This is a genomic window from Paenibacillus sp. SRL342, assembly GCF_984798905.1.
Genome location: NZ_OZ481790.1, coordinates 749,730 through 807,400, shown reverse-complemented (window position 1 = coordinate 807,400; position 57,671 = coordinate 749,730). Strand labels below are relative to the sequence as shown.

Genomic DNA, 57,671 nt, shown 5'->3' with positions numbered 1-57,671 from the left:
CTGATTGCCCAGATAAGGCGCTAGATCCTCAAGCTGACCATTCTGTGCATATTGGCTGATGTAGGAAATATCCATCTGAACGATGTCAGGCAACTGATTTGCAGCTGCTTGTGGTGCAAGCTTTTTCCAGTAATCATCAAATGAAGCATATTCCACGTCGATTTTGACATTCGGGTTTTTCGATTTGTACAGGTCAATGACCTTCTGTGTATATTCATGCCGTGCATCCGAGCCCCACCAAGCGATCCGCAGGGTAACTGAGTCATCTCCAGATGCTCCTTCAGTTCCTCCACCTGAGCTACATGCCGCTGTAAACACGAGCAAAGCAGCCATCATCAGGAATATTGCCTTTTTCACCATGCCAATCTCCCCTTTTATGTTGATATGGTTGTGTGAACGAGTTATCCTTTTGTTTCTGATAACGCTTTCACAAACTTGTTAATGTCATTTTCGCAAATGTACGACCAGAGTTGAATACACAAAACCGTCTTGTTGGTTCAAAAAACAGAGGAGGACAACAGCCTCCTCTCGGCGCTGTTCGTCCTCCCCAGACATGAATTACATGATTGGTAGTCCATTGTTATATGCCGATTCTGCGGAATTCCGTAGGTGTCATACCGGTCCACTTTTTGAACACCTGACTGAAATATTGTGAATTCCCACCGAATCCGAACAATTCAGCAAGCTCGAATACTTTCACATCCCCGCCTCTGCGAATATGGTCACATGCGCGTTCAATGCGCAGACGATTCACGTAATTGGAGAAATTCTCGCCTGTGACTTTTTTGAAAATCTTACCCAGATAATCTGGATTCATATACAACATCTGATGGGCGACTCCATTGAGCGAGAGATCTGCCTCTCCATAATGACGATCCACGATATCCATCATCTTCTCCACGGCAGAAGACTGGCGACTGATATGGTTTTTGTAATAACCGGAAGTTAATCGGGCTGCACTGCTTGCAACAAAAGACTTCAAACCAGATAACGTATCGATATGCGGCAGTTCTGCCATACGCTGGGTGAATTCCGTTGCCTCCTCAGGTGGACAGACATGAACCATCGCCGAGTACAGCTGCACTACGTAAGAGCGAGTCACTTCAATTTCCAGCTGCTGACGTGATAATAGATCAAACAGACGATCCACCTCTACCGCTGTTTCCTCGGTATTGCCCGATTTGATCAACTGACACAGTTGCTCCGCATCCTGCTCTACGTGCACGCCGTCGCATTCTCCCGCCAGTACCAGATCATTCTTCGTGATCAGCTTGCCTTCACCGATAAAAAAGCGATGGTTCAGATACTGCAATGCCTCACGAAACAACCGCCGGGACTGGATCATTCGATCTGCTTCACTCAGCGCAGCGGTCACTTCCAATTTATATAGTCTGGTGAATGCAGCCCGAACCTCTTCAATACTTTCTTTCAGTCCGGCCGGATCAGCTGAATCCGCAAGCAGGATGAGGAGTTTGCCTTCAATGGTCGTGCTTAAAAGGACATGTGGGAGCAGGTCACTGGCAATGTTTTTGATCGCAAATAAGTGACTGTAATCATGTTCATCTACAATTCGGAACAACAGTAACCGAACTGCGTTCTCTTCAAGCTCCAGATCAAACAGCTCCTGATAATACTCCAGATCAACCGGCCCATAGGTGCGGTTGGTCATGAACTCCAGCAGAAATTGCTCCTTCACATGTGGAAGAACACGCTGCAATCGCTGTTTCATCTCACCGGCAACATGCTCCTTGACCTGGGCATCCTGATGCTCCTGCAACAGTTCAATTAACGCTTCATGGATCTGATTCTCGTTGCAGGGTTTGAGCAAATAATGCTTCACACCATATTGCATCGCTCTGCGAGCATATTCGAACTCCTTGTAGCCGGATAACATTATGAAACGTACTCCCGGGTATGCTTCGGATGCCTTCTCTATGAGACCGAGACCATCCAGACCTGGCATGGAAATATCCGTAATAATAATATCGGGTCGCGACTGCCCGATTTTGTCCAATGCTTCAATCCCGTTCCTCGCCGTATCCACCAATTCCGTTCCTGCCGCAGCCCAATCGACCACTTGGGAAATCCCCTCCAGAATGACACGTTCATCATCTACGAGCATCACTTTGTACATCGTCATCGTCCTCTCTGATCCAAGGTATGCTGATCGATACTACAGTTCCTGATCCGGGCTTGCTGCTCATCACCATTCCACCTTCATCACCGAAGGTCAGTCTGATTCGTTCCTGGATGTTAGATAACCCAATGCCCTGTCCTCTTGTCTGAATACGTCCTTCGTGTAGTTGTTCCAGGAATTCCGGTGTCATCCCCGGACCGTCGTCCTCGACTTCAATAATCACCTTATCTCCCTCTGCTCTCGCCCGGATCCGAATCCGGCAAGGGTCAATGCTTGGTTCGAGTGCATAATGTATGGCGTTCTCCACCAAAGGCTGTAATGTTAACTTCGGTATCCGTGCCGTTCCTACCTCCGGGGCAATTTCCATGTCGAAATCCAGTCTTTCCTCAAAACGCGTGCGCTGAATCGTCACGTAACTGCGGACAATGTCCAGCTCTCTTTCCAGCGTAATCCACTTCTCGGACATGTTCACAGAGCTACGCAGCAGAAATCCGAGGGCCTCAACCATTTCCGAGATCTGTCGTTGCTTCTGTACTTTAGCCAGCCAGTTAATCGATTCCAGCGTGTTGTATAGAAAATGTGGATTAATCTGCGCCTGAAGCGCTTTCAACTCAGTCTCACGAATCACCAATTGCTTGGCATAATTCTCATCAATCAATTCACGTATTCGTTGAAGCATCATCTTGAATGTGCGATGCAGCAGCCCAACCTCATTCTGTGGAGATATCGGAACATTGCCAAGGGCTGCCTCCTCCAGCTTATCCAGATCACCTTTTTCGATATTACGCATCTTTTTGATCAACTGCGCAATCGGGTGTGTAATACTGCGAGAGAATCTCGCTCCAATGATAAGCGCCGCCAGAAAGATCATGATGAAGATCACCGTGACCAACTGTTTGACAAACTGGATCTGTTTAAACATCTGGTCAAACGGGGTTGTGTACAAATAGGTCCAATCCGTATAGGAAGAATGCGCACGAGCTACAAAGTGTCTCCCATGCTCAAACATGGCAATTCCGTAGGGCTGGGTGCGCTTCAGTTCAGACTCAATCTCGGCTTCACTGACGCCTGATTCTGTTGGATAGATCACTTCTCTTCCATCGGTAATCAGTAGTTGGGAGTCCTCAGCCGGTTCTTGCATCTGATCCTGTACAATTCGGTCCAGCCGGACGCGGATGATCAGTGTACCGAGGTCCTCCAATGTAAATGCTCCGCCAATAAAGGATTTTACCTGTCGGACCGACAAAAGCCTGGACTGTTTATCCCCACTGGTATGCCAGGCATTGGAGCCCGAGTATTGCTGTCCCAGTGCAACCAGTTCCTTTTGCTTCGACTCCGAAATCCCCTCCCGATTGCCTGCGGCCATAACGTTATTATCATTATCGATAAATAGCATGGAATAGACGTATTTTTCGGAACCGGCATAAGCGACTAACCTGTTGGTAATTTTTTTACGTAATCCATTTTTCTCGTAACCCGTTTCGGCCTTTTTCAGTTGGAGCAGATATTGCTGAAGCGGCTCGTCCGACATTACCTTGAAGGAAAGATTAGAAATTTCACGAAGTTGATTCTCAATACCTACCGAAGACATATTGAGGACCTGCGAGGATTTCTCATAGATCTGACGGTCATAGATACTGAACACATATCGCAGTACGGACGCATAAAACGTAAAGCTGATTAACATCAAAAGTCCGATGAGAAGAATCGTTTTGTGATGAATCGGCAGTGTTGTGAAAGCGTTCTTAATTTTGTTCATCCTAAGCGCTCCTTTGGCTTTCGAGGGGTGCCTGTCATGCTATAGGTTAGTGGTTTTATTGTAAGTTATTTTCATATTTACACATCCATTGGTCATCTGACAAGATATATTTATGCAACATTTCAGGTCATTAGAGAAGGTATACATCTGTGTCAGCAACTCAAAATGAACACAAAACAGCCAGAATACCTTGAACAGATCAAGGTATTCTGGCCGTTGAATAACATCATGTTAAAGTATGAAATACAATTTACGGGTTAACAAACACAGTTTTCAGCTTCGCTACATATTGCACATCAAAGCCAAGACCTTCAGCCACCATGGCAAGTGGTACATATGTTTTGGACTCTTTGCCTACCTTGTTCAAGAATGCAGGTGTATCCACAGTAACCGATGCTCCATTTACCTTCACAGCATTGGCACCAATCTTCACAGCAACTTTCCGGTCTCCATATGTAATGGTTGCGGTTGAAGTTTTGTTATCCCACACCGTAGTAGCACCAACAGCGTTCACGATATCTTGGATCGCCACAAAGTTTTTGCCGTTACGGATAATCGGCTTGTACGGAGTATCTAATGTTTTGCCACTCACAATAATGTTCATCGGCTCACCTGTCGCAGGTGCAGTCAGCTTGGTGTAATCTCCCCAGATCGTTTTGGCAAATACTTCGGCAATGGCCGCATATCCAAATTGATTCGGGTGGAAATCACGATCTTTAATCATATGTGTCATCGTGCCTTCACCACCCACAAACTCCTTGGCGACGTGTGCGACTTTGACATCGGTACCTTGAGCAGTGAATTGTGCTGCAATGCCATCAATGGTCTGTGTGAAACCTTGGGATGCCTCCATCAGTTTGGCATAGAGTGCTTTGCCTGCTACTTCTGGCATCGGTTGATACTGGTCGGCGATGACAATTGTAGCTGTTGGATTAATTTCATGGATATCGTTAATCGTTGCACTAACATTGGCTGTATAGGTTGCGAGTAATTCTTTTACCTTGGCTTGCAGTTCCTGATCACTCAGTTTGTCTGCTGTACCGAGAAGCTCCGATACGTCATTTCCCCCAATGGTAATTGCAACCAGATTGGCCTGTGCTACACTCTCACGGATTGCAGCAGTATTGGCTCCGATCTGTCCCGCTCTTGGATCAGGAAGACTTGGTTGAATGGCTTCAGAAGTCAGCGTTTTGCCATCCTTAATTGCAGTAGTGAAGTTTTTCAGGCCACTGGTTTTCAATCCGGCAATCCCGTAGTTGTCCACCTGTGTACGTCCATGCAGCAAACCCTGCTCATGCAGACGTTCTACATAACCATAAGGCAATTCTTTTGTGTTGGGCTCATAACCTACCGTTATGGAATCTCCCAATGTGACGATGCGGAACTCCTTAGTTACGGCTACTGCATCCTTCTTCGCTGTCAGCGAAGTCTCGTTTGTACCCGCTGGCAATACACCGGTTTTGTTGTCAGCCGCGTGTGCAGGCAATGCAGATGATGTAAAGAGCAGCATTCCTGCCAACATGCTTACCGTTAAACCGGCAGCTGTATTTTCCCATATACGTTTACGCTTCATTCAGGTAACACTCCTTCTCGTGAATCTATAATTACACTAAATGTACGTGTTCAAAAAGGTCGGTTTTCAGTACCGAGAAGATGGGATGAAGCTAGAAATGGAGTAGCGGAGCGTAGGAAAACTACGTGAGCAACGGACATTTCGGCTGAATTCCATATTCGATGCTGATGATGCCGTTAGGCATCCTTCGTAATCAAAAGCGGACTTTTTGAACAACCTCACTAATATATAGTACATTGGTCATTCCAATGACATTGGTTGGTGTTACTCTATTCTATCATTTTAAAGTAGGTGTTGTCCTCTCTACTGAGAGCACACATGAAATAACAGACTCCCTGGAGGGGAGCCTGTTACTGGTTAAGCTCAGCTATGACGTTCAGTGATTCGTTAAGATTGCGGCTTATTCGAATCTTCAGCAATCGAATGACCCTTGTCGCTCTCCGGTTTGTTCCCGGTAGCTCGCTCCAGATACCGATCATAACGATCATCCACTTCGCGTGCCAACTTCCGGTACTTTAACGTTTCCTCGACGATTGGATCACGTTCCGTCTGGATTCGCACTTCATATTTGGGAGGAATCAACTGGCGTTTACGCTGATCGGTGTCGCCGGACTCTTCCATGTCCCCTTCCGTCAGCATATCACTGAGCCGTCGTTCCAGTTCTTTGGATTCATCCATTGTTCTCGCTCCTTTAATTAAAGTCATACCTGTGTTAACCATACTATTGGACGTCCACTTCGCTTCTTCAGATGCTTTCTGTCCCCACCGTTAATGTACAATTAAAAGTAATTAAAGCATGGATGAGTTGAATAAACTCACTCCAGACCGGTAGCCTTCGCTTCCTTCAACACATCCGTCAGTGCATCATGGATGTTGCCATTGCTGGCAACGACATGATTTACAGACAGTTGATAAGGTGTTCCAATGGTATCGGTCACCTTGCCGCCTGATTCTTCAACCAGCAGCGCACCTGCTGCAATATCCCACGGTTTTAATCCAACTTCGGTGTAGGCGCTGAGACGTCCTGCTGCAACATACGCCAGATGAAGGGCGGCTGATCCACCAGCACGCAAGTTACGAACTTGCGGAGCAAGCGCCTGCACAGCGGCCATATTCAGTGGCAACGCAAAGGTTGTGTCTGCCGGGAATCCAACCGCAATCAGGCTCTGAGCCAGTTCCTGTTCACCAGATACAAGCATCCGGTTTCCGTGAACATATGCTCCTTTCCCTTTTTCCGCAACAAACATCTCATCACGGGAAGGATCGTAGATCACGCCAACAATGACTTCACCATTGTGAGCCAATGCGATGGACACCGAATAAAACGGGAATCCGTGTACAAAGTTCGTCGTTCCATCCACAGGATCAACAATCCACAGAAATTCTTCTTCCTCAGCCTCTTTCAGTGCTTTTGCCGAAGCTTCCGGTCCCGGTTCGACGCCTTCTTCACCCAGAATGGCATGGTGGGGAAAATGCGTAAGAATCAGGCGGCGGATCATCTGCTCCGCTCCTTTATCCACTTCGGTCACCAGATCTTGGGGTGAATATTTGGTGCCAAGTTCAGCTACCGTCCCAAGACGGCTTTTGATCCATTCGCCAGCTTTGGAAGCTGCATTAATGGCAACGGCAGTATAGCTTTTGCTTGTCACGACATAAGGTGTCTTTTCCTTCTCATTCAAAGCGTTCACTCTACTTTCTATATCAATCTACGAAAAGTTGAAATACTTGTTAAAAGTATACGCCCCACAGGTCGTAAAGTTTCTCGTTGCCCAGGCCCCTTTTGGCACTACGGATGAATGATGACGGTAGACTCGTCCACCCACTCCACACCCTCTTCGTGATAGAATGCCAGCTTCTGCATCAGTTGTACAAGTGCCTCATCTTTGCGTTTAGCCTCGATCATCACGTCAAGCCTCGGGGTATCTGCTGCGATATGACGCAAGAAATCGAGCACAGGCTCTACCTCCACACCATCAGCATGACCTCGCAGATCCTTCTCGCTCTTCGGACTGGAGACATGGATTTTGGGTGGCAATGGCTGATCAGCCGGTGAATCTGCCTGGGCAAGCGGTGACTGCCAGGTCTTTAGAATATCAGGCCACAGATCCCATGCCTGTTCTCCTTCGTTGTTCACCCAATGGTGATGGATATCAAGTACCATGGGCAATCCCAAGCGCTGGCACACGGCAAGTGTCTCAGGCGCATTGAACGTTTTGTCATCATTTTCGAGTGTCAGCCGCTCCTGGATGTCCCGATCCAGCTTCAAAAAGTTTTCTTCAAAACGAAGCGCCGCCGAAGGCTTGTCCCCGTATGCACCACCAATATGTATATTGTTCTTGGCAGTGGCATTCAGCCCCATGGCATCCAGCATCCGAACATGATGACGAAGGTCGCGAATCGAGTTGTGCAGAACTTGCTCGCGGGGGGTACTAAGTACGGTAAAATGATCCGGATGAAAGGACACACGCATATGATTTTCCTTCACAAAATCACCAATGGCCGCAAAGTCCTGCTTCAGTGCCGGGAACGGGTCCCAGTCATTCAGGTCTTCATGTGTTGCCAGTGGAATCAATTTGGAAGAGAAGCGATATACATGAATATGGCTACCCTTGTTATGCCTGAGCAAACGTAATGTATTGTGCAGGTTCTCGGCTGCAATCCGTTCGAGCTTGCGGATCGCTGCTTCCCTGTCATCGATTTTGTTAAAACTCGACATGGTCATGGTCCGGGAAGGCGAGGCGTTCTCTATAAGCACGGACATTGCCACGTAACCAAAGCGTACGAGCATGAATCTCTTCCTCTCTATTAGGGCGGAGAACCCGCGTGGTATATTCAGCCGTCAGGATGTACCGTCACTGTATATAACCAAGTTTTACCCTAAAAGAGTGACCATAATCGTATTCTGGCAAATCCGTCCTTCCGACCCGCACTTACAGTCAACAACTACTCCTGTGCTTGCTCTCCAAAGAACATTTCATCCGCAAGGGCAGTCTGAATGCGTGATTCTTCCTCAGTCAATTTGCGGATGAGTTGCATCTCCACCTCGGTTACCTCTTGCCCCTGGAAGTTGATCTCCGCAATGGAAACCACGATCTTGACGATGGCTACAGCCACGTTATCCGGTGTGTATGCAATCACTTTCTGGCCGGTAGGAAATACCCGGAAGCCCTGTTTGACCATTTTGCCGCGTCCGTATTCAAGCAGTTCGAACAGCTCCTGCTCATTCTTGAACTTGCATACGGAATTGAATTCAGTCTGAAATCCCATGCATATCCCTCCTGATCTTGTGGTCGCAGGCTACGCCTGTACGCCGTTCTCGTAATTCAGTGCCTGCTTGCGGTTGTAACGCTCCAGTGCCAGTTCAATCATGCGATCCAGCAGTTCGGCATACGATACACCTGTCTCACGCCAAAGAAGTGGATACATGCTGTATGGTGTGAAACCAGGCATGGTGTTGACTTCATTAATAAGCAAGGCGCCGTCATTTTTCCGAATGAAGAAGTCGGCACGTGAAATACCGTTACCTTCAATCGCACGGAACGCCTGCAAAGCTGCCTCGCGAATGCGGTCTGCGGCCTCTGGGTCCAGTGGAGCTGGAATCAGCATCTGTGATTGACCATCAATATACTTGGCCGCATAGTCATAATACTCACCGGAGGATACAATCTCGCCTGGAACGGAAGCCATTGGCTCGTCATTGCCGAGGACGCTGACCTCAACTTCGCGGGCTTCAACGAACTCCTCAATGACAACCTTCGTATCATACCGAAGTGCGAACTCGACAGCTGTCTTCAGCTCATCGCGGTTACGTGCTTTGGAGATGCCTACACTGGAGCCCAGATTCGCCGGTTTGATAAAACATGGATACCCCAGCTGATCTTCGACTTGTACGATCATTTCGTGCTCTGTCTGCTTCCATTGTGTCGCGTTAAAATACGTAAAGGCACATTGGTCAATGCCAGCCTGTGCAAACAGCTTTTTCATGACCACTTTGTCCATGCCGCCAGCCGAAGCCAGTACACCTGCACCTACATATGGCATATCCGCCATCTCGAACATGCCCTGAATGGTGCCATCCTCTCCAAACGTACCATGCAGCAGTGGGAACATCACGTCCAGTGCTTCTGCTCCGCCATACAAACGGCCAAACAGGGCGTTCAGCGCATCCTGCGTTCCACCCGCCGATTGCTCCAGCTTCAAGTCTTCAATCTGCGCGAACGGCGCATGCATGACAGGTCCTTTTTTCCACGTCCCCTGCTTGGAGATATAAAAAGGAACCAGTTCATACTTTTCATAATCAAATGCGTTTGTTACAGCAAACGCCGTTTGCAGCGACACCTCATGCTCGCCCGATTTTCCGCCGTACACGACGCCTACTTTTAATTTATCCATACTCATGTGTACCCTCCGATTATCTGTGCCTGATGCTGTCATGTTTGCATGCTCAGCACCCTTGTTATTCTGCTTGCGTTATCTGGTCTTATTTTACACGGAACTGGATGTCTGCGTCACCGCATCCCGAAAATCTTTCGTCATCAAAACTCATCTGCAATATGAAAAAGCCGGTATACCGTCCGCTCCGTCCAAGCGTAAGAATCCCGGTAATCCCAAAATCGGTGACGGCTGCTAACCGTATGTGCGTTAACAAGCGGCATGCCGCCCGCATCAAACGCGGTCACAACGGTGCTGTGCTGAAATCGTCCATCTCCATCCCAATCGTAGAGAATAACATCACCGAGCATCAGCTGCTCAGGACGCTCCACTTCTGTCGCGGTCAGACCCCAGCTGCTGCCTGACAAATAACGCTCCAGACTGTTGGAAACTGCCCAACTGTAACTCCACATTTCGGAGCCGTTCACATACCCTTTATACCACCAGCCGGCTTCTCTTCTACCAGTATAGTGGATGGGTGCGCCCCCTGCAAAGAGACATTGGGACACGTAATTGGTACAATCCACATCAAATTCCTCAAATGCCGGATTTCCCGCATTCCACCACCGATCTGCATAGGCAACTGTCAGATCTCTGCGATATGACTGTTGCCGTGAGCTTCTTCCTTGACCCAACACTTCCCGATTCAGCAGCGGCCGATTCATCGCCTGTACAAAATCAGCTTGTTGAAACGGACGTCCTTCCCCAGCAGGGCGACGCTCCGGCACTTCCCGTTCGACCCGCCCAATGATCCATCCACCACTCTGCCGCAGAAAGGTTAACCGCTCCCGCTCAATCCGGTCCTCCCGGTGGGTGATCCCGCTCTTCTCGTAGAACAGTCTGCTGTACAACTGTACATCCACCACCGCTTCTTCCTGGCCATCCATAAGCGTGCGAACAAGCTTGGCGCTGGTCTCGCTGCGAAGAGGCACGGCGCGCCGCTTACGATACCATTCGTCCAGCCTTGCCATACGCTCTCCCCGTTCCACCACGAAGTCAGGATCGGTAACGATCCGTTCGCTGGTCTGTGGACGGTAGTCGATCTCACAGCGATTGTACTGGTTCACGTAAGTATATAAGGCACTCTTCCATTCCCGTTCCAAGCCTGTGTCCCCCTTTGGCATGAGTTCTGTCTGGAATATTTCATTGCGTATATAAACTCCTACTATTCATATGAAAGGGTCTTCGGTTGTATGTACACGGCTCAGGAGGGAGATCCGAAATTCGGCAAATACAGGTACACGAGATATCTTATTCCTGCTCACTTCACGAAAACGCCTTCATCGGTCCAAAAGCTTGCTTGATCAGGCAAAAAGACCTTTACGTACGGAGGTGAAAACGGTATACTTAAAACTAAAGTTATGATTATGAAATTACGTTTCATCTGATGAAACTAACACACAAGAACACGGAACGATGAAGGCCTGTTCTTCACCTAAATGAACGTTTTCTTCATCTCACCGACACATCCCAAGGAGGTACATGTATGTCAGCAAAGAATCATTTCTCCGCCGCTCGCAGTCTTGAGGTTGGAGGCAAGTCTTACCGCTACTACAGTCTCGATGCTCTTCAGGAAAACGGCCACGGCGATCTTTCCAGGCTTCCTTTCTCCATTAAAGTGTTGCTTGAAGCAGCAATTCGTCAATTCGACGGACGTGCCATCACCGAAGAACACGTAAAACAACTGACCGGCTGGGCAGATGGCCGTGACAATAACAAGGAAATTCCATTCATCCCTGCACGTATTGTTCTGCAGGATTTCACCGGTGTACCGGTTGTCGTTGACCTCGCTGCAATGCGTGATACTGTAAAAAAAGCAGGCGGCGATCCAAAACAGATCAACCCGCTCGTACCGGTCGATCTCGTTATCGACCACTCTGTTATGGTTGATGCTTTTGGTACCAACGATGCACTTGATTACAATATCAAAGTTGAGTTTGAGCGTAATGAAGAGCGTTACCGCTTCTTGCGTTGGGCACAAACGGCGTTCAACAACTTCCGTGCAGTTCCACCATCCACAGGGATCGTTCACCAGGTTAACCTGGAGTATCTGGCTTCCGTGGCAGCAACAAAAACCGTTGACGGCGAAACAGTTGTATTCCCGGATTCCCTCGTAGGTACAGACTCCCACACCACCATGATTAACGGACTTGGCGTTGTTGGTTGGGGTGTTGGTGGAATCGAGGCCGAAGCAGGTATGCTGGGCCAACCGCTATACTTTGTAACACCGGACGTTATCGGTTTCAAACTGACAGGCAGCCTGAGTGAAGGGGCAACAGCAACGGATCTGGCACTGACCGTTACCCAATTGCTTCGTAAAAAAGGCGTTGTTGGTAAATTCGTAGAGTTCTACGGACCAGGTCTTGCCAACATCGGTCTGGCTGACCGTGCAACAGTAGCCAACATGGCACCAGAGTATGGCGCTACCATCGGTTTCTTCCCTGTTGATAGTGAAACGTTGAACTATCTGCGTAACACTGGCCGTCCTGACGAGCAGGTTGAATTGGTTGAAGCTTATTACAAAGCTCAAGGCATGTTCCGTACTTCCAGCACCGTTGATCCTGAATTCACAGATGTGATTGAACTGGATCTCGGCTCTGTTGTACCAAGTCTTGCCGGACCAAAACGTCCACAGGATCGCATCGAGCTGACACAAATGAAAGAAAGCTTCAACAGCATCATCCGCACACCTGTAGATAAAGGCGGCTACGGTCTGAGCGATGAGAAAATCGAACAATCCGTACCTGTGAAGCATCCGGACGGTTCTAACAGTGAACTGAAGGCAGGCGCTGTTGTGATCGCGGCGATCACAAGTTGTACGAACACTTCGAATCCAAGTGTTATGGTTGGAGCGGGACTACTGGCGAAAAAAGCAGTTGAACGCGGCCTGACCAAACCAGGATATGTGAAAAGCAGTCTGACACCAGGTTCCCTTGTGGTTACCGAGTATCTGGAAAAAGCAGGTCTGATCACGTATCTCGACAAACTCGGATTCAACGTTGCCGGCTACGGTTGTGCAACATGTATCGGTAACTCCGGCCCACTGCCGGACGAAGTGAGCGAAGCTATTGCTGAGAACGATATGACCGTAGCGGCTGTATTGTCCGGTAACCGTAACTTCGAAGGCCGTGTGCATGCACAGGTTAAAGCCAACTACCTGGCATCACCACCACTCGTTGTGGCATATGCACTTGCGGGTACAGTGAATATTGACTTTGAAACCGATCCAATCGGTTATGATACGAACAATGAGCCTGTATTCCTGAAAGACCTCTGGCCTACATCCGAGGAAATCAAGGATACCATCGCAAGTTCCCTGAACGCTCAGATGTTCCGCAACAAGTACGAGAATGTATTTACAGCCAATGAGCGTTGGAATTCAATTTCTGTACCGGAAGGCGAATTGTACGAGTGGGACCCGAACTCCACGTACATTCAGAATCCTCCATTCTTCCAAGAGCTTGGCGACAAGTTGAACGATATCGCAGATATCCGTTCTGCACGTGTTATGGCATTGCTTGCAGATTCCGTAACAACGGATCACATCTCGCCAGCAGGTAATATTGCACCATCCAGCCCGGCTGGATTATACCTGAAAGAACATGGCGTAGAGCGCAAAGACTTCAACTCCTACGGTTCACGCCGTGGTAACCATGAAGTAATGATGCGTGGTACATTCGCCAACATTCGTATTCGTAACCAGGTGGCTCCGGGCACCGAGGGCGGCATCACGAAGTACCTGCCAACGGACGAAGAAATGTCCATCTACGATGCTTCCATGAAGTATCAGGATGAAGGACAGAACCTGATCGTTATCGCTGGTAAAGAGTATGGTACAGGAAGCTCCCGTGACTGGGCGGCAAAAGGAACATTCCTGCTCGGCGTCAAAGCCGTTATCGCAGAAAGCTTCGAGCGGATTCACCGTAGTAACCTGGTCGGCATGGGCGTAATGCCATTGCAATTCCAGGAAGGTCACGGCTGGTCCAGCCTTGGTCTAAACGGACGTGAAACGTATGACATTACTGGCCTCAGCAATGATGTGAAGCCAGGACAAGAGTTGAAAGTTACCGTAACTCGTGAAGACGGTACACAGTTCGAATTCCCTGTCATCGCTCGTCTGGACAGCATGGTTGACGTGGATTACTACCATAACGGCGGTATCCTGCAAACCGTATTGCGTCAAATGATGAAAAAAGCTTAATGATATAAATCATTAATGTGATGAAGTTATACAAAAAAGCTCCCCACCACGTGCTAGTGCACGTGGTGGGGAGCTTTTTTGGCTTTGCTTTTTATAATCGGGATACGTTTAAAAATCAATTTTCAAGCCAACTTCCGAATCATCAGGTGGCTCAGCTATACGATATATACCTCTGCAGTTTAGTTTCTCTACGTTAATCCAGTCTACAAACTCATCTCCTCCGTAGCATCTTACAAAAACGGCATATTCCAGCTCACCCTCATAATTAATGGACTCTATGTATTCTGTGAATGGATGTTTCCCCTCTATACTCTGCAAAAAATCTGAAAATTCAATTCTCCACTCTTCCATCTTCTCTGCATATTGATCGGGGACATAATAGTAGAATCCATCTGGTGTATAATACGAAATTTTCATTATCATCTTGCAGACCTCCTATCAGTATGTCGGGTAACGGTCTAGAGTTTCAAAATTTCTATACCTTCTTTTAGAAATGATGAGACAAGCGTATGATATTCAATTCCATATGCTAATTCCTCTTTGGTTTTATGTATCAGATAGTAGGAATATTTCTGCATCAACTCATGCTCGTCTAACTCAATGGGAAGGTTAATAATCTCAACGTCTTCCGAATTAAAATGATAACGATACCCTCTTTCTGACCTTCCTACGTTCATCACTGTTTGGATGACCATTAATTCATCACGTGTGACACTATTTATTAAAGCTGATCTTCTCTTTTCCATACCAAGTATGATCTCTTCAGCCTGTTGATCAATCTTAGCTTCAGCAATTTCAGTTTCAATTTGCATAATGGCTTTCATTGTTCCTGCTAGTTGTATAGCTAATGAATACAATGTATGTCCTCCTTTTTTATAAGGGATAGGTACTAACGCATCATCTCTACTTTACCTCATTTGCGATGTTACTCGCAAAGTTCACTGGTCCTATGCTAAATTCGATACCTTATGAAACAATAAAAAAAGCTCCCCGTAACGTGCAATCTGCACGTTACGAGGAGCTATGGTTTCAGTATGTGTGTATTCTCCGTTGCTTCGAGGCCAAACTGCCTTTTAATGCCCAATGTGATGTGAGGCTTGATCTAACAGTTGAATCGTACCCATGATCAGAAACAGACACGACAGAGCAATTAACGAGCCTCCAACCCATCTAGACATGATCACTCGCTCCGTAATCTGTTTTTCCGAAGCATCCGTTACCTTGTGTGGATACACGAGAAACATTAGCCCTGCGCTAATGAACAGTACAGCCATTATAATCAAGTTGTTCCCCTCCTTACACGTGACTTTCCTTAGAATTTAACTTTTTCGTCGTCATGCGGGATTCTCCTCCCACCAACACCTTTTTCAGACCCAGAGCCATAGTGAAAACAATATATCCAATGAAGCCGCCGAGTGTATTAAGCATCAGATCATCCACATCGAATATCCCCATGCCAGTCAATAATTGTGTCACTTCATAACCCAGACTGAGCAGCAGAGACAGCAAGAGTACCTTTACTCCAGAGAATAACTTGTTGCCCGTCAACACAGGGATGAAGATGCCCAGAGGGATAAAGGCCAGTATATTGCCTACCAGATGGATTGCGGTGCCAGGACGATGTAACGACAGGCTGTTCCAGTCTCGTGAGATTTCCTGAAATGGTGTCAGGTTGACGGTTCGGTTATGGACCAGATCCGGTTGTTGCAAGAACGCCATCAGTCGATCCTTCACGATGCCAAAATCGACTGGGTTTCCTTTGAACAGGATCAGCTTAGTCAGCAGATATAAATAGATAATGAAAACGGCAATCCAAAGGATGTAATGTTTGCTTCTATTCTGGTTGTTGTGCTTCATGTTGTTTCGCCTCCCTTGTGTTGCCCTGTTATTTCTTTACGGTGACGATGACGCCACCCATGTTATCACCCGATATTTCAGTTTGGCCTTGCTCAGGTATGTAAACGGTTGTGTCTCTGGTGGCCCGATAATAGCGGATGTGATACTGCTCTTCCTCTACTTCCACAGTAATGTTCTCTTTCTCTTTAAGCATATCGAGATACTCTTCCAGCACCAGATTATTCTTATACATGACAGCACTGTGCGGCAGCCCTACATATCGAAAGTGCCATGGTTCATACTGAATACCCGTGATGCGCACTTTATCCTTTGGGTAACGTAAAATAAATCCGTATTTCCATGCATTCTTCTCCAGCCATGCACCCTCTGGTGCTTCATTCATCGCAGCCAGACTGGAGCCAATATCCAGGGATAACCCAAGATTGTGCTCACTGTGACCCGCAGGAAGTGCATAGTCTGAACCCTTTTCCCGATATAACTCGTCCTGCTTCGTAAAATCCCGGTATCCGCTGCTGACGAGAAAATATCTGACTCCCTCTTCGCCTGCTGCTTCAACCATCCTCTGAAATTCCTGCGCCACCTGCCGTGATAACATGATTTTCTGATCCAGTATTCCATATCCACGAAGCAGATCATCCTCATGTGCCACATATACAATATCGGATTTAACCCCTTCCGGGTGAACGGGGTATTGCTTATCCACCAGTAACAAGTTGCCCTTATGTACCTGATCCTGAATGTTTCCGGTGACGGATACGGTGTAACCTGCGGGATTCTCACGCGTATTCTGAATCTCGATGGGCAACTCATCCTTCTGCTGAATCCATCCCGGTGATTGCGTAACGATATATCCGATCAAAATGATACATATCAAAAAGCCCCACTTTTTCATGCTTGCTCCTCCTTTTACCTCATGCATCAAGGATAGACAACACAAGTTAAAGAAAAAGCAGGGCAATTTTAAAGTTTTTCTTAAATTTGATATCAGACCTCATTGAAATACGGGCAAACGAACTTCGAACTGCGTCCGTACCACGTCGCTCTGGGCCGAAATTGTACCGTCATGTTGCTCCACAATATTGCGAGCGATAAATAGGCCGAGGCCTGTCCCACCCTCCTGAGGAGTCCGAGCACGATCTCCGGTGTAATACATATCGAAGATATGTGGCAATTCCTCCGGACGAATATGTCCACCATAGTTAATTACCTGAATGATGACCTGTTCTGCATCCCGATATCCATTAATATCTACGTACATACCATCCTTGCCATGCCGTGCAGCGTTAATTAGCAGATTCTCGAACACACGAGCCAGCAGCTCGCCATCACCGGAGACCGTAAGGTCAGTGTCTATTTTTAGTCGGGCGACTAGTTGGTTCTTTTCAAATACAGGATAGAGCTCTTCGTTCATCTGCTTCAGCAGTTCGCTAAGATCCAGCCGTGTCTTGTTTATAGGCAGCATGCCATAATTCATGCGGGTTATTTCGAACAAATCATCAATCAGCTTCTCCAGACGCTGTGATTTGGTGAATGCAATCGACGTAAAGTGCCGTACCTGCTCCTCCGTTAGCTGATCATCCTTCATGAGCAGATCCAGATATCCAAGCACAGACGTCAGCGGTGTTCGCAGGTCATGTGCCAGATTGACAACAAGCTGGTCCTTACTATTTTCAGCAAAATCCCCTCGTTCCACCGCTTCCCTTAACTTCTCACTTGCCAGGTTCACATCCTCCGCAATCGTACCTAACTCGTCCTTCGAGGAGATCTGCACACGATGCTGAAAGTCGCCATTGGCCAAATGTCTGATCCCTGTAGAAATGTCCTTGAAATACGTCGCGTAAGGCTTGGTAAACCAGAAGAAAAACAGAATGGCCAGTGGGATAAATAAAATCAGGAAGAAATAAATATCTCCGATACTTTTCATAAAATGACGATATTCAGCAAGCTGATCTTCTGCACGGACACCCGAATAATAGGCTTGTAAAAGCTTGTAAATCCCATAAGTGATTGCGCCAGAGGCAAGCATGCTTAACCCTAACAACATAATCATGGTTGTGCGAAAACTTCTTCTTTTAGTCATTAAACGTGTACCCCACGCCCCAGATGGTTTTGATAAACTTGTTCTTGTTCACATCTTCCCCCAGCTTTTTGCGCAGGGTTCGAATGTGGACCATCACGGTATTCCCACTCTCGTAATAGGCTTCTCCCCATACCTGTTCAAAAATATTTTCTGCACTGAACACCTGCTTGGGGTGGCTCGCGAGCAGATACAAAATGTCGAACTCCTTCGGTGTTAGTTCCACTGGTTTGCCGTAGAGTGTAACGCGATGTTGATCTGGCGTGATGATGAGCCCGCCCTTCTCCAGAATGGACCTCTGAACAGGCGCAGACTGGCTGAATTGCAGAGAACGACGCAACTGGGAGTTAACCCGGGCAACAAGCTCCATCGGATTGAACGGTTTGGTCATATAATCGTCTGCGCCCATCACAAGTCCCGTAATTTTGTCCATATCTGACGTTTTGGCACTCAGGAAAATGATCGGTAAATGATGCTGCTCCCGAATTTTGCGGGTCACCTCATACCCATCCATGCCGGGCATCATAATGTCCAGAATCGCCAAATCTATCGCTTGGGTCTGAACAGCTTGAACCGCCGCCTTCCCGTCAAAGGCCTTGATGGTGTGATATCCTTCTTTTTGTAGATGTAAAGCAACCAGATCAGCGATCTCAACTTCATCGTCTGCGATCAGAATCGTAATTCGCTTCATTGCTTATTCCACTCCTATGTGTGATGCTCAACAATATAACATATTTGAATCCAACAGATAAACCAATGAAAGGAATCCATACATATGAAACTGGAGCGTTTATTAGCCATCGTCGTGCTGCTAATCAATCGTGGGCGAGTCCAAGCCAAAGACCTGGCAGATATGTTCGAAGTATCGATCCGGACCATCTACCGAGACATCGATACATTGGGTCAAGCAGGTATCCCTGTGGTGACGTATCAGGGAGCAAGCGGCGGGATTGGTCTGGCAGAGGGTTACCGTCTGGATCGAAACGTATTAACAGACAAGGACCTCGCCTCTATCGTCACTGCACTGCGCAGTGTATCCACTTCCCATGCTAATGCGGCGCGAGAGCTTCTGGTCGAAAAACTCAGCAGTATCGTACCTGAATCCAAAAATGACGATTTTCAGGCCAATACCAATCGATTCATCGTGGATTATTCAACCTGGACGCATCCAGAAGCGCTGAAAATCAAGCTTGAACTTATCGAACAGGGTATGGATCAATTACGACCCGTAACCTTTACCTACTGCAGTGCGGAAGGTATCCAGACTCACCGAACTGCCGACCCTCATACCATCGTACTCAAGAAACATTCCTGGTATCTGTATGCTTTTTGCCACGAGCGGAATCAATTTCGCATGTTCAAGCTTGTGCGTATGCAAGATGTCACGCTTGCTAATGAGCAATTCGAGCGTAAAGTCATTAACCCACAGGACAGACCCTGGCAACAGGAATGGAGCCGTCCGGACAATCAAGCCAGGTTAACCTTGAAATTCCATCCTCGCGTCCGTCATATTGCGGAAGAATGGTTTGGGATCGAGAACGTCATGCCTGATGGGACTGGGTATTATATTAGCCAAGTTGCTTTTCCCGAGGATGGCTGGTTATATGGGTTCATCCTGGGCTTCGGCGCGGACGTTGAAGTATTGGAACCTCAGCATATTCGAGACGAGATCTGCCGTATCGCGGAGCAAATTGTACAAAATTATATCTCCCCGACTCAAACCTGACAGACAGCTGTCCAGTTCCTCCCCGTATACTTCAGATATATTCAATCTGTACCTATATAAGGAGGAACTAATCATGAACGTCACTGTATGTCAAAGCTGCGGCATGCCGCTCACAACCCCTGCCCAATTCGGAACGGAAGCAGATGGAAGCACAACCCGTGAGTACTGTATTTATTGTTACAAAGAAGGTCAGTTCGAGCAGCCAGGTATGTCACTGGAAGGCATGACCGAGATGTGCACTGCCATTCTGAAGGACGAGGGCATGGACGAGGAATCCGCTCGTTCGATGCTGCGTAACCAGCTTCCTTTTTTGAAACGTTGGCGCACGAATACAACGGATCAACATGCTCAATCTCTTGTGGAAAACTCTACTACTGGTTCTGCTAACCCTGGTCAGGTAACAACAGATCATTCGTTCTCTGCCCAGCCCGTTCGTTATGTCACGCTCCCAGGCAAACGTCTTGCTGGCGTATCCGCCCGCACAACCAACGCCATTGAGATCAGTGGCAAAGGCTGTATTCAGGGACTCTGGAACAATTATTTTGCCTCAGAGCACCTCCCCGCACCTGAAGCCGCCCGCTATGGCTGTTACACGGATTACACTGATGGCATAACCGGTGAATACACCATACTGGTAGGGCATGAGGTCAGTCCGAACGAATCATTGCCTGAAGGATTGGACGACATTTTACTCCCTCCTGCAACTTACGCCGTATTCACTTCCAGAAAAGGACCGATGGCAGAGGTTGTTGGCGAAGCCTGGGGAGCCGTGTGGGCATGGGACAAACAAAGCGATCGTACGTTCACCGGGGATTTTGAATTGTATGATGAACGCAGCCTGAATCCCGAAAGTGTACAAGTAGATATATACATCGCTGTTCATCAAAATAGATAAAACCAACACAATGCCACCTCAGACAGGATCAAAGTTTCCTCGCATCCTTCTTCATATTACGCAAGCTGCCGGGTTCGCTCGGCAGTCTTTTTGTTATATCCGGAACTACATAACCACCTAAACAACCCGACCATGGTACCAAGTTAGTTAGCATGCTTTGCATCATTTAACCAGACAATATGCCTCATAAGCGGGTACCATTGACTTCCTTAAAATTGGGACTATTCACATAACAACCGATTCGATCCTCCCATATCAAACCTCTCATATCAGGTTCTTTACTCCTGAATTTTCCTAAAACCGTTTACATCTCCTTAAAACCGGGTAAAATCACTACAATCCAATTGGATTTATATTCTAAAATCATTTATTTCGTCTAACAAGTCATATGTACCTATATGTGCAGCTGGCAACATAACCAGTCGAAATACATAATTTAAAAAAATGCATTAAAGGAGGAACCAAGATGATCCGCATGCCTATTCAGCAAATGATCCCGTACCACCACCAATATCCGCGCAACACGGCGACCACTGCTCCTAAAAAGGAGAATGAGAACACTCAAGGTCTATCCTTTCATGAAATTCTGCAGCAAAAAATGGCGAAGAAGAGCGCTTCTCCTTCCCTTCGATAAAATGGACACCAGAACCAATTAGTACGGTTATCAACCGTCTTTCCGCAGTTTGGCGGAAGGGCGGTTATTGGCGTTGAGTAACAAACAACTGTACAGTTCTCAGGTGTGTTTCTATAATGGTTTAAATATCTACAAGATCCATGACATATACGAACTGTAAAAGGGGACTTAGCACATGATCACCATTGGTTGTTTTCACGCTCATTATTCCAACATCGCCTTAATTGAAGAGACGCTTGCTCCTTATGAAGTTGAATTGGTCCATTACGTCGATCCAGGTCTGGACCGTCTTAAACATGATGCTGACTTTTCCGAGGTTGTCATTCACGAGAAGGTAGCCCAGACGCTCCGATGGATCGCTGAGTGTCATGCCGATGCCATTCTGGTCACCTGCACCCTGTTTGCGACAGTACTGGAGCAGGAAGCCTCACAGGTCCCTGTGCCTGTGATCGGCATAGATCATCCGTTATTGCAGGAGATACGGCGAGTGCCGGGAAATTACATAATCGCATTCACCAACCCGGCAACTATTGAAGGAACGATGGCACGGATGAATCAGGCATTACAGCAAGAGGATGAGAATGGGCAACTACACGTTGCCAAGACATCTCAGACGGATGCGGTGTGCATCCCTGGGACATTTGAGTTGATTATGCGTGGAGATCAGCAAGGATATCTCGAAGCGGTACGTGAAGGATTACAGCAGATTGCTGAGCAGTATCCGGGTAAAGCGGTAGTGGCAGCCCAACTCTCTATGGCTCCCGCAGCTGCACAGGTTACAATAGATCGCCGTATTCCGATCCATAGTCCGCTGGCATTGCTTGCGGCGTATTTGGAGGAGAATTTGGGTGTGGCTCGAGAGTAGTAGCGGATTTGGTGAAGTAACAGGTTGTATCTGAACTCTGCAACTATGAACTCACTTACTTAGTAACACCACAAATTAACGAGGTGAACTAATATGCGTTTCCTCTATATTGTTTTACTGTTTATAGTAGGTTTCTCCTGTTCCGCATCTCTATACGGAGGAGCACCAAAACTCGGTGACGCTCTTTTATTCGTTATCGCAGGAATTCTGTATAAAATATGGACCACACACAGTCACAAAGCTAATTCTGATAAAGGCTGAGTACGGTTAAGAATACATACATGACATAACACTAAAAAAAGCCGTTCTTCTCTGCAATGACAGAGAGAAACGGCTTTATCTCTATTTCAGACTGCCCAGCTTGCGCTGTATCAGCGCCTAGGAACGTGTCCGATATTCCTCGGCCTTTTCCTGCATCCCGGCAGCTACAGCCTCATTCTCGGACAATCCTTTATCCGCGGCAAAGGCCCGAATGTCCTGCGTGATGCGCATGCTACAGAACTTCGGTCCGCACATCGAGCAGAAATGAGCTTCTTTGGCTCCTTCTGCTGGCAGTGTCTCATCATGGTAGGACAGCGCACGTTCAGGGTCCAGTGACAGGTTAAACTGGTCACGCCAGCGGAACTCGAAACGTGCCTTGGACAATGCGTCATCGCGGCGCTGAGCACGCGGATGGCCTTTAGCCAGATCGGCGGCATGAGCTGCGATCTTGTAGGCGATGACCCCTTCCCGCACATCATCCTTGTTGGGCAGGCCCAAATGTTCTTTTGGCGTAACATAACAGAGCATGGACGTGCCAAACCAGCCAATCATGGCCGCACCAATGGCGGATGTGATGTGATCGTAACCCGGGGCAATGTCGGTCGTCAGCGGCCCCAGCGTATAGAACGGTGCTTCTTTACAGATCTCCATCTGCAAGTCCACATTCTCCTTGATCTTATGCATCGGCACATGCCCTGGACCTTCGATCATCACCTGCACATCATGCTTCCACGCGATCTGCGTCAGTTCCCCAAGCGTAGCCAGTTCCGCCATCTGAGCTTCGTCATTGGCATCGTAGATACTGCCTGGACGGAGTCCATCTCCCAGCGAAAACGCTACATCATACCTTTTCATAATCTCGCAGATTTCTTCAAAATGAGTGTACAAAAAATTCTCCTGATGATGCGCAAGGCACCATGCTACCATAATGGACCCACCGCGAGACACAATGCCTGTCATCCGCTTGGCCGTCATCGGGATATATCGCAACAGTACACCTGCATGAATCGTAAAGTAGTCCACGCCCTGCTCTGCCTGCTCAATGAGTGTGTCACGGTACAACTCCCAGGTCAGCGCTTCCGCTTCGCCATTCACCTTCTCCAGCGCCTGATACAGCGGTACCGTACCAATCGGCACAGGTGAATTGCGGATAATCCATTCCCGGGTGGTATGAATGTTTTTGCCTGTGGACAGATCCATTACGGTATCCGATCCCCAGCGTACCGCCCAGGTCATCTTCTCGACCTCTTCCTCGATGGAAGAAGATACAGCAGAGTTGCCAATGTTGGCATTGATCTTCACATGAAAATGACGACCGATCAACATCGGCTCACTCTCCGGGTGATTGATGTTAGACGGCAGGATGGCCCGTCCACTCGCCAGCTCCTGCCGTACAAATTCCGGCTCCACGCCTTCACGAATGGCGGCGAATTCCATCTCTGCCGTAATGACTCCCTGTCTCGCGTAGTGCATCTGAGTCACACAGCGCTCTGGCTGTGCCCGCAAGGGTTTGCCACGTAATCCGGGATACTCTTCGGCGCCGGCTCTCTTCCCTCCGGGCTTCAGTCCGTTATCCTCCGGTTTAACCGTACGGCCCTGATAAGCTTCGACATCGCCACGCTCTGTGATCCAACGGGTGCGCAGGGATGGCAGACCTGCACGGATATCCGCATGAAATGCGGGATCGGTCATGGGGCCGCTCGTATCGTAGACACGCAGCGGTTCGTTATGCTCCACCCCTTGGGGAGTATTCGTGTCATGAAGGGCTATCTCACGCTCCGGTACAGCAATGTCCGGCCGTGAGCCCTGAATGTAGACTTTGCGGCTGCCCGGAAAGGGCTGAACCCGTCCGGCCGCGCTTGTTTCCTTTTCCACCTGCTGACCGTTATGTTCCTGTTCCATCGCTTGTTGTCCCGTTTGATTTCCTGCACTCATGTCGCTTGTCTCCTCCTCATTGTTCGTTCGCTTGGTTTTGGGTTGGCATCATCATTAGCTCACTTACGTACCTGTCCCAAATCATGCGCAATGCAGAGAAGAAAAGAGCGATCCTACTCCAGACCAGGGGAGACAGTTTTCATGTACAGTTAACAACAGACGGAGGCTGCCACAGATCATGGATCTATGGTGCATTCTCTATTCATCCAAGCCCACTTTCGCAGGTTATTGAAAAAGAGGCCCATAGAATCCGCGCTATATCGCCTGTTCACTGTATATAAAAAAGCCGGTCCCCGAAGGAACCGACTTTTAATGTCCATCACCAATAATGCACCTTTATGCGGCTCCTTAACGGAGCCCTACAAGGGTCACATCATGTGGTGGTTGTGGTCATATCGCCGATTACTTCCCTACGCTGGTATGATCCAGATCAGGTGCAAAGGGTCCGGAATCTCATGCGATTCCGTCTCAGTCCGGACAGTTCGGACTCCCCCAGTAACGTTAACAAGTTGCGGCATACACATGCCGCAGTTCATATTCAATGATGCTGGCCCCGCTGGGCCGTCCATAACAGAGTAGCGCAACCGGAACATAAAAACAACCTTTATATTCCAGAACACCAACTCAATTGGAGAAAAACCTTACCTCAACATCAGGATAACATGAGCCCCATCTGCGTAGCAGCTTCCTTTAGCACAGGTGCGTATTCATGCAATGTCTCCTGTGAGAGTCGGCTGACAGGCCCTGAGACCGAGAGTGCGGCTGCAATATTGCCTCTGCGATCCATAATCGGTACCGATACCGCGGCAGCTCCCGGCTCACGTTCCTCATAACTCGTCGCATATCCGTTATCCCGAATGTCTACCATTTGCGCCAAATACACCGCTGGATCGATAAATACCGGCCATTCAGGACCATTCATCAATTCTTCACGATCCTCGTCCGTGGCAAACGCCATCAGGACTTTGCTGGAAGCGCCCACAGACAGCGGCAGTCTAACACCAACGGGAGCAACTCGGCGAATCGCCTGATCACTTTGCACAGCCTGAATCCGAATCCGTTCACTGCCATCACGCAGGTACAGACTCACGGTCTCCCCCAATCGATCCCTCAGTCGCTCCATCGCAGGCAGCAGCAGAATAGCGGGATCATCACTGCGGGACATATGAGCTGACAGCTCCCAGATTCGGATGCCAAGTCGGTACTTCTCTGTTGCTGCATCGCGGATCACGAACCCTCGATCCTCCAGCGTAGCCATCAAACGGTGCACTGTACTTTTGTGCAGGCCGATCTGGCTGGCAATTTCGGTGAGTCCCAGATCACTGCGTGTGGTAAAACATAATAATATATCCAGCGCCCGTTCCACAGCCCGGACGGTTAACTTGCGATCTTCCATGGCATAATGCCCTCCTCATGTTTCATCACATGAAACTTGGTTACATAAATTATATGAGAAACGGTCTCATCTGTAAACCAAAAAGAGCCAAAATCGAAATAGGCCAACGTGCAAATTTTTCCTTTTTATAAGACTTAATCCCCTGTAATTTACACACTAAGGTAATGTTACCCATATATCTTAAGAACTATATAACAATTGCGTAACAAATGCCCTCAATCAATTGACTTTGACTATATTGGAACATACGATAAAGATATATTACATTAAGATATCGCTCTGAAGCAGGCTCTGAAATCGACGCAATTCTCTTTACATGTCGTTGTTATCTTCAACTGAACTTCAAAGGAGGGGCATTCATGTATCCAACATCCCAGAGCGAAGCCCCGCTGCAAACAAAAGTGTCCGATCTGCCCTCTTCCCTATCACCGAGGCTGATTCGGTTCAAACATATTATCGTAGCGTTGCTGCTCTCCGTTGTATTTTTTCTACTGTTTTGTTTTATTGCACTGCATGGTTACATCGCATGGGTATTATCCAATCCTACTGTAGCGCCGGTCTTCTCCAATCCAATGCAGGCCAAGAACATGAAGTACGAAGACATCACGTTCCCGGCAGCAGATGACAGCCGGACGATGCAGGGATGGTATATACCTGCTGACAATGCTGCAAGCAAAACAATTATTTTCAGTCACGGCTATGGTGCCAATCGTGAAGAAACATGGGTACCCATGTATGACCTGGCACACTATGCCCATCAACTTGGGTTCAACGTGGTCATGTTCGATTATGGCTTCGCCTCACAGGTGAACAAAGCTGTAGCCACAGGTGGCAAAGCTGAGTCACAGCAATTGCTGGGTGCCATCCAGTTCGCCAAGCAGCGAGGTGCGCAGGAACTGGTTGTCTGGGGTTTCTCCATGGGTGCCGGTACGGCGCTTCAAACCGGACTGATTACCCAGGAAGTGGATGCGATGATTCTGGACAGTACGTTCCTGCTTGAGCCGGATACGCTGTACCACAACATTCATAACCAGATCGATCTCCCGCGTCAGCCTACACTCGAGATCATGAATCTGTTATTCCCTGTTCTGAATGGTACCGGATTACAACAGATTCCATACCAGGAAGTGAAAAAGGAAGATTATCCGTTCCCGATTTTCTTCATCCATGGCACAGAGGACGAGAAGGCGCCTTATCCAATTGCGGAGCAACTCGCCGCCAACCAGACCAATCCGTACTCCGATGAATGGATTGTCCAGGACGCGCATCATGAGTTGATCTTCCGGGAGCATCCGAAGGAATATCTACGCCGTGTCTCAACTTTCCTGAGTCATGTAACGAAAACAAGCAGTGACGATGTACAGAACACGAATAGTGGAGAATAACCAAATTTCAATCATCCGAATTTTTCCAGAGCCCTCAGGGGCTCTTTTTTTTTTGCCCTCATAGGACAACAGGCTCGCGGAATATACTCTTGGGACGCATGAACAGACGGTCTGCATGCAATGAATTTCATCTGAAGGAGGTTCAATATAGATGAACTGGTATGGATATGGTCACCTGCTGCCTCTGCGGACATTGGAGGAAATCCGTTTCTGGAAAGAGCAGGAGAAAGAACATACACTCGTCATTCGTGCCCTGGTTCCTGATCTGGAGCCCCCATACGTCAAGCTACTGGAGGAATGGGAGGTTACCTTTGCAAACAGTGAGCGAGTAGCCAATCAGCTTTTAAAACAACTATTGCCTGGAACCCATCCGCCTGCTCCCTACATCGTTCGTTGTATCGATCAACTTGTGTTGGCAGCTCGACAGCAATCGAGAGAGTTCATCAAACAGCTGTATGTTCTTCTGGAACAAAGTGCTGCTGTGCAAGCTGTTCCGCTTGTCAAAGTACTTATTCTGCATTTTATCCGCGAATCGGAGTATTTTCTGGGCGTATTGGATACGCTTGGCCAACCTGGTATCTTGCGTGAAACGGATTCGGAGCCATCACTTTTTCTGGAAAATGCGCTGCATACGTCAGGGCCAGGAAGCATCCATCGCCAAGCTTCAGAAGCTCCAACTTCTCCGGAGGGGAATGTAAATGCACCTGCCGCTTCAGCTCAGATCCAATCCGCAACCGTTCAACCGCTTTCTACCGGAACAACACAAGCCACACCCAGCTCTACAGCACCTCCTGTAAAAGAAAAGCCGGTTCCCATTGGAGGACACACACTGCCTCCCCTTCCCTATGCGTACAATGCGCTGGAGCCACATATTGATGAGCTGACGATGCGTATCCATCATGACAAACACCATCAATCTTATGTGGACGGACTAAATGTAGCAGAGAAGAAGCTGGCGGAATCGCGAAAAAAGAATAACTTTGAACTCATCAAACATTGGGAACGTGAACTCGCCTTCAACGGGGCAGGCCACTACCTGCATACGATCTTCTGGACAATTATGAACCCTGCTGGCGGCGGTAAACCTTCCGGTATGCTGGCGGAGCAGATCAAGCGGGATTTCGGAAGTTATGAAGCGTTTAAGAATCAATTCACGGAAGCCGCGAACAAGGTGGAAGGCAGTGGCTGGGCGATGCTTGTCTGGAGCCCGAGAGCACATCGTTTGGAGATTTTGCAGGCGGAAAAACACCAGAACCTGTCCCAGTCCGATATCGTACCGCTCCTGCCACTGGATGTGTGGGAACATGCCTACTATCTGAAACATCAAAACGAACGCAAAAAGTATATCGAGGATTGGTGGAATGTGGTCTACTGGCCCGCTGTTGCCGAGCGTTACGAAACAGCACGCAAGTTGTTGTGGCCGCCTTATTAAACTTGGAGTCAGATGGATTAGAGAAAAAAGAGATATCTCCAGCCGAATGACTGAACGATATCTCTTTTTGGTGTAAACAAAAAGCAAGCCTCTTGTAAAAAGAGACTTGCTTGTATTTTGAGAGACTTCCTATTTCTAAATGTTCACTTAAGAAGCACAGCCCTCGCACGCCACATAGTTGTCGCCAACCTGTTTGCTAATGGAGATCAGATCGCCCAGCTTGATATCAGACTCATCTGTAAACTCCAGATCGGCTATACGTGCAACGATCAGTGCAGCAGCCTCTTCCTTGCTTGTTGCCATTTGGCTGAACTCGGATTTTTCGCCTGTTGATACAACCTCATATAAATACGTATATCTCAATGTGTCCATCCTAACACTCTCCTTCCGAAATCACATCATATCATCTCTATTAACCAATTCCAAGCCCTAGTAAAAAGTGTTAATCGTAGCGCAGCTTCATCTGCTCAGCTGTCAGGCGTACTTCTTCAGAGCCAACGCTAAGCACCCTGCTGGTCTCCGCCTGCGGATAGCGATCGCGCAGTGTCCGAACCAAAGCCGCAGTATATGCCGCAGCTGAAGGTACACCTGCCAATTCTTTCAGACTTGCCATCGTGCCAGGCTGAACATCGGGATATCCTTCACTCGCCCCACCTGCTGCATCCTGATAGAATTGTCGCACATCTGCTGCCAATTGATCACCCTGACCGTCCACGATGATAAAAGCCGTAATGATATATGCCTTTGCCTGCCTGCGCTGGGCAATACCACAGAATTTCAGCCCACTTACACTGACATCATAATCTCCCGGGCAAAAAGCACCATGAACCTCGCCTGTCTGCGCCTGATTCGACCACGGCGTTAGCGACTCGGCAATAATCGAAGCCATCTCCCGGAAATCATCATGAATATTGATGGCATGTCCGGGATTAGGCAGAATCAATGACACATTAACTACCCCTGGATTCAAGGGTACTGCCGCTCCACCGGAAGGCCGAACACAGACCGCTGTCCCTTGGCTTCTTATCCGTTCCATCGCTTCTACAGCCTGTGGCAACCTGCGGTCACGCAGACCCGCTACAAAGGCATCTGGGTGCCTCCATATATGTGCAACAGGCAGATGCCCTGCCCCAACCCGCCTGCACATAACTTCTTCCCAAGCAAAAGCTTCGAGTACACTACTACCTTGTCGCATGAGTGGTGTCTCCCAGATTTGCAGACGCAATGTAGCCTGTTGATCTGCCTGTAGTCCCTTTTCCGGCTGAACCGGTTGATCTGAATGGGAAGGTACACTCATCGTTCCATTACCTCCGGCTTAACGAATTCATATGTATTCAGTATACAGGAATGACAATGCCATATGTAAATAAGCCGGTTCCCCAGGGAACACGGCTTATTCATATCATATCCTATGGCCTAGAAACTGCTGCTTCCAAAACCAAAGGAACTTACTCATCCGGCTTGTCCAGCGAGTGGACATACCTGATCTTAATCTTTCACCAAAGACAAGAACTCCGCACGTTGTGCCGGATTCTCACGGAAAGAACCACGTACAGCAGACGTTACCGTCTTGCTTCCCGGTTTCTTCACGCCGCGGGAACACATGCACAAGTGCTCGCCTTCCACGACGACCATAACTCCATGAGGTTCAACGGCCTCTGTCAGAATGTCAGCGATCTGTGAAGTAATACGTTCCTGAACTTGAAGGCGACGTGTTACTGCTTCGACCAGCCGAGCCATTTTGCTCAGACCAACGATCTTGCCACTTGGTACATAGCCAATGTGTACCTTGCCGAAGAACGGCGCCATATGGTGCTCACACTGACTGTAGTAGACAATATCCTTGACGATAACCAGTTCTTCGTGATTCTCGTCAAACGTGACACCGAGCACATCGCGCGGGTCTACTTCATATCCACCAAAAATTTCTTCATACATTCGGGTCACACGTGCAGGCGTTTCAAGCAGCCCTTCACGTGTACTATCTTCTCCGATCAATTTCAGGATCTGCTCTACATGATACTCGATCTTTTCCCGATTGTCGGATACTTTTGAATTCAAATAATCTTTAACGCCAGCCACTGCCAAACGCCTCCTTTCGAACCACTATTGTAAGAGGTTGTTCAAAAAGTCCGCTTTTGATTACGAAGGATGCCTAGCGGCATCATCAACGTCGAATATGAAATTCAGCCGAAATGTCCGTTGCTCACGTAGTTCACTACGCTCCGCTACTCCATTTCTAGCTTCATCCCATCTTCTCGGTACTGAAAACCCAACTTTTTGAACACGCACTTTAAGCAGTTATTCCCTGCTATTATTTTCGGCGGCCCGAACTTTTACGCGCAGGATGCTGTTGCGGCTGAGGCATTTTCGCTCCTGGCTGCTGATTCTTCATCATCTGCTGGGCACGCTGCATTTGCTTGCCATTCAGGTTGTAGCCCATTTGCTTCGCCATTTTCTGAAGCATGTCCGGATTGCTTTGCATTTTCTCAAGTTGTTTACGCAAGTAGAACACCCCGATGAAAAATCCCCCGACCAGACCAACAACCAATGTAATAATCGGTATAACAATATCCATCTCTTAGACACCTCTGTATGCATTCTAAAAAGCCTGATAATCCGTGTCACTTCATGTTGTTCCACACATATGTTGCAAGCCTGACACAGACCGGATTTCCTGAAAGTATCATAGCATTTCCGCACGCCTTGAGCAAACGGATTTTCCAGTTGAACCGTACACAAGCTACGTCATGACAGCTTCAATGAAAACGGTTGTATGCTGAGCCAGATCGATTTCAACCACATCCAGAGAATAACGCGTACTTCCGCGCGCCACCCTGATTACAGGTCTGCCGGGCAATCCCCGATGTTGACGCACAATGACTCCAGTCTCTTTGGTGGACAGTCGTACCGCTGTACCATTGGGATACACGGATACACTCTTGTTGAACTCAATCAGAATATCCCGATCCAGTTTTGTACCAGACAATGCCATCATCTCTTCACACGCCTCATGTGGCATCAAACTGTCCTTGGATAAACCATTAATGAGATTATCATAGATATTAGCCACACTAACGATTCTCGCAAACAGATGGATGTCACTTCCCTTGATTCCTCTCGGCATGCCTGTACCATCTACATGCTCATGATGTTGCAGGGCTGTATGGGCAACCAACAGACTAAACTCCCGTTTGTTCTTAATCACTTCGAATCCACGCCATGTATGGTGCAGCGAAGAATTCGCCGCAGAGCCACTGCCAGGAGGTTCCCCCACTTTGCCAATATCATGCAATAATGCCCCCACAGCAAGGTCCTTCAGTTGATTATAATTGAGTCCCATATTCAGTCCGATGACCGAAGACAACAAACATACATTCATCGCATGAACATACTGTGCATTGTCTTTGGTACGAATATCGGTGAGCTGCACAAGCATTTCACGCCCGTTCAGTACATCATTCAGCAACTTCTCTATACTGAGGGCAACTTTTCTCGGACTCCAGTCTTTCCCGGATCGAATGGATTCGAGTGTGACACTCATTTCGTTAATTATTGCCCGTTTCGTGGTTTCATCCAGAATGTCTTCTGCATCCACATCTTTATACGCTTCATCCTGGATGTATAACATGGTCACGCCAATACGCTTCAGCGTATTGACCATGTATACGGTGAGCTGGACTCCGGCAGACAGCAATACCGTGCCGTTACTGGAATATACCGTCTTGCCCAGAAGCTCCCCCGCTTCCACGCTCTCCACGTTTACATACTTCATGAACGTCCCCCGCTCTTACGATAGCTGCTCCAATGCGAGCAATTGCTCCTTGGTTTGCAGACCGCCTACATAACCCACCAGGGTACCGTCTTTACCACTGATACGGTGACAGGGAATAATAATCGGAATCGGATTCTTGCTGATGGCGTCCAGAACTGCACGAACAGCCTTGGGTCTGCCGATGATTTCCGCAACCTGTTGGTGTGATGAGGCCTCTCCATAAGATATATCGGACAGAACTTGCCATACTTGTAGCTGGAATGGTGTTCCAAGCCGATCAAGCTGCAAGTCGAACGTTTTTCTCTCCCCTGCAAAATACTCCTTTAACTGCTTTGCAGCTTCGCTGAGCTTCTCTTCATTCTTCTCATATCGATACTCGCCAATCCAGATGCGGGCCCATTGTTGCAGATGAGCTTCGCGTACGTGAAAGGCGCCAAAATCAATGTGACACAGTCCTTCATCTGTCGCGCATAACGTAAGAGTACCAATCGGTGTCAGTATCTCATCGTAGTATACGGGCTTGCCATGAAGACCCGTAACGGCTGAAGGTTTCCACGCTGCGGCTTCCGGTTTGGCAGGCTGTGCAGACTGCTCATTACCCGGTTCAATCCCAGCTTCCATTTTCAAATCCTGTTGTAACGCACGTAAGGCCTTGTTCTCGTTGTTCTGTTCCTCTGGCTGCTTCTCACTCACTTGCCCAGCCTGTGGCTGTTTGGGTAAGGTCTCGGACGAACTCAGTCGCTCCTCGGCCTTCTGCAGCATGCTTAGTACGTTCCCATCTTGTTCGTTAGCGGCAGCTTCCCCAATTGCTCTCATGGCGTCTTCTCCTCCAATTCTGCTTAACGCCCATGCTGCGGTTCCCCGCAACTCGGGGCGCGGATCACGTTTTAGTACTTCTGTAAGTTTGGGTACAGCACTTTTGTCTTTGAAATTGCCCAGGGCAATAACGGCGTTGCGTTGAATCGGCTTCTTGCCCCGCCAAGCGGCGGAACTCTGACCGAAACGTTCCTTGAATTCCCGGTTACCAATGTCCAGTAGCGGCAGCAGGAGTGGCTTCACAATCTCCGGATCGGGGTGAAACTCGGGATGGTGATCCCAGTTCTTGCCCCGGTTCTTCGGACAGACAATCTGACACGTGTCACAACCGTACAGACGGTTGCCTATTTTCAGCATAAATTCTTCATCCACGAACCCTTTTGTCTGGGTTACAAAAGAAATACAACGCTGTGAATTCAACTGCCCCGGCCCCACCAATGCTCCTGTAGGACAGGCATCAATACATTTTGTACATTCACCGCAGTCTTCGGTCACAGGTGTGTCTGGTTGAAAAGGAATATTCGTTACCAGTTCTCCGAGAAAAATCCATGAACCAAATTTGGGCGATATAATGGCACAGTTTTTGGCGCTAAAACCAATCCCCGCACGCTGGGACACCGCACGATCCACCAGTGCTCCGGTGTCTACCATGCTTTCGATCATGGCCTCAGGTACACGTTCACGTATAAAGTTCACCAGCTTGTCCATCGCAGCACGCAGGACCTGATGATAATCCTGGCCCCAAGCCGAACGGGCAAAAATACCCCGATATGCACCAGGCTCCGATTTCGGCGGATTTACCATTTTGGATGGATATGCCACAGCTATTGCGATCAGTGAAGCGGGTTCGCCATCTTTTAAGGCAGGGTGCACCCTTTTTTCAATATCCGGCTCTTCAAAACCTGAAGCATACCCCTTATCCCGCGACTGCTCCAGCAGCGACTTCAGGGAAACAAAGGGATCAGCCGAAGCAAATCCGATATCATCAATGCCCAGTCCGGGGCCAGCTGCCTTGATCTCATGTTTTAACTTCTCCCATACGGAGGCATCCTGTGCTGCCCCGGTCTGTACGCTCGTCATTTCTCTTCCCTCTCTTCTTCCGACACTTATTCCGTAAATAGTGAACGCCCGCCTCACGGTAAGAGGACAGGCGTTAATTTCTATATATGCCTTACATACTTGAATTCAAACGGAACGAGTCTATATGGTTTAACGCAAAATGCAGTCTGAAGTTGTTGTCCTGTCAGCATTTTACAATTTCTTCAATTCAGAAAACGGCCAGAAAATAAATTCAGCCTTGCCTACAATCTGATCGGATGTAATACTGCCAAACACTCGGCTATCCTTACTTTTGCCTTCATGACGATTATCCCCCATCACGAAGAAATGATCCGACTCCAGTGTGATTGGGCCAAAATCCGGGTCCTGCACCTCAATATCGGTGTACGTTTCCGCTTGTTGCTCGCCGTTCACATATAGATGGTGATCCCTAACTTCAATTGTATCTCCCGGAAGTCCAACGATCCGTTTCACCAGAAAATCCTTCTTCTCTACACCTTCACTTGGATCACGAAGTACGATCACATCTGATCGGGAAGGAGTACCCAGATGGTATACAATTTTGTTGACGAAAAGGCGATCTCGCTCAACCAGTGTCGGCTGCATGGACTGTCCCTTGACCATCGACAGATTGAACACAAACAGGTTCAGCAGCATCATGATTACAAAAGCAACAACAATCGTTTTGACCCAGTCCCACAGCTCGACAACCCAGGATTTCCCCGTTTGTTCAGGCTTTGACGGTTCATTACGTTGCTCGGAAGTCACATGTTCCATTGAATGATTATTGGAATTCAAAGGGACACCTCATTTATTAAATAGTTAAATTAAACTTGTAACCTGGTGACCATACTCCCTTTCAGTCTACTTCATTTGGGAGAGTGAAACAATTGGTTATGAGCACCAATACCCTGGTTATCGTGAATACAGCCGGGATAGTGGTGGTGATTTAAATAAAATTCGGAGATTTTGAAGCATGTTCATAAAATGAGGAAATCAGAGGAATATGACGCGAAGAACACTCATATAAATAGAAAGGCACATCCCTCACGTTCTTACACGTTAAAGAGATATGCCTAATATGAAATGAAAATCTTTTTTTTATTTCTTTTTAAACATGCAAACTAAGCTTTGGACAAAATACTAAGAGTCTGGAAAGCGCTCATAATCTGATTGGCACCGTAACCCATTGCTTCATATAGAGGCATGGCTACTTTGTTGTGCTCATCACCCGCCACCCATACTTGGCTGACTTTACGCTGCTGGAACCGCTGTTCCATAGCCTCAACAAGTGTTTTGCCGACTCCACGGCGACGATAGTCTGGATGAACCGCAATACGGTAGATACAACCCTGGTTGTGATCAATTGTACCGATCAAAGCGCCTACGAGGTCTCCCTCTTCTTCCGCAACCATGATCAGGTCAGAATCCCATGACAATTGACGGGCAAACGGGCCCATCGTGTTCTCATAACACTCTTCCGATAGTGCAACCTGGAGAAGCTCCGTCATCTGGCTTGCATCACTCAACTGAAAGGAACGAACGTGCATGTCTTAAATCTCCCTTTTCGTTAGCTTAGATGAGGTTTTTTATAAAAAGGGAATCCCTTTTTACCAAAAACCCAATGTTCATATAATGACAAAAAACGAGAAAATACCGCTTCTTCGTCAATTAAACCATACTTTTCTCCATAAAACACGCATTTTCTTTTGAAAGCGCTTAATTGTAACCGTTTACATACGAATATTAAACTTTACATCCATTTTAACGCCCGAAAACACATAAATAGTTGCATAAAGGGTAAAATATGTTTGTTATCTCTGGCCCATCATTAGATCAACGCCTCGGGGGACTTAATAAACAAAAATGTTGCTTAATTAGCCCGAATGCGGTTTAATAATAGTGGCAAGGGTATTATTACATATGTACCTGTTTTCAAAAAAACCTAAAATCTCAGGAGGTATTTCATTATGGCTTTTCAATTACCGGCACTTCCTTACGCTAACGACGCACTGGAACCACATATCGATGCACAAACGATGGAAATCCACCACGATCGCCATCACAATACTTATGTAACCAACTTGAACGCAGCTCTGGAAAGTGCTCCTGAACTGCAAGAAAAAAGTTTGGAAGATCTGATTGCTAACCTTGACAGCGTACCTGAAGGCATCCGCACAGCGGTTCGCAACAATGGTGGTGGACATGCTAACCACAGCCTGTTCTGGGAAATCATCGGACCTAACGGCGGCGGCGCTCCTACAGGCGATATCGCAGCAGCAATCGATAGCGAACTGGGTGGCTTTGATAAATTCAAAGAAGATTTCGCTAAAGCAGCTACAACTCGCTTCGGTTCCGGCTGGGCTTGGCTCGTAGTTGGCAAAGATGGCAAGTTGTCCATCACTAGCACACCTAACCAAGACAGCCCTCTCTTCGAAGGTCTGACTCCGGTTCTGGGTCTGGATGTATGGGAGCACGCTTACTACCTGAAATATCAAAACAAACGTCCTGATTACATCGGTGCTTTCTGGAATGTAATCAACTGGGATGAAGTGAACAAACGTTACGCTTCTGCAAAATAAGACTGTTAGTATGCAACAGTTAACATAAAAGAGAGCCTGATTCGGTCGTCGTGACCGTGATCAGGCTCTCTTTTTGCTACCACTATAGTTATAGTAATGGGTGGTTTGTTTCTAACTAACCCAGGACATGCTATCGCTCCATATTTCATCGTATCGCGAACCTAACGAATCTCAGAGTAGCTATTTCCCCAAATACGGGCTTTGATGCGCAATTTTGGGTTGATTTGGTTATGATAACGTCACTCAGGTTCGTTAGCTCCCCCATTTAATCATTCACTTGATCATAAGCTCCCGCAAAATAACTGCTGATCAGCTTCAGAAATATATTCGGGAATGCCATCTTATCCATATCTTCCGGACCGATCCAGCGGTAGGTCAAGCCATCGCCTTTACCTGTCAGTGTCGTAGTACTCAGTGCTAGGTCACTAACGTCAGATGATGACATCAACATCTCTCCATCGTTAAGCGATGTTGAGATGTTCTGCGCATGAGGCGTGCCTGGCTCCGATGAATGCGTTGTGTCTGACTCAGGTGACACAGCTGCTGATGAGGCTGTGCCCTCCCTTGTTGCCGCCTGTGCATCGTAGGCGGCTCTGGCTTCCGCTGCGATCAGCGGAAGCTCACTGCTCTGGTCCTGCTCGGTACACTTGTACACTTGCAGGCTCCAGACAATGTGGCTGAACACATGCTCCGCATGGGTAGCCAGCCCTTCCGGGCGGGCAGCGAAGCCTTCCGCCCACAGACTGCCGGCCAGCAATGCCATGGCCGGCTCATCCGCCAGCGGCGCCGCCTTCTTGCTGGCTGCGGCAGGCGCCGCGAGCACATGCGGCAGCTCCCACATGCGGGCCAGTAGGCCCGTGTCTGGGCGCTGGCGCACAAGCACTTGGCCGCGATGAGCACCGCGGCCCTCCACAATCGCGACCAGCCGCTGCTCAGGGCGCGGCGGCTTCGCCTTGGTCTTGACCGGCAGTGTAAGCTCTCTTCCGGCGATGCGGCCGGAACATTGCTCCATGACCGGGCAAGTCAGGCAGTGCGGCGCTTTGGGTGTACACACCAGCGCACCAAGCTCCATCAGCGCCTGATTGAAATCACGCGCCCGCCCTTCCGGAATGAGCTCTCCTGCGAGCTCTTCCATCAACACCCGGGTGCTGCCCTTCATAATGTCCTCATCAATGAGGAAGTATCGGGACAGTACCCGCATGACATTGCCATCTACCGCAGGCTGCGGCTGGTTGAAGGCAATACTGAGAATGGCCCCGGCAGTATACGGGCCCACCCCTTTTAATGCAAAGACAGCCGGCTTGTCCTGCGGCATCTCGCCTCCGTGCAGTTCCATGACTTGTCTGGCGGCTGCCTGAAGATTACGTGCACGGGAGTAATAACCGAGTCCCTCCCAATTTTTCAACACATCCTCTTCGGGTGCCTCCGCTAACGCTTGCACGGTCGGGAAATTCCCGATAAAACGATTGAAATACGGAATTACCGTATCGACCCGAGTCTGCTGAAGCATAATCTCCGATACCCATGTGAAATACGGATTGTTGTGGCGACGCCACGGCAAATCCCGTCGGTTGACCATATACCAGTCCAGCAAATTCACGCTGAAATGTTGTTTCTGTTCCTGTAAACCCATATTTCCGTCCTCTCCTATTGCCAAGCTAACTACTTTTCCATCTGCTCCACGATCGCAAAGGCCGCTGCCAATTCCGTCTGATGCGTAATACTCAAATGAATGTCATATTGCTTATCATATGGCAGCTGCAGACGTTCCCAGGCTTGACTGGACAGCGAGGCCACTGGACGTCCTGTCCCATCAGGTAGCACCTCAATGTCAGTGAAGCCCATGACACCACCAATACCGCAGCCAAATGCCTTAGACACCGCTTCTTTCGCTGCAAATCGACCGGATACAAACTCCGTCATCCGCTTCCCTCGACGAACTGCGATCTCCCGCTCTGCTGGCGTTAAAATTCGTTTTATGAAAGCTTCCGCATGGCGACCGGACAGTAGCTTCCGCATACGTCCAATCTCCAGCACATCATTACCTATGCCATATATCATCAACGCTTCACCCGCTTAATCTTTTATACTGTAAGAGGTTATTCAAAAAGTCCCATCTTCTCGGTACTGAAAACCGCTCTTTTTGAACCTTCATTGTAAAAGATCTCCATTCGATCACATGATCCGTAACTCTCCGAACACGTATTCTATTGTAGCAGGAGGGGCGCACAGAAGCGAGTACCTATCCGCATTACCATATATGCTAAAATATGAATCAGGAATCGTCTGAAATTCTGAGGAGGTCTGAATCATGCCCATAACTTTTGAATTGCCCACTGACGTAGATGCGATCATTCGCGGGGACTTTTTCCCTGCACAACAACCCGCTCAAGGTGTCATCGTTCTGTCTCACGGATACAAAGGCTTCAAAGACTGGGGCATGTTCCCCTATGCAGCTTCACAGCTAAGCCAGACGCATCATGTGCTGACCTTTAATTTCTCTCACAACGGTATCGGCGAATATCTGGAGCAATTCTCTGAACTTGAAAAGTTCGCAGTGAATACCTACAGCCGGGAGCTTGCCGATCTGGCCCTGGTACTGGAACATGTAGCTACACAACCTGAACTCGCTGGACTTCCTGTATATCTGGTTGGTCATAGCCGCGGTGCGGGCGTAAGTCTCGTCTATGCACTGGATCATCCCGAGCAGGTGGCAGGTGTCATCTCCTGGAATGGTATAACCAACCTGGATCTCTTCACAGCGGAGCAAAAAGAAGAAATGCGTACGCATGGCCGCAGCCATGTCGTTAACGGACGAACAGGCCAGCAGATGCCACTGGACGTGGCTATTCTGGAAGACCTGGACAAGCATAGCAAACGTTACGCTATCATTGACCGCTTGGCTTCTTCACCTGTGCGAGTTGCACTCATTCAGGGAACAGAAGATCCACAGCGTCTGCGGGACGGTTCTGCCGCACTGGTTCAAGCCCGCCCTGATATCCCATGGCACCAGATTCCTGATGGGAATCATACCTTTAATACGGTACATCCATTTAAAGAAACCACTCCGCAACTGGAGCAAGCCATCACCCTAACCCTACAACAGATCAAAGAATGGAATAGCTAACTCATCTTTGATATAGTAGTCACCTGGATTTTTGCGGTTTCTTGTTCCACATAACAAAAAGAGTCACTGCGTGAGCAGTGACTCTTTTTGCATTCCCTAAAGGGACGTTATTTCAATGTTGGTGTTAACAGCTTATAACCAGCATGCTTTTCCACCCGTATTAGATACCAGGAATGGCATTGCGTTTGTGATGTGTGCGTTTGTAGAACGCTTCGAGGCGCTCTTGTGCAGCCGGATCGATCTGTTTGCCTTCGAGATAGTCACTGTTCGCTTCATACGAAATTCCCAGCTCATCTTCGTCCGTCTGACCTTCCCACAGTCCTGCCGATGGTGCTTTGTCCAAAATAGCCTGTGGCACATTCAGATATGCTGCCAGCTGGCGTACCTGACGTTTGTTCAGAGTGCTCAGTGGTGTGATATCCACAGCACCGTCGCCCCATTTGGTATAGAAACCCGTGATGGCTTCGGACGCATGATCCGTACCTACAACAAGCAGGTTCTCTTCAAACGAAAGCGCATATTGCATAACCATACGAGTTCTCGCCTTGACATTACCTTTGCCTTGGTGAGTCATATGGCGTGGGCTTCCCAAGGATTTGAAACCTTGCTCCACTTCCAGCGCAATCTCGTTCACTGCATCTTCGATATTGGTTTCCACGACATGCTTCAGATCGTATGCTTTGGCTACAGCGTAGCTGTGGTCGATATCGGATTGTTCACCATAAGGTTGGAACACACCAAGCGTTTTGTACTCTTGGTTGTTCTCTTGCGTAAGCTCGTCCGTCGCTTTTTTGCAAAGCGCCGTAGCCACTGCACTGTCAATACCGCCGCTGATCGCGATCAGCAAACCCTTGGCACCCGCATTTTTCACATACGTCTTCAGAAAATCAACACGCTTGCGTACTTCCTCTTCTTCATTAATGCTTGGTTTAACCTTCAATTCAGCGATGATCTGTTGTTGCAAACTCATCGTTCACACACCCCGTTTCTAAATGAATGAAATTTGATGTCCAGCTTGAAAGGTCCGAATGGTTCAATAACCTTATCTATCCAAAATGAAACGCCCCGGCATCGGTGATCCGAAGGGCGGGGCGTTCTATTGGAGCGAATTAACGGCAGTAACGGTCAAATGCACTTTTGAGATCTGCCGCAATATCCTCTGCAGAACGGTCTTCCACTTGATGACGCTCGATAAAGTGAACGAGTTCGCCGTCTTTCATCAGAGCGATGGACGGTGAAGATGGAGGATACGGTGCAAAGAATTCACGTGCTTTTGCAGTTGCTTCTTTGTCCTGACCAGCAAATACAGTGTACAGGTGATCCGGTGTAATATCGTGCTGCAGTGCTTGGGACACACCTGGGCGACATTGACCTGCGGCACATCCGCATACAGAGTTAATGACAACCAGCGCTGTTCCTTTTGCATCAGGAAGACTTGCTTCCACTTCTTCAGGAGTACGCAACTCCTGGATTCCTAGACGAGTTAAATCATCCCGCATCGGTTGAACCATATCTTTCATGTATTGATCAAATGACATCGACATTCGGTTTCACTCCTTATAAATGGTTGTTCTATGATCTCGATAAAATTAAAGGCCAATAAACTCTCCAAAACAACGTTACATTCATATCGAACATTATGGATGTAATGATGTGCTATTCCTATTATACATCCATAAGCAATGAAAGCAAGATTCAGAAACCGCCTGCGGAAAGGCTTCTTCCATAATATTATGTCTCAATGTCTGGCAAAATATGCTGAATGACTAACGTTCAAATGCCACTTTGAAGGTCGTGCCCTGGCCTTCCTCCGATTCCACAGTAATGGTTCCATTATGTCGTTCCACAATACTTAGGCACATGGACAATCCAAGTCCGGTTCCCTTGGCTTTTGTGGTATAGAAAGGTTCAAACAGCTTTTCCTTCTTCACTCTGGGTAGACCAGGCCCTGTGTCACGTACACACAGTTCCACTTTGTCATCGACTATCCGCGTCTCCAGCGTAAGCACACCCTTCTCATTCATGGCTTCCATCCCGTTACGGGCCAGATTGAGTACCACCTGTTTGATTTCCTTTGGATTAAGGTGCAACTTCGGTACATTATGGTCCAGCATGAGTTCAATACTCTGACCACGCAGGTTCGCATCGGCCCACAACAATGGACTGAGTTCATGAATGATATCATGCAGCTGGGATTCCTCTTTTTCCGCAATCCGATCCTGGGCCAGCGATAGAAAATCATTAATGATACTATTCGCCCGGTCCAGCTCTTCCAGAACGATCCGGTAATAGTGATCGAGGGAGTCAGGACTCTTTTCCTGCATGAGTTGAAGAAAACCCCGCACAACCGCCATTGGATTACGCACCTCATGCGTAATGCTTGCAGCCATCTGCCCCACCAGACTGAGACGATCCACATTATCCAGTTCACTTCGCAACATCTCAAGCTCCGTGATATCCTGAATGATCAGCATGGCTCCTGTAACTTCACTCGCAGACTCTGTTGAAAAGGCATAAATCGGTACGGTTCGGGACTGAAATACGTGTGCACCGTAACGAACAGTCAACCCACTAATCTCACCATGAACGATGGCTCTGCGAATGCTTTTATCCATCTTGTCCGCCTGACCTTGTTCAACAAATTGACTGGCAGGCTGTCCAATGAGATCAGGCGTGGACGTACATGGTAGCTGCTCCCTTGCGGTTTGCTCCATCATCTCATTGACAAATATCACTGTGCCTTGTTTATCTACGGTGGCAATAGAGAGAGGCACTGCGTTCAGAATCTGATGAAGTTTCTCCGTTTCGGCTATGTATCGATGGTGGACTTCCGAGAGATGCTGCTCCAGCCCGCGATAGTGCTTCATCCGTTCCAGCCATAGCAGACTCAGACTACCCGCAACAATGGCTCCAGTGGTATACCCAAGTGCTGTAAGTATTATGTAGGTCGCAGAGTACGTGGATTCATTCTGGAGGGATGCGATCCATAACAAACTCGTTACAACCAGTTCCATTGTAATCAGGATGATGAGGATCGTCATTTTGCGCGAAGGTGTATTATGCTTGAATCGTTTGGCAGACAACCATACAATAGGATAGAGAAGAATACCCGTATGAAGGAGAAATCCGTACAGATCATAGGAATGCGCAAAAAGGAAATAGAAGAGAATATGTAGTATGGACAGCGTTAAGCCTATAACGGACTTACAATACAAAATAACAAGTATTACAGGTACGATGCTTAGTGATATGGGTACAGCCAATGGACTCCCGTGAAGCGCGAACAGCAAACACAATAGCATACTCGCGACACTCGTCACAGCAAAAACGGTCTGCATCATTCCGGCATGTTCCAGCTTGGCCACAGCCCGCTTAGAGAGCCCCAGATGTAATAAGGGAATCAGGTATACCGCCGACCCCGCCAGCAGTACTTGTAAAAGAATGTCCTTTAACGCAACCACAATGCCATCTCCTCCTCTGCCTGCACATTCCCTCATGTATTTCTGATTAAAACATAGGCGACAGTATATTACAATATATCCCTTGAGACTCCATAATAGAACTACTCATAACTCCATTATATTTCAGAAAAAGCCAGGAGTAGACACGGTTTATGTAAAACAGACAAAATCAATGAAAAAAGAGGGTAATAACATATGTATGATGTCATTGTAATTGGTGGTGGATCTGCGGGCCTGATGGCTTGCGTTGCTGCTGCCGAGCATGGAGCCTCTGTGCTTCTGCTGGATAAAGGAGATCAACTGGGTCGTAAACTCGGCATCTCTGGCGGAGGTCGATGCAATGTAACCAATGCCAAGGAAACGGATGAACTCATCCGACATATTCCGGGTAATGGACGCTTTTTATATAGTTCGTTTCAAAATCTGGACAACCAGGGAATCATGCGTTTCTTCGAAAATCTCGGAATTGCCCTGAAAGAAGAAGACAACGGCAGAATGTTCCCTGTAACTGATAAAGCGAAAACAGTCGTGGATGCGCTGGTAGGAAAGATTGTTTCCCTCGGCGTTGAGATTCGCACCAAAGAACCGGTCAAGGAAATTATTCAGAACGGTCAGCAGGTACAGGGTGTTAAATTGATATCAGGTAAAACCATTCTTGGGCGCTCTGTCATCATCGCTACCGGCGGCAAATCCGTACCCCAAACCGGATCAACCGGAGACGGTTATCCCTGGGCTGAGGCTGCGGGTCACACCATTACAGAGTTATATCCAACCGAAGTGCCCATTGTGTCTGGGGAGAGTTGGATTCAATCCAAAGAACTGCAAGGTTTGTCTTTGAGGGATATCGCTCTATCCGTAGTGGATGCCAAAGGAAAAACGGTCATCTCCCATCGCGGGGATATGATCTTCACGCATTTTGGAGTATCCGGACCCGTCGCACTGCGTTGCAGCCAATTTCTCCGCAAGGTTCAGATGAAGTCTGGAAACCCACAGGTCATTATGAGCATTGATCTGTTCCCAGAGCTGTCCTTGGGTGCATTGGAAGCACAGGTGCAACAGGTATTGGAACAAGAATCCCGCAAGGCTGTCAAAAACATTTTAAAAACATGGGTTCCTGAACGCATGATTCCCTTAATGATGAAACGGGCAGAGATCAGCGATGACCTTACGTTCCACCATTTTCCCAAAGGTATGTTAAGCGACTTGTGTGGGCTAATGAAAGCTTTTACCTTCCGTGCAGACGGAACGAGATCGCTCAAAGAAGCCTTTGTTACTGGGGGAGGAATCCACTTAAAGGAGATATACCCAAAAACAATGGAATCCAAGCTGCTGCCTGGACTATTCTTCTGCGGTGAAGTTTTGGATATTCACGGCTACACCGGAGGGTATAATATCACTGCTGCTTTCTCCACGGGATATACGGCTGGCATGCATGCGGCTGAATATAAACACGGTACATCATAATAGAGGTTGTTCAAAAAGTCCGCTTTTGATTACGAATCATGCCTAATGGCATCATCAGCATCGAATATGAAATTCAGCCGAAATAGGTTGATGCTTACGAAGTATGTTTCCTTCAGAAACATTTTAGTTGCTCACGTAGTTTTCCTACGCTCCGCTACTCCATTTCTATCTTCATTCCATTTTCTCGGTACTGAAAACCGAACTTTTTGAACTCTCATTACTAGGTATTACACCTTTTAACCCGATAATGAATTAGCTCAGATGCCAAAAACCCCGATATCCACTATCTGTGGAGTATCGGGGTTTTTGGGCATTGTTCCATTTTAGAAAAATGACTCGAACTGCTCTTAGCTTGTGATACTTCTATGCTTTGACGCTGCCTGAGAATCCATCAGACGAGTCATCGTATGCTGGGTCATCGCTATAATTATGTGCACCTTGCTCAGCCTGACTCCCCTGGTTTCCACTCGCATAACCCTCATTCCAGTCCTCATTCACGAGATGAGCCGGAATTGAGATATTCTGAAACTGATCCAGCTCTTCCGTTTGAGATGCAAATACGGCACTTCCTCCATGAGACTGTACAATCTCTACGGCTGACTGAGGATCCTGGCGATCTGTAGGGATGTACAATTCCAGCGGACCAGACTGATAAGGCTTATACCCTAATTCCTCCAAGGTTGCCCGTGCTGCATTCAACGCTGAACCGTCTGAGAAATGCACCTGTAGTTCGCTATTATCCATCATCATCTCTTCCTCCTTGCTACAGCTAATCTCTCATCATCCAGGGATGAGCTTCTTCTTCTATAGCATGGGCAGATATAGCGCGTCATATGCTCGGAAATACAAAGGAATTCTTTTAGGGCGTGTCTGAAAACTCCGAAGGAATCAGATTTTGCCGAATTTTCGTTCCAAGCAAGGAAGTTTTCCGAAGGCGTGCCGGGGCACGTCAAGGGAAAGTGACACAGCATGGGGCGAAAAGGCGGTAAAGATGAACTTCAGCGAGTTTTTGAGACACGTCCTAGGCTCGAGTAAGTCGAACCCATCCGGCAATAGATAAGACACAAAGTCCGAAGGCCACCGCACCTGCAGCTGTCAGAATACCGACGATCCAGCCGAGCCAGGCCAATCCCAGCGTGAATCCCATAAGAATACCAATGGGGACAAACAACATCCGAACCATCATTGAACCTGCAAGATGCAGCGCCTCCGAGTCATATGTTATAAGCTGAACATAGTCGGACGTGGCAAAAACATCCCAGGAACGATAAAACATCACCGTCAACATGATGATTAATAACGCACACACGATGATATTGACCGGAAAAGGTGGCAATGCAACAGCTGCGATGGATAGTCCTCCAAGCTGCAGATACAATTTCATCGTGGCCGAGTTCCGGAAAAATGCCTTGAATGCAATCTCCGCTGTCCGATTCGCGATAGAACGATTGCGTAACAGTTTACGCGGTTTCCGGAAAATGATGGATCGTGTTCGTGGGGCTTTCGGCTTGCTCACCGCCCGACTTAACATTAGAGCTGTAAGTTGCAGCCTGCTCCGCAGATCCTCCCGCAGATCCCCTTCAAACGTTCCCTTCATCAACAGCCTCATCTGTCCAACTGTAATTAGAAGAAGCATGATAATTACGATTCCAAAACTGATTTTCCACGTCTGTCCATGCATCCATGATGTCGCATGAATGGTCATGTAACCCATGCCAATGACGAGAGGGATCATCTGAATCCAGCGTCGCCATCCTGTATGTCGGACCTTTGTCATATGTAGTGTTATGGCTTGGAATGAAGCTACTGCACCAAACCAGACAGCCATAAGTGTAATCTGGAGATTCGACATCTCATAGACATGGGACCATAGGGGAGCAGTCAGCGCTGTAATCAGGATCATTTTGCCCAGATGTTGCAGACAGGACCGGTAGAGTCCTTGCCTCATTAACGTGCGCATCCACAACGGCCTTGATTTCAAAAATAATACATCCGCTTCCTCCACAAATATCAACACACCACCGGTAAGCATAACGACGTCAATCAGCCCAGTCAGTACGGGGAGCGGTAATCCTGTCGCCCATGCAGGCAGTGGTTTGGTCCACAGACTCGTGTACCATCCAATCAGATAGAGCAGACCCGGAACAAGCAAATATACCCATACGGTCCAATCCACGACGAGTCTGAGATTTTTCATCTGTTCCCTGAAATGTTCTTTGCGTCTTCGTCTGTATAAACGAAGTGGGGTATAACGCTGGGAAGTCTCCATTCTCTCTCACCCTCTCTCTATCTAAGACGTCAGTACATCAAAACAGTCAAACAAAGAGGCTTCCGGCAATCCTGCTGCTTCACGGATCTCATCCAATGTTCCCTCGGCAGCCGATCTGCCCGAAGCAATCAGAATAAACCGGTCGCAGATTCGTTCAGCGGTATCCAGTACATGCGTAGACATAAGCACACCCGCGCCGCGGCGACGTTCATCATCAAGTAATTTTAGAAAATCCTTGGTTGCACGAGGGTCCAGTCCGATGAACGGCTCGTCCACAATATAGATATCCGGCGAAGACAGAAATCCGATCATCAACATCATTTTCTGACGCATGCCCTTTGAGAAACTGGCTGGAAGATCATTCCGAACATGGTCCATACCGAAACGAACCAACAGTTCCTCCGCTCGGGCAACAAAAGCTTCTTCCTCCATTTCATACGCCGCTGCGGCCAGATCAAGATGTTCCCACAAGGTCATGTATTCGTAAAAAACCGGTTGCTCCGGGATATAGGCATAGCGACCCTCTCCCCCAATCGTCACCTCATACTTGGCATGTTCCAGCAGACCCAGCAGCGTTTTAATCGTGGTACTTTTGCCTGCACCATTCGGTCCGATAATACCCACCAGCTCTCCTCGCGCCACGTTCATTCGAATATTGCGTATGGTTGATTGTCCCGGCTCGTATCCTGCCTCTGTAATATGTACGTCCAATATGGACTCCTGTACGGCTGTACTGTTATATTCCGTTCCCATATCATTCACTCCCTGTTCTGATCAGGCGTTTATTTCACTCTTTATGTTTTATTGTAATCGAGTTGTGGGCTGTTTGTTTGATCATTCTGAGCATTTTGAAGTACAAACCATGTTATAATGTTATTACATACTAACATTAATACATACAAATGTATTACTTTCATAAGTTGGATCATACTATAGGAGGAATATATCATGAATGGTGGGGCTCAGATGAAAGAAGAGCATTCCAAAAGAAAAATTCTTTCTCGCAAAATAGGCAAAATGGGAAACAGCTTGGGCATTAGCTTGCCCAAGGTTTTAATTGATAAGCTCCATGTTTCTCAGGGCGATGAGATTGAATTTATTGAAAACAGTCAGGGAGAAATTGTACTAAAAAAGGTTAAACAAATGAAAATACCCGAAAATGTAAGACCCGAAGTACTGGAAGCTTTCTTCGACGTTTTCGAAGAAGATGAGGATATCCTTAATGATTTAAGGGATCGTTAAGATGACCATATTCCTTACCATTGAAGAAGTAGTAGCCGCTCACCATTTTATGATGAAGAAGATGAATGATACAGCACAAGCTGGGGTTAAGGATTCTGCTTTGTTGGATTCTGCGATAAATAGACCTCTCCAAAGTTTGTTTGGAGAGGATGCCTACCCTTCCATATTTGATAAAGCTACTGCCTTATTAGAGTCATTGGTTAAAAACCACTGTTTCTATAACGGAAATAAACGTACAGCTTATCTTGTAACCAAGTCCTTTCTGCGAGTGAATGGCTACCATTTGCAGATGGAACGTAAATATGCCGTTGAATTTATGGTCAAGATTGCCGAAGGCGAGTATACATTTGAAAAGATAGTACGCTTATTAGAAGAACATTCAGAAGAACGCTAGCTCATATGTCTTATAAATGCAAAAAAGAAGCAGGGGTTCCGGATCCCCTGCTTCTTCATATTACAATGAAAATCTCATATTACCGATTTGTCTCCACCACAGAAGTAGTTTCACTCTCTGCATCTGCATTCACATTCAGATCCAGATCCAGATCCAAAGCGCCACGACTTTCGTTTGCATAACTGCTGTTCACGCTATTGTTGCGTTCGGATTGAGCTACTGTTGCACTCTCTCCTTCCGCTTTCGCGTTCAGACCCAGATCCAGTGCGCCGCGGCTTTCGCTCGCGTAGCTACTGTTCACGTTACGTTCACCGTCTTTCACGCTGTTAGTGCGTTCGGATTGAGCCATTGTTGCTCTCTCTCCTTCGGCATTCACGTTCAGACCCAGATCCAGTGCGCCACGACTTTCGCTCGCGTAGCTACTGTTCACGGTACGCTCGCTGTCTTTCACGCTGTTAGTGCGTTCAGATTGAGCCATCGTTGCACTCTCTCCTTCGGCATTCACGTTCAGACCCAGATCCAGTGCGCCACGACTTTCGCTCGCGTAGCTACTGTTCACGTTACGCTCACTGTCTTTCACGCTGTTAGTACGTTCGGATTGAGCCATTGTTGCACTCTTTCCTTCGGCTTTCGCGTTCAGACCCAGATCCAATGCGCCACGGCTTTCGTTTGCGTAGTTGCTGTTCACAGTACGCTCGCTGTCTTTCACGCTGTTGTTGCGTTCGGATTGAGCCATCGTTGCACTCTCTCCTTCGGCTTTCGCGTTCAGACCCAGATCCAATGCGCCACGGCTTTCGTTTGCGTAGTTGCTGTTCACGGTACGCTCACGATCATTAACGCTGTTAGTGCGTTCGGATTGAGCCATCGTTGCACTCTCCCCTTCGGCATTTACGTTCAGACCCAGATCCAGTGCGCCGCGGCTTTCGCTCACGTAGCTACTGTTCGTGTTACGCTCACCGTCTTTCACGCTGTTAGTGCGTTCGGATTGAGCCATCGTTGCACTCTCCCCTTCGGCATTTACGTTCAGACCGAGACCCAGCGCTCCACGACTTTCACTCTCATAGCTGCTGTTTACGTTCCGATCATCGCCGCCTCGTGAATAGTCGCTCATCGTTGTACCTTCTCCCAACACATTGGCATTCAGGCCAAGGCCCAGCTTGCCAGAATTACTACGCTCAACTGTGTGGTCGGAAGAACGATCATTGTAACGGTTCATACTCTCGGAAGATAAGCCGGCGTTAAGGCCAAGATCCAGATTCAATGCTCCAGTTGCACTGGATGAACCTCCGTAACTACCATAGTTCTCGTGACCTGTGTCACGGTGTCCTGACAGAAGAGATCCCAGCTCCAGGCGCAAACCTGCATTTAGATCCAGATTACCACTGCTGTTATTGCTATAGCTATCTGCGTAAGTTGCCTGCGAAGCCCCCAGCAATCCAGCCACCAACGTACCCGACAATACCGACAATTTTACCCAACGATTCACTTTTTTCATGATGATATACACTCCTTCTCAATTTTGGTTGAATTAACGCCATTGTTGCCTAAGAGAAAGAGGTATATTGCGGTGGCCGCCCAGGCGGTGCCTGTGACCATTGACTGAACCCATCGAGCCGTTCCATTCGGAAGGCATAATCGTAATCTGGCGTAACCAGACCCGTTGTTGCTCCCGGAAGTGCAGCGGCTGGAGCGGTTGCTCCACCTCCAGTTACACCGGACGAACCGGAGCTTGTCCCTGCTGAAGCATTAGCTACTCCGGGAGAAGTTGCTGCAACAGACCAACTGGTTGGTCGTTCTGTGCGAGGCTGCAATGGAGATGTTGCATCAGCATCATCTTGTTTCAGATTGGCTTCCTGGTTACTCTGCACTTGTTCAGTGAAAGCTGGTTCAGCAGATGTCTGATCTACGAGGAATAACTCGTTATCTGGCAATCCTGCATTAACATCGGAATCCTGCGTCAGATTGGTTCCTTCCACAGGCAATGCCTGCGGGACAGCAGGTTGTTCTGGACTTACTTCTGGTTCCGTGGTGACCTCCACCACTTTGCCCGTAACCTGTACTGCGTCCTGTCCTTCCTCGGTGTTCTGTGGTGAAACAGGATCTGCGAGTGCACTCGTATTGGAAGTTTCAACATTCGGTGTTTTGACAACCGTCGGCTTTTCCGGAGTGACTACAGGCGGTTCCGGCTTCACACTTGGAATATCCACCTTTTCCTGATCAGGATTGAGTTCAGCGGTCACGTCTACAACTGGAACTTCTGCTCTCACAGAAGGAAGCTGGACATTTCTCTTACTCAGATCCACTCGGGATGAAGAGATATTGATGGAAGTAACCTCAGGCACATCCACCTTAACCGAAGGTAATTCAACCTTGCCCTGCCGAAGGTCTGTTTTCACAGCAGACGTCTCTGCCTTGATCACCTCGGGTACCTCTGCGGTAACACCAGGCAAGGAAGCAGTACCTTCGTTGAGGTTCACCTGACTGCTTGATACATCGGCTTTGATCACCGGTGTATCCGCCTGTACAGACGGCAGTTCGACGGTTCCCTTCTTCGCATCAATCCCAATCTCTGATGTTCCGGCCGATCCAAGCGTTGTATCTACTTTCAGCTCAGATACACTCAGCTTACCTGTCGATTCATTCGCTTTGATCGACGGAACTTCAACATTCAGTAGTGGTGTAGATACCGATACCGACGGAGTCAGGTTCAACCCGCCATCCGAATCACGTGAAAACAAATTCAGCGACAATCCGCTGGACGGTTTATCCGAAGATACCTGAGCATCATCCGCATACACTTGTGACGTTCCAAACCCCAGCATCAAAGTCCCGGCGAGTATAACCAGTGGTATGCTTCCCAGACGTACAATCGATTTTGGTAACTTTACATTCAAGTTGCTTCACCCCCTTTCCGCAAATGCGTTGGTGGGACAAGGCATATGAGTTTTCCCCTAGGAATAATTAGAATACAGGGATTTCTGCCTGTTCCTCATTAAACGTGAAGGCGTTTACTCAAACGCTTTTTAATCAAAAACTTAAAATTTGAAGTAAATTCAAACCTTCATTTCAACTGTTCTAACCTGAGCAGATCCGGCCTGTTTTTAGTCGCCTGCAATCATTGTTTTGGCTGCAATGGAACCATTCAGATCGGCTTTTTCCCCATTGCGTTTCATCAAATAAATCAAACCAAGCAGGGTCATCAAAATGCCTGAACAGACAAAAGCCGGCACTACACCAAATGAGGTGACCATAAATCCGCCTACCACCGGGCCCATAATATTACTGGCAGTCATCACGCTGCCTACCGTTCCAAATACCCTGCCTGTCATCGCCTCAGGTGTCTGTTCCTGCAACAGGATCTGAAAGGGTACAATCGCAAACCCAATTCCGACACCTGCCAGGGCAAAGAGGGATACTAACAACAGATTGGCACCTAGCCCGGCGTGCGGCCAAACCCCAACAATAACTCCGGCTCCGCCGATAACCAGACCCATGAGTATGGTACCCAGACCCATTTTCAAAATATGCCCTGCATGCTTCCACTTCCGTACACTCATCGCTGCAATTAATGTACCTACACCACTTGCTGCCACGCACCATCCCAGTAGATCACTTGAAATTCCGGGAAGTTGTCTGAATAACACCACAGTCTGTGAATCGGCAAATTGCAGAAAAAGTATGGCTGAAGCAAGCAAAATCAGAGACGTTCCTACGTGAGGGAGAGATGCGAGCATGCGAATGCCCTCCTGTGTTTCCTTCCAAAAAGAGCCTTTTGAGCGGTTACGAACACCCCCAGCTGTCTCTTCCTCTACTTCTGTTACGTTATGAATTGCAGATTGGATCACCCGAGTTCCAGGAATCCACAATAAAATGATGCCGGAGATCAAAAAAGACGCTGAATCGATAACAAAACACCAGGTGATGCCAAAAGCGGCTACCAGCAGTCCACCAAGCGCTGGACCAATAATTTTGGACATCTGTTCAATGATCGAGCTGATGGATACAGCTTGCGCAAGTTGTTCGTGAGGTACAATCTCCTTCAGCTTTCCGTTTTTGGCCGGAGAGAACATGACATCGAACAGGGATTTGAGGACCAGCAGTATGTAGATGTGCCAGATCTGGTCAGCAAAAATTAACGCACCCACGATGATGATCCGTGCACCATCGGCTACAATCATCAGCCATTTTCGGTTCAGGCGATCTGCAAGTGTGCCTGCGAATGGCCCTGTTAACAGAATGGGTATTGCTGCGGAAAGTGTGACAAATGTAATCTCCCATGGCGTTGCATTCCAGCGGATACCCACGAGGGTCAGTATTGCGAGCAGATGCAGCCAATCACCCAGATTGGAAATGGCCTGTGCCACCATCAATGTTACAAAAGATCGGTTATTCTTCAGTGGTCGTTGTCCTTCAAACGTTAAATCACTTGTCATCCTTCTTCTCCTCCATTATATTCCAATTCATAGTATGAACTCATTATATAGAGCAGCCCTTGACTCGACCTCCTGCCAGAGGCGGAGAAAAAGCGACATCTGAAGGATGATTTTTCAGCATGATGAATGATCAAATTTTAAATGCTAAAAATGCAAATCTTGTGACATATCGCATGTTTTTCGTAGAAATAGAAGTTTACAATTAAACCATGGCGACAACCTGAATCGTCAAACATAACTAACCAACTTATATAAGTTGAAATACTCTTTTACATGAACAGCATAACGGAGAGGACCCCTCTTCATCATTTCAACTTATAAAACTAATCTGAAAAGGCGGGATCAGCATGCTGGAATTACAAGAAATCGGAACCGAACGTTCACTTCATCTGTACCGCACCTTGGCCCAGACATTCAAGAGCGTGAATGAACACGCTGTATCCGGAAGCAAAGTGCATGGCTTCAACCCCACCGCATACGGGGTGCTCGAAGTGTTATATATGAAAGGAGCTCAGCCGATTCAACAGGTTGGCGCACAACTTCTGCTGCAAAGTGGTAATGTGACCTATGTGATCGATAAGCTGGAGCAAAAAGGATTGTTACACCGCAAACATTGTCCGCAAGACAGACGTATCATCTTTGTGGAATTGACCGAAGAAGGACAGCGCACCATGGATGACATCTACCCAGGCTATGCTTTGAAGATTGATCGGGCTGTAAGTGGACTAAGTGAGGAAGACAAGGAATTGCTGTCCGAACTCTTGGGAAGGCTTGCACATTCCGCAGACCGTTTATCAGCGAGCAGCTAGAGCGAATCTTCAAACCTGCCGAAAGCCGGAGCGTAACAGAATGTACTGGAGCAGATATGGAGCGGGAGCGCTAACGAACCTGTGACGTCAGGGGTTTGAAGCGCTCGCAGCATTTTAAGGAATCTGACACACGCTATCTTTGAATAAACAGCCGTTTACAACGTGTTTTCAGGTGGTTTCGGGAAATAACGTGTCTCATGTTCCTTACAATTTAAAAAGAGGAGCCGAAGGTCAAATAAGATATCACTTGCCTGAGTTGGAAGCTGCACTCTAGTCCACTGCACATGTGCCATCAACAAAAATAACCGGATTTGCCTGACATCGGCGAATCCGGTTTTTCATATGTTTTTTGTATATATCTTCTTTTACTTTGAGCCTTGTGGCTGCGGTGGAGCATCTGCATCTTCGGGTACAATTAAACGTTTGCGTAGAGCAAGCGTCGTTACCCACGAGACCAGTGCAATGACAAACATAATGACAAACAGGGAATGCAAGCTTCCTTCCAAAACGTTACGCAGTAGCGCCCATTTATCATCCGATAGCGCTGCATCCGTATGTGGTGCGAGCAGTTCATTCAGATCATTCTCCGATATTCCAGCCTCCGCCAGATTCTGTTCATTCGATAACGTGGAGATCCGATAGTTCAACCAGGTACCAAAAGCCGCTGCACCAATCGTCTGTCCCAATGTACGCATGAACGTATGCAGCGCGGTTGAGGAGCCACGCTCCTTATACCCTACAGAAGACTGCGCAATAATGGTGAAGATCGTAAACGCAAATCCGAAGCCGAGACCATAAATAAAGGTCAATATAAATAGCACAGCCTGTGGGGATGTCCCACCCACCAGAAAGAGTCCACCCGACCCGATCGCAATTCCGGTTAATCCAATCAATGCGGTCATACGTGATCCAATTTTCATCAATAGGCGGCCTGCCATCACACTACCAATGAGCCAGCCCACTGACATCGGCGCGAGCAGCAGCCCGGATTCCGTCGCATTACCTCCCCGAACCCCCTGCACCCAGAGCGGCAAATAACTGGTCAGGCCGATCATCAAAGTACTGGTCAGCAGTCCGGCGATATTCGCCACACGGATGTCCCGTATTCGGAACAAATGTAGTGGAACCATTGGGGCCTGAGCTCTTTTTTCCACCACGAAAAATAAAATGATAAACAGAGCGGCGACCACACTCAGCACAACAATCAACGGAGAACTCCAGGCATAATACTGCCCACCCGCCGACAGGACGAACAACAACGCCGTAATGCCCACCGTGAAGGTCAGTGCACCGACATAATCAATTTTGGCCGTACGCGGCGAGATATCTTCCTTCAGATAACGAAATACAAACCACATCGCAAGCAGACCAAACGGCACATTAAAACCAAAGATCCACTGCCAGCCCAGATTATCAACAAAATAACCGCCAAGCAGCGGTCCAGCCAGAGAGGAAATACCCCACACGGAGCTAATCCAGCCCTGGATTTTGCCACGTTCTTCAATGGCGTAGATATCCCCAATAATCGTAAATGTAACAGGAACTACCGCACCCGCACCAATCCCTTGAATAGCACGAAAAATAATCAACTGCTCCATGTTCTGCGACAGACAGCACAAGAGTGAACCCAGTAAAAATAAGGCACAGCCAATCAGAAATACAGGCTTTCGTCCATACAAGTCACTGATTTTGCCGAAAATGGGCGTACTCACAGCCATCGTTAACAGATATGCGGTGAAAATCCAGCTCAGCAACTGTACACTCCCCAGCTCACTGACAATGGTCGGCCCTGCCGGACCAATTACGGTGCCTTCAATCGCTGACAGAAATGTCGCGAGCAGCAGCCCCGTCAAGATGAAACTGCGCTTTAAACCTCCAGTTGCATTCACACAAACCCTTCTCTCTTCGTTTCTCTATATAATTGGTACGTTAATTTACACATCTACTACGAACCAGAACAAGCTTCCAACCGCTGTTATCCCCAGATTTTTTCTTCTCCTCTCTAAAGGAGAAATCCGGTGATAGCGTATGCTTCCGATGTAGCTTTCTTTCAGAAAGCTTTAAAGGCGAACGCTTCGCTTCTCCAGCTTTGTTCTGTTTCTTCGTTTACGTGTAATTTAAAAGCAATTATCTATTGTCTCTTTTATTTACCTTTCTTACGAAGGAACTCATCATACAGCATCGAATACATCACCATATCCTTGTATCCAGTGGACGTATGTTGCACCTGTCGTAGCAACCCTTCTCGCGTGAAGCCACGGTTTGTCAAGAACTCGCCGGAAGCCAGATTACGCGGATCAACCAGCGCTTCAATTCGATTAAGACCCATGGTCTCATACCCAAAGGGCAGCAATGCCGAGAAAGCCTCCGTCATATAACCGTGGCGCCAATAGTCACGTCCTAGCTCATAACCGATCTCACCCCGGAATGCGCCTTCAAGCTGCCATGTGTTAAAGCCACAGCTGCCAATGAGCTTGCCTGTTTCTTTGAGTTCGATCCCCCACCGGATCGCATCCTCTTCTCCTGCCATTTGGTTGAGCAGTCCAATCATGTCTGCCGCTTCGCTTGTCCCAATCATGGGCGCAAGATTCATGTAACGGGTCACCTCCCGATCTGACCAGCATGCGAACATCTGGGCCGCATCCCGGCGACGCATTTTACGCAGACGAAGCCGCGCAGTCTCCATTTCGGGAATTCTTCCTTTGCATTTATACATATAAAGACACTCCGATCCGATCTATCTCCGCAGACCATAATATTCACTAGTCATCTAATCATAACCTGCGCCGAATGGCAACTGTTCAGTCATGGACACACGTCAAAAAACCGGGCCAATTTCGCTCCCGGTCTTGTTGTACGTATGGAACAATTCAAAGTTTGAGTGAATTACGGAATCATGGCTTGTCCAATGAATTTTAAGCTTTGGACGTTTTCTTGCCCTTCCCCAGTAATTCATCGCTAACCCGGCCAAACACAGCCGTGATTTCCTTGAATTCTTCGATGCCAGTCCCGGTTAGGCTCCATTGGTCCCCGTGGGCGGTCAGGAAATTCTCCTGTGTCAGGTGTTCAAGCTCCTGCTTGATCTCCCGCTCTCCAACGCGATATCCCCGCTCTTCCAATAGGGGCAGTGCCTCGCTAACGTTCAAATCCTGATTTTGCGCGAAATATAGTAGATGAATCCGTACAAAAAGATTCTGTACCTCTGCATGCATAAGCCAAGCTCCTTCCCGGGTTATAGCCCTCCGTGGTTGCTAAGTATTTACCCCACGCAAGAAGCTGAGAAACAGGAGGATTCTTCAGGTATTCCCTTCCCTTTCCGAAATCCTCCGCTTGACTAACCGCATCCTCTGCACTATCTTGAAAATAAGTACCATTTTGCTCGGGAGGGTGATTTACCATGTTTCAAGCTGTTTCCTATGAAGGAACACGAAGTGAGCAGCACACCGCCGTCCTGGGACAGTTAAGTGCTCTGATCCGCGATGAACCTAGTGCGATTGCCAATCTGGCGAACGCTGCTGCGCTGCTCAATGTATTTATGACCGACACCAATTGGGTCGGCTTCTATCTGTATGATGGAAAAGAACTGGTCCTCGGGCCATTCCAAGGACTGCCTGCCTGTATCCGAATTCCATTGGGACGTGGTGTATGTGGCACATCTGCTGCGGAAAAACGTACC

At 47.9% G+C, this 57,671-nt stretch carries 55 protein-coding genes and 1 riboswitch (2 of these 56 cut by a window edge); of the genes, 14 read left to right on the top strand and 41 right to left on the bottom strand.

Features of this window, described 5'->3' with window-relative positions:
- The 10 genes from AC4E8D_RS03760 to AC4E8D_RS03715 all read right to left on the bottom strand — a co-directional run.
- Positions 1 to 360, bottom strand: the 5' end (the start) of a protein-coding gene (locus AC4E8D_RS03760; RefSeq protein WP_221818698.1) for an ABC transporter substrate-binding protein. 924 nt of this gene lie to the left of the window's left edge; only the first 360 of its 1,284 coding nucleotides appear in the window; it begins with the start codon at positions 358 to 360; the stop codon falls past the left edge of the window.
- A gap of 220 nt (positions 361 to 580) precedes the next feature.
- The gene (locus tag AC4E8D_RS03755; protein WP_490205870.1) at positions 581 to 2,134 is read right to left on the bottom strand and encodes a response regulator transcription factor; all 1,554 of its coding nucleotides are present in this window, start codon (positions 2,132 to 2,134) and stop codon (positions 581 to 583) included.
- Positions 2,109 to 3,896, bottom strand: coding sequence for a cache domain-containing sensor histidine kinase (locus AC4E8D_RS03750; protein WP_490205869.1), 1,788 nt, complete (start codon positions 3,894 to 3,896; stop codon positions 2,109 to 2,111). Before AC4E8D_RS03750 ends, AC4E8D_RS03755 begins: the two co-directional genes overlap by 26 nt.
- Positions 3,897 to 4,146: 250 nt before the next feature.
- Positions 4,147 to 5,469 carry an SGNH/GDSL hydrolase family protein gene (locus AC4E8D_RS03745; RefSeq protein ID WP_339306755.1) on the bottom strand — a complete coding sequence of 441 codons (1,323 nt, stop codon included), beginning with the start codon at positions 5,467 to 5,469 and terminating at the stop codon, positions 4,147 to 4,149.
- 387 nt (positions 5,470 to 5,856) lie between these two features.
- Positions 5,857 to 6,174, bottom strand: a complete 318-nt coding sequence (locus tag AC4E8D_RS03740; protein ID WP_490205868.1) for a hypothetical protein — start codon at positions 6,172 to 6,174, stop codon at positions 5,857 to 5,859.
- A 110-nt stretch (positions 6,175 to 6,284) separates the two neighbouring features.
- The gene (locus tag AC4E8D_RS03735) at positions 6,285 to 7,148 is read right to left on the bottom strand and encodes an inositol monophosphatase family protein (protein WP_445252501.1); all 864 of its coding nucleotides are present in this window, start codon (positions 7,146 to 7,148) and stop codon (positions 6,285 to 6,287) included.
- A gap of 107 nt (positions 7,149 to 7,255) precedes the next feature.
- On the bottom strand, positions 7,256 to 8,257 hold the full coding sequence (gene uvsE / locus AC4E8D_RS03730) for a UV DNA damage repair endonuclease UvsE (protein WP_074093415.1): 1,002 nt from the start codon (positions 8,255 to 8,257) through the stop codon (positions 7,256 to 7,258).
- 155 nt (positions 8,258 to 8,412) lie between these two features.
- Positions 8,413 to 8,736, bottom strand: a complete 324-nt coding sequence (locus tag AC4E8D_RS03725) for a hypothetical protein (RefSeq protein WP_036614107.1) — start codon at positions 8,734 to 8,736, stop codon at positions 8,413 to 8,415.
- Positions 8,737 to 8,766: 30 nt separating this feature from the next.
- Positions 8,767 to 9,867 carry a D-alanine--D-alanine ligase gene (locus AC4E8D_RS03720; RefSeq protein ID WP_036614110.1) on the bottom strand — a complete coding sequence of 367 codons (1,101 nt, stop codon included), beginning with the start codon at positions 9,865 to 9,867 and terminating at the stop codon, positions 8,767 to 8,769.
- 137 nt (positions 9,868 to 10,004) lie between these two features.
- The gene (locus AC4E8D_RS03715; protein ID WP_339306749.1) at positions 10,005 to 11,024 is read right to left on the bottom strand and encodes an amidase domain-containing protein; all 1,020 of its coding nucleotides are present in this window, start codon (positions 11,022 to 11,024) and stop codon (positions 10,005 to 10,007) included.
- A 362-nt stretch (positions 11,025 to 11,386) separates the two neighbouring features.
- On the opposite strand from AC4E8D_RS03715, the gene acnA reads away from it, so the two are divergent.
- Positions 11,387 to 14,101: an aconitate hydratase AcnA gene (gene acnA, locus AC4E8D_RS03710; protein WP_036614112.1), complete on the top strand. Its 2,715-nt coding sequence runs from the start codon at positions 11,387 to 11,389 to the stop codon at positions 14,099 to 14,101.
- Between the two features lie 108 nt (positions 14,102 to 14,209).
- On the opposite strand, the gene AC4E8D_RS03705 is transcribed toward acnA, so the two are convergent.
- The 7 genes from AC4E8D_RS03705 to AC4E8D_RS03675 form a co-directional block, all read right to left on the bottom strand.
- On the bottom strand, positions 14,210 to 14,524 hold the full coding sequence (locus AC4E8D_RS03705; RefSeq protein ID WP_221818691.1) for a hypothetical protein: 315 nt from the start codon (positions 14,522 to 14,524) through the stop codon (positions 14,210 to 14,212).
- A 35-nt stretch (positions 14,525 to 14,559) separates the two neighbouring features.
- Positions 14,560 to 14,958, bottom strand: coding sequence for a hypothetical protein (locus AC4E8D_RS03700; RefSeq protein ID WP_221818690.1), 399 nt, complete (start codon positions 14,956 to 14,958; stop codon positions 14,560 to 14,562).
- A gap of 216 nt (positions 14,959 to 15,174) precedes the next feature.
- Positions 15,175 to 15,384: a hypothetical protein gene (locus tag AC4E8D_RS03695; protein WP_074093413.1), complete on the bottom strand. Its 210-nt coding sequence runs from the start codon at positions 15,382 to 15,384 to the stop codon at positions 15,175 to 15,177.
- A 13-nt stretch (positions 15,385 to 15,397) separates the two neighbouring features.
- Positions 15,398 to 15,958, bottom strand: a complete 561-nt coding sequence (locus AC4E8D_RS03690; RefSeq protein ID WP_221818689.1) for a VanZ family protein — start codon at positions 15,956 to 15,958, stop codon at positions 15,398 to 15,400.
- A 28-nt stretch (positions 15,959 to 15,986) separates the two neighbouring features.
- The gene (locus tag AC4E8D_RS03685; RefSeq protein WP_221818688.1) at positions 15,987 to 16,850 is read right to left on the bottom strand and encodes a M15 family metallopeptidase; all 864 of its coding nucleotides are present in this window, start codon (positions 16,848 to 16,850) and stop codon (positions 15,987 to 15,989) included.
- Between the two features lie 99 nt (positions 16,851 to 16,949).
- Entirely contained in the window at positions 16,950 to 18,038 is a 1,089-nt protein-coding gene (locus tag AC4E8D_RS03680; RefSeq protein WP_221818687.1) for a HAMP domain-containing sensor histidine kinase, read from the bottom strand.
- The gene (locus AC4E8D_RS03675) at positions 18,031 to 18,726 is read right to left on the bottom strand and encodes a response regulator transcription factor (RefSeq protein WP_036614121.1); all 696 of its coding nucleotides are present in this window, start codon (positions 18,724 to 18,726) and stop codon (positions 18,031 to 18,033) included. The genes AC4E8D_RS03680 and AC4E8D_RS03675 overlap by 8 nt, the downstream gene beginning before the upstream one ends.
- Positions 18,727 to 18,810: 84 nt before the next feature.
- Between AC4E8D_RS03675 and AC4E8D_RS03670 the strand changes: the two genes are divergently transcribed.
- The 4 genes from AC4E8D_RS03670 (at position 18,811) to AC4E8D_RS03655 (ending at position 22,155) form a co-directional block, all read left to right on the top strand.
- Complete coding sequence (locus tag AC4E8D_RS03670; protein ID WP_221818686.1) at positions 18,811 to 19,761, top strand: helix-turn-helix transcriptional regulator; 951 nt, start codon at positions 18,811 to 18,813, stop codon at positions 19,759 to 19,761.
- Between the two features lie 73 nt (positions 19,762 to 19,834).
- Positions 19,835 to 20,656 carry a zinc ribbon domain-containing protein gene (locus tag AC4E8D_RS03665; protein ID WP_221818685.1) on the top strand — a complete coding sequence of 274 codons (822 nt, stop codon included), beginning with the start codon at positions 19,835 to 19,837 and terminating at the stop codon, positions 20,654 to 20,656.
- A gap of 466 nt (positions 20,657 to 21,122) precedes the next feature.
- Positions 21,123 to 21,290: a hypothetical protein gene (locus AC4E8D_RS03660; protein WP_221818684.1), complete on the top strand. Its 168-nt coding sequence runs from the start codon at positions 21,123 to 21,125 to the stop codon at positions 21,288 to 21,290.
- Positions 21,291 to 21,465: 175 nt separating this feature from the next.
- On the top strand, positions 21,466 to 22,155 hold the full coding sequence (locus tag AC4E8D_RS03655) for a hypothetical protein (protein WP_221818683.1): 690 nt from the start codon (positions 21,466 to 21,468) through the stop codon (positions 22,153 to 22,155).
- A 378-nt stretch (positions 22,156 to 22,533) separates the two neighbouring features.
- Here the strand turns inward: AC4E8D_RS03655 and thiC are convergent, their stop codons facing one another.
- Together thiC and AC4E8D_RS03645 are read right to left on the bottom strand one after the other, a co-directional pair.
- Complete coding sequence (gene thiC, locus AC4E8D_RS03650; RefSeq protein ID WP_490206463.1) at positions 22,534 to 24,318, bottom strand: phosphomethylpyrimidine synthase ThiC; 1,785 nt, start codon at positions 24,316 to 24,318, stop codon at positions 22,534 to 22,536.
- A 423-nt stretch (positions 24,319 to 24,741) separates the two neighbouring features.
- A riboswitch (TPP riboswitch) is annotated at positions 24,742 to 24,855 on the bottom strand.
- Between the two features lie 148 nt (positions 24,856 to 25,003).
- Positions 25,004 to 25,747, bottom strand: coding sequence for an IclR family transcriptional regulator (locus AC4E8D_RS03645; RefSeq protein WP_221818682.1), 744 nt, complete (start codon positions 25,745 to 25,747; stop codon positions 25,004 to 25,006).
- 359 nt (positions 25,748 to 26,106) lie between these two features.
- Between AC4E8D_RS03645 and AC4E8D_RS03640 the strand changes: the two genes are divergently transcribed.
- Entirely contained in the window at positions 26,107 to 27,132 is a 1,026-nt protein-coding gene (locus AC4E8D_RS03640) for an alpha/beta hydrolase (RefSeq protein WP_221818681.1), read from the top strand.
- Positions 27,133 to 27,283: 151 nt separating this feature from the next.
- Positions 27,284 to 28,564: a Fe-Mn family superoxide dismutase gene (locus AC4E8D_RS03635; RefSeq protein ID WP_221818680.1), complete on the top strand. Its 1,281-nt coding sequence runs from the start codon at positions 27,284 to 27,286 to the stop codon at positions 28,562 to 28,564.
- A 147-nt stretch (positions 28,565 to 28,711) separates the two neighbouring features.
- Here the strand turns inward: AC4E8D_RS03635 and AC4E8D_RS03630 are convergent, their stop codons facing one another.
- The 8 genes from AC4E8D_RS03630 to AC4E8D_RS03595 all read right to left on the bottom strand — a co-directional run bounded on the left by AC4E8D_RS03630 (position 28,712) and on the right by AC4E8D_RS03595 (position 35,764).
- The gene (locus AC4E8D_RS03630; protein WP_036614132.1) at positions 28,712 to 28,936 is read right to left on the bottom strand and encodes a hypothetical protein; all 225 of its coding nucleotides are present in this window, start codon (positions 28,934 to 28,936) and stop codon (positions 28,712 to 28,714) included.
- Positions 28,937 to 29,006: 70 nt separating this feature from the next.
- On the bottom strand, positions 29,007 to 29,861 hold the full coding sequence (locus tag AC4E8D_RS03625) for a lipoate--protein ligase family protein (protein ID WP_490205867.1): 855 nt from the start codon (positions 29,859 to 29,861) through the stop codon (positions 29,007 to 29,009).
- Between the two features lie 191 nt (positions 29,862 to 30,052).
- Complete coding sequence (gene folE / locus AC4E8D_RS03620; RefSeq protein ID WP_036668229.1) at positions 30,053 to 30,646, bottom strand: GTP cyclohydrolase I FolE; 594 nt, start codon at positions 30,644 to 30,646, stop codon at positions 30,053 to 30,055.
- Positions 30,647 to 30,878: 232 nt separating this feature from the next.
- Positions 30,879 to 31,142 carry a YneF family protein gene (locus AC4E8D_RS03615; protein WP_062837628.1) on the bottom strand — a complete coding sequence of 88 codons (264 nt, stop codon included), beginning with the start codon at positions 31,140 to 31,142 and terminating at the stop codon, positions 30,879 to 30,881.
- 165 nt (positions 31,143 to 31,307) lie between these two features.
- Positions 31,308 to 32,339, bottom strand: coding sequence for an HD-GYP domain-containing protein (locus AC4E8D_RS03610; RefSeq protein WP_017690779.1), 1,032 nt, complete (start codon positions 32,337 to 32,339; stop codon positions 31,308 to 31,310).
- A 15-nt stretch (positions 32,340 to 32,354) separates the two neighbouring features.
- Positions 32,355 to 34,235, bottom strand: a complete 1,881-nt coding sequence (gene queG / locus AC4E8D_RS03605; RefSeq protein WP_221818678.1) for a tRNA epoxyqueuosine(34) reductase QueG — start codon at positions 34,233 to 34,235, stop codon at positions 32,355 to 32,357.
- 171 nt (positions 34,236 to 34,406) lie between these two features.
- Positions 34,407 to 34,991, bottom strand: coding sequence for a signal peptidase I (gene lepB / locus AC4E8D_RS03600; protein WP_221818700.1), 585 nt, complete (start codon positions 34,989 to 34,991; stop codon positions 34,407 to 34,409).
- Between the two features lie 347 nt (positions 34,992 to 35,338).
- A complete protein-coding gene (locus tag AC4E8D_RS03595; protein WP_017690782.1) occupies positions 35,339 to 35,764 on the bottom strand; it encodes a GNAT family N-acetyltransferase in 426 nt (141 codons plus the stop codon).
- Positions 35,765 to 36,184: 420 nt separating this feature from the next.
- On the opposite strand from AC4E8D_RS03595, the gene AC4E8D_RS03590 reads away from it, so the two are divergent.
- The gene (locus tag AC4E8D_RS03590; RefSeq protein ID WP_150364015.1) at positions 36,185 to 36,796 is read left to right on the top strand and encodes a superoxide dismutase; all 612 of its coding nucleotides are present in this window, start codon (positions 36,185 to 36,187) and stop codon (positions 36,794 to 36,796) included.
- Between the two features lie 265 nt (positions 36,797 to 37,061).
- Here AC4E8D_RS03590 and mutY read toward each other — a convergent pair whose 3' ends face one another.
- On the bottom strand, positions 37,062 to 38,429 hold the full coding sequence (mutY, locus tag AC4E8D_RS03585; RefSeq protein WP_490205866.1) for an A/G-specific adenine glycosylase: 1,368 nt from the start codon (positions 38,427 to 38,429) through the stop codon (positions 37,062 to 37,064).
- Between the two features lie 29 nt (positions 38,430 to 38,458).
- The gene (gene acpS, locus AC4E8D_RS03580; protein ID WP_036614140.1) at positions 38,459 to 38,857 is read right to left on the bottom strand and encodes a holo-ACP synthase; all 399 of its coding nucleotides are present in this window, start codon (positions 38,855 to 38,857) and stop codon (positions 38,459 to 38,461) included.
- 250 nt (positions 38,858 to 39,107) lie between these two features.
- On the opposite strand from acpS, the gene AC4E8D_RS03575 reads away from it, so the two are divergent.
- The gene (locus AC4E8D_RS03575) at positions 39,108 to 39,923 is read left to right on the top strand and encodes an alpha/beta fold hydrolase (protein WP_490205865.1); all 816 of its coding nucleotides are present in this window, start codon (positions 39,108 to 39,110) and stop codon (positions 39,921 to 39,923) included.
- A gap of 160 nt (positions 39,924 to 40,083) precedes the next feature.
- On the opposite strand, the gene nadE is transcribed toward AC4E8D_RS03575, so the two are convergent.
- The 3 genes from nadE to AC4E8D_RS03560 all read right to left on the bottom strand — a co-directional run bounded on the left by nadE (position 40,084) and on the right by AC4E8D_RS03560 (position 43,384).
- Complete coding sequence (gene nadE, locus AC4E8D_RS03570) at positions 40,084 to 40,893, bottom strand: NAD(+) synthase (protein WP_221818675.1); 810 nt, start codon at positions 40,891 to 40,893, stop codon at positions 40,084 to 40,086.
- A 139-nt stretch (positions 40,894 to 41,032) separates the two neighbouring features.
- Entirely contained in the window at positions 41,033 to 41,467 is a 435-nt protein-coding gene (locus AC4E8D_RS03565) for a BrxA/BrxB family bacilliredoxin (protein WP_017690788.1), read from the bottom strand.
- 222 nt (positions 41,468 to 41,689) lie between these two features.
- Positions 41,690 to 43,384 carry a two-component system sensor histidine kinase NtrB gene (locus AC4E8D_RS03560; protein ID WP_221818674.1) on the bottom strand — a complete coding sequence of 565 codons (1,695 nt, stop codon included), beginning with the start codon at positions 43,382 to 43,384 and terminating at the stop codon, positions 41,690 to 41,692.
- Between the two features lie 195 nt (positions 43,385 to 43,579).
- Here AC4E8D_RS03560 and AC4E8D_RS03555 point away from each other — a divergent pair, with 195 nt between their 5' ends.
- Positions 43,580 to 44,848 carry a BaiN/RdsA family NAD(P)/FAD-dependent oxidoreductase gene (locus AC4E8D_RS03555; RefSeq protein WP_449005437.1) on the top strand — a complete coding sequence of 423 codons (1,269 nt, stop codon included), beginning with the start codon at positions 43,580 to 43,582 and terminating at the stop codon, positions 44,846 to 44,848.
- A gap of 363 nt (positions 44,849 to 45,211) precedes the next feature.
- Here AC4E8D_RS03555 and AC4E8D_RS03550 read toward each other — a convergent pair whose 3' ends face one another.
- The 3 genes from AC4E8D_RS03550 to AC4E8D_RS03540 all read right to left on the bottom strand — a co-directional run bounded on the left by AC4E8D_RS03550 (position 45,212) and on the right by AC4E8D_RS03540 (position 47,870).
- Positions 45,212 to 45,598, bottom strand: coding sequence for a hypothetical protein (locus tag AC4E8D_RS03550; protein WP_490205864.1), 387 nt, complete (start codon positions 45,596 to 45,598; stop codon positions 45,212 to 45,214).
- Positions 45,599 to 45,869: 271 nt separating this feature from the next.
- Entirely contained in the window at positions 45,870 to 47,117 is a 1,248-nt protein-coding gene (locus tag AC4E8D_RS03545; protein ID WP_221818671.1) for an ABC transporter permease, read from the bottom strand.
- 21 nt (positions 47,118 to 47,138) lie between these two features.
- A complete protein-coding gene (locus AC4E8D_RS03540) occupies positions 47,139 to 47,870 on the bottom strand; it encodes an ABC transporter ATP-binding protein (protein ID WP_221818670.1) in 732 nt (243 codons plus the stop codon).
- Positions 47,871 to 48,065: 195 nt separating this feature from the next.
- Between AC4E8D_RS03540 and AC4E8D_RS03535 the strand changes: the two genes are divergently transcribed.
- Both AC4E8D_RS03535 and AC4E8D_RS03530 read left to right on the top strand, forming a co-directional pair.
- Complete coding sequence (locus AC4E8D_RS03535; protein WP_105405851.1) at positions 48,066 to 48,359, top strand: AbrB/MazE/SpoVT family DNA-binding domain-containing protein; 294 nt, start codon at positions 48,066 to 48,068, stop codon at positions 48,357 to 48,359.
- A gap of 1 nt (position 48,360) precedes the next feature.
- On the top strand, positions 48,361 to 48,753 hold the full coding sequence (locus AC4E8D_RS03530) for a type II toxin-antitoxin system death-on-curing family toxin (protein ID WP_221818669.1): 393 nt from the start codon (positions 48,361 to 48,363) through the stop codon (positions 48,751 to 48,753).
- 79 nt (positions 48,754 to 48,832) lie between these two features.
- On the opposite strand, the gene AC4E8D_RS03525 is transcribed toward AC4E8D_RS03530, so the two are convergent.
- From AC4E8D_RS03525 to AC4E8D_RS03515, 3 genes are all read right to left on the bottom strand, one after another.
- The gene (locus AC4E8D_RS03525) at positions 48,833 to 50,248 is read right to left on the bottom strand and encodes a hypothetical protein (RefSeq protein ID WP_339306716.1); all 1,416 of its coding nucleotides are present in this window, start codon (positions 50,246 to 50,248) and stop codon (positions 48,833 to 48,835) included.
- 49 nt (positions 50,249 to 50,297) lie between these two features.
- Positions 50,298 to 51,647, bottom strand: a complete 1,350-nt coding sequence (locus tag AC4E8D_RS03520; protein ID WP_221825637.1) for a hypothetical protein — start codon at positions 51,645 to 51,647, stop codon at positions 50,298 to 50,300.
- A 207-nt stretch (positions 51,648 to 51,854) separates the two neighbouring features.
- A complete protein-coding gene (locus tag AC4E8D_RS03515; RefSeq protein WP_237178479.1) occupies positions 51,855 to 53,186 on the bottom strand; it encodes an MFS transporter in 1,332 nt (443 codons plus the stop codon).
- A 347-nt stretch (positions 53,187 to 53,533) separates the two neighbouring features.
- On the opposite strand from AC4E8D_RS03515, the gene AC4E8D_RS03510 reads away from it, so the two are divergent.
- Complete coding sequence (locus tag AC4E8D_RS03510) at positions 53,534 to 53,995, top strand: MarR family winged helix-turn-helix transcriptional regulator (RefSeq protein ID WP_017690799.1); 462 nt, start codon at positions 53,534 to 53,536, stop codon at positions 53,993 to 53,995.
- A gap of 365 nt (positions 53,996 to 54,360) precedes the next feature.
- Here AC4E8D_RS03510 and AC4E8D_RS03505 read toward each other — a convergent pair whose 3' ends face one another.
- The 3 genes from AC4E8D_RS03505 to AC4E8D_RS03495 all read right to left on the bottom strand — a co-directional run bounded on the left by AC4E8D_RS03505 (position 54,361) and on the right by AC4E8D_RS03495 (position 57,207).
- The gene (locus AC4E8D_RS03505; RefSeq protein WP_221825640.1) at positions 54,361 to 55,884 is read right to left on the bottom strand and encodes an MDR family MFS transporter; all 1,524 of its coding nucleotides are present in this window, start codon (positions 55,882 to 55,884) and stop codon (positions 54,361 to 54,363) included.
- Positions 55,885 to 56,138: 254 nt separating this feature from the next.
- Positions 56,139 to 56,711, bottom strand: coding sequence for a GNAT family N-acetyltransferase (locus AC4E8D_RS03500; protein WP_076254763.1), 573 nt, complete (start codon positions 56,709 to 56,711; stop codon positions 56,139 to 56,141).
- 199 nt (positions 56,712 to 56,910) lie between these two features.
- Positions 56,911 to 57,207, bottom strand: coding sequence for a hypothetical protein (locus tag AC4E8D_RS03495; RefSeq protein WP_036614170.1), 297 nt, complete (start codon positions 57,205 to 57,207; stop codon positions 56,911 to 56,913).
- Positions 57,208 to 57,392: 185 nt separating this feature from the next.
- On the opposite strand from AC4E8D_RS03495, the gene AC4E8D_RS03490 reads away from it, so the two are divergent.
- Positions 57,393 to 57,671, top strand: the 5' portion of a protein-coding gene (locus tag AC4E8D_RS03490) for a GAF domain-containing protein (protein ID WP_036614172.1). 219 nt of this gene lie beyond the right edge of the window; the window shows 279 of its 498 coding nt (coding positions 1–279); its start codon is at positions 57,393 to 57,395; its stop codon lies off the right edge, out of view.

Bases quoted from the DNA above. Each gene is read 5' to 3' on its own strand.
- AC4E8D_RS03755 (WP_490205870.1), bottom strand. From the start codon at position 2,134: ATGTACAAAGTGATGCTCGTAGATGATGAACGTGTCATTCTGGAGGGG.
- AC4E8D_RS03750 (WP_490205869.1), bottom strand. From the start codon at position 3,896: ATGAACAAAATTAAGAACGCTTTCACAACACTGCCGATTCATCACAAA.
- AC4E8D_RS03745 (WP_339306755.1), bottom strand. From the start codon at position 5,469: ATGAAGCGTAAACGTATATGGGAAAATACAGCTGCCGGTTTAACGGTA.
- AC4E8D_RS03740 (WP_490205868.1), bottom strand. From the start codon at position 6,174: ATGACTTTAATTAAAGGAGCGAGAACAATGGATGAATCCAAAGAACTG.
- uvsE (WP_074093415.1), bottom strand. From the start codon at position 8,257: ATGCTCGTACGCTTTGGTTACGTGGCAATGTCCGTGCTTATAGAGAAC.
- AC4E8D_RS03725 (WP_036614107.1), bottom strand. From the start codon at position 8,736: ATGGGATTTCAGACTGAATTCAATTCCGTATGCAAGTTCAAGAATGAG.
- AC4E8D_RS03720 (WP_036614110.1), bottom strand. From the start codon at position 9,867: ATGAGTATGGATAAATTAAAAGTAGGCGTCGTGTACGGCGGAAAATCG.
- AC4E8D_RS03715 (WP_339306749.1), bottom strand. From the start codon at position 11,024: ATGCCAAAGGGGGACACAGGCTTGGAACGGGAATGGAAGAGTGCCTTA.
- acnA (WP_036614112.1), top strand. From the start codon at position 11,387: ATGTCAGCAAAGAATCATTTCTCCGCCGCTCGCAGTCTTGAGGTTGGA.
- AC4E8D_RS03705 (WP_221818691.1), bottom strand. From the start codon at position 14,524: ATGATAATGAAAATTTCGTATTATACACCAGATGGATTCTACTATTAT.
- AC4E8D_RS03690 (WP_221818689.1), bottom strand. From the start codon at position 15,958: ATGAAGCACAACAACCAGAATAGAAGCAAACATTACATCCTTTGGATT.
- AC4E8D_RS03685 (WP_221818688.1), bottom strand. From the start codon at position 16,850: ATGAAAAAGTGGGGCTTTTTGATATGTATCATTTTGATCGGATATATC.
- AC4E8D_RS03680 (WP_221818687.1), bottom strand. From the start codon at position 18,038: ATGACTAAAAGAAGAAGTTTTCGCACAACCATGATTATGTTGTTAGGG.
- AC4E8D_RS03675 (WP_036614121.1), bottom strand. From the start codon at position 18,726: ATGAAGCGAATTACGATTCTGATCGCAGACGATGAAGTTGAGATCGCT.
- AC4E8D_RS03670 (WP_221818686.1), top strand. From the start codon at position 18,811: ATGAAACTGGAGCGTTTATTAGCCATCGTCGTGCTGCTAATCAATCGT.
- AC4E8D_RS03665 (WP_221818685.1), top strand. From the start codon at position 19,835: ATGAACGTCACTGTATGTCAAAGCTGCGGCATGCCGCTCACAACCCCT.
- AC4E8D_RS03660 (WP_221818684.1), top strand. From the start codon at position 21,123: ATGATCCGCATGCCTATTCAGCAAATGATCCCGTACCACCACCAATAT.
- AC4E8D_RS03655 (WP_221818683.1), top strand. From the start codon at position 21,466: ATGATCACCATTGGTTGTTTTCACGCTCATTATTCCAACATCGCCTTA.
- thiC (WP_490206463.1), bottom strand. From the start codon at position 24,318: ATGGAACAGGAACATAACGGTCAGCAGGTGGAAAAGGAAACAAGCGCG.
- AC4E8D_RS03645 (WP_221818682.1), bottom strand. From the start codon at position 25,747: ATGGAAGATCGCAAGTTAACCGTCCGGGCTGTGGAACGGGCGCTGGAT.
- AC4E8D_RS03640 (WP_221818681.1), top strand. From the start codon at position 26,107: ATGTATCCAACATCCCAGAGCGAAGCCCCGCTGCAAACAAAAGTGTCC.
- AC4E8D_RS03635 (WP_221818680.1), top strand. From the start codon at position 27,284: ATGAACTGGTATGGATATGGTCACCTGCTGCCTCTGCGGACATTGGAG.
- AC4E8D_RS03630 (WP_036614132.1), bottom strand. From the start codon at position 28,936: ATGGACACATTGAGATATACGTATTTATATGAGGTTGTATCAACAGGC.
- AC4E8D_RS03625 (WP_490205867.1), bottom strand. From the start codon at position 29,861: ATGAGTGTACCTTCCCATTCAGATCAACCGGTTCAGCCGGAAAAGGGA.
- AC4E8D_RS03615 (WP_062837628.1), bottom strand. From the start codon at position 31,142: ATGGATATTGTTATACCGATTATTACATTGGTTGTTGGTCTGGTCGGG.
- AC4E8D_RS03610 (WP_017690779.1), bottom strand. From the start codon at position 32,339: ATGAAGTATGTAAACGTGGAGAGCGTGGAAGCGGGGGAGCTTCTGGGC.
- queG (WP_221818678.1), bottom strand. From the start codon at position 34,235: ATGACGAGCGTACAGACCGGGGCAGCACAGGATGCCTCCGTATGGGAG.
- lepB (WP_221818700.1), bottom strand. From the start codon at position 34,991: ATGGAACATGTGACTTCCGAGCAACGTAATGAACCGTCAAAGCCTGAA.
- AC4E8D_RS03595 (WP_017690782.1), bottom strand. From the start codon at position 35,764: ATGCACGTTCGTTCCTTTCAGTTGAGTGATGCAAGCCAGATGACGGAG.
- AC4E8D_RS03590 (WP_150364015.1), top strand. From the start codon at position 36,185: ATGGCTTTTCAATTACCGGCACTTCCTTACGCTAACGACGCACTGGAA.
- mutY (WP_490205866.1), bottom strand. From the start codon at position 38,429: ATGGGTTTACAGGAACAGAAACAACATTTCAGCGTGAATTTGCTGGAC.
- acpS (WP_036614140.1), bottom strand. From the start codon at position 38,857: ATGATATATGGCATAGGTAATGATGTGCTGGAGATTGGACGTATGCGG.
- AC4E8D_RS03575 (WP_490205865.1), top strand. From the start codon at position 39,108: ATGCCCATAACTTTTGAATTGCCCACTGACGTAGATGCGATCATTCGC.
- nadE (WP_221818675.1), bottom strand. From the start codon at position 40,893: ATGAGTTTGCAACAACAGATCATCGCTGAATTGAAGGTTAAACCAAGC.
- AC4E8D_RS03565 (WP_017690788.1), bottom strand. From the start codon at position 41,467: ATGTCGATGTCATTTGATCAATACATGAAAGATATGGTTCAACCGATG.
- AC4E8D_RS03555 (WP_449005437.1), top strand. From the start codon at position 43,580: ATGTATGATGTCATTGTAATTGGTGGTGGATCTGCGGGCCTGATGGCT.
- AC4E8D_RS03550 (WP_490205864.1), bottom strand. From the start codon at position 45,598: ATGATGATGGATAATAGCGAACTACAGGTGCATTTCTCAGACGGTTCA.
- AC4E8D_RS03545 (WP_221818671.1), bottom strand. From the start codon at position 47,117: ATGGAGACTTCCCAGCGTTATACCCCACTTCGTTTATACAGACGAAGA.
- AC4E8D_RS03540 (WP_221818670.1), bottom strand. From the start codon at position 47,870: ATGGGAACGGAATATAACAGTACAGCCGTACAGGAGTCCATATTGGAC.
- AC4E8D_RS03535 (WP_105405851.1), top strand. From the start codon at position 48,066: ATGAATGGTGGGGCTCAGATGAAAGAAGAGCATTCCAAAAGAAAAATT.
- AC4E8D_RS03530 (WP_221818669.1), top strand. From the start codon at position 48,361: ATGACCATATTCCTTACCATTGAAGAAGTAGTAGCCGCTCACCATTTT.
- AC4E8D_RS03525 (WP_339306716.1), bottom strand. From the start codon at position 50,248: ATGAAAAAAGTGAATCGTTGGGTAAAATTGTCGGTATTGTCGGGTACG.
- AC4E8D_RS03515 (WP_237178479.1), bottom strand. From the start codon at position 53,186: ATGACAAGTGATTTAACGTTTGAAGGACAACGACCACTGAAGAATAAC.
- AC4E8D_RS03510 (WP_017690799.1), top strand. From the start codon at position 53,534: ATGCTGGAATTACAAGAAATCGGAACCGAACGTTCACTTCATCTGTAC.
- AC4E8D_RS03500 (WP_076254763.1), bottom strand. From the start codon at position 56,711: ATGTATAAATGCAAAGGAAGAATTCCCGAAATGGAGACTGCGCGGCTT.
- AC4E8D_RS03495 (WP_036614170.1), bottom strand. From the start codon at position 57,207: ATGCATGCAGAGGTACAGAATCTTTTTGTACGGATTCATCTACTATAT.